This window comes from Kluyvera huaxiensis (assembly GCF_040149365.1).
GTDB classification, from domain to species: Bacteria; Pseudomonadota; Gammaproteobacteria; order Enterobacterales; family Enterobacteriaceae; genus Kluyvera; species Kluyvera intermedia_A.
Window position 1 is genome coordinate 1 of the sequence record NZ_JBEFLV010000007.1, and the last position, 57,671, is coordinate 57,671.

Genomic DNA, 57,671 nt, shown 5'->3' on the forward strand with positions numbered 1-57,671 from the left:
GAGACTTGGTATTCATTTAGCGTCTTGCGACGTTTAAGAATCCGTATCTTCGAGTGCCCACACAGATTGTCTGATAAATTGTTAAAGAGCAGTGCAACACGGCTTTCGCTCACTGTTGCGAGGTGGCGTATATTACGCTTTCCTCTTTCAGAGTCAAGCGTTTAATTTCGCTTTTCTCTGCCGACGTTCTCAGGAGAACCCCGCTGACCCGGTGGCTTGTTTGCCGTTGTTCCGTCTCAGTGGGGCCGCATTATAGGGGGTAATTTCAGGCTGACAAGAGGAAAAATGCATTTTTTTCTCAACCGCTCACCTTTTCACCTTTTTGCCGTTTATTTCTGCTTTTTGATAGCGGCTGGCAGGTCTGCGAGGCTATTAATCACCCAATCCGCGGCTTTTTCCGCATCTTCGGTGACAGGTTTACCGGTACGCACCAGCACTTTCATGCCAACGTTCGCTGCGGCAGCTGCCTGCATGTCTTCAATTTTGTCGCCAACCATATAAGAAGAAGACATATCAATGTGCAGATATTCCTGCGCCGACTTGAACATTCCCGGATGCGGTTTTCGACAGTCGCATACCTGGCGGTACTCTTCGACTGTTCCCTGCGGGTGGTGCGGACAGAAATAGATGCCATCAAGATCCACACCGCGGTCGGCCAATGACCAGTCCATCCATTCCGTCAGCGTTTCAAACTGCGCTTCGGTAAATTTCCCGCGAGCAATACCCGATTGGTTAGTGACCAGCACCAGGGCATAGCCCATTTCTTTTAATTCACGCATTGCGTCAATGACGCCATCGATAAATTCGAAATCATCAATTTCATGGACGTAGCCATGATCGACATTAATCGTGCCATCACGATCGAGAAAAATTGCGGGTACGGACTTTGCCACCGTGTTACTCCTGAATAAGGCATGTGTCTTTAGTATCGCATGTTTCAACAAGCAAGAAAGCGACGATCGCATAAAGAAGATTGATTTAGCCGTCTAGATGCCTTAACATCCGTTTTGTTGACGGTCATCGCCCGTCTCTGGCAGAACAAAATGCCGTGGATAACACCTAACCGATAATAAATAATCTAATGATTAAACTTTCGAATATCACCAAAGTGTTCCAGCAGGGCCACCGTACGATACAGGCGCTAAATAACGTTAGCCTGCACGTGCCCGCCGGACAAATTTATGGCGTCATTGGCGCATCCGGTGCAGGTAAAAGTACGCTGATTCGCTGCGTAAACCTGCTTGAGCGCCCAACCGAGGGCAGCGTTCAGGTCGGCGGCCAGGATCTGACTGCATTATCTGAGACCGAACTGACTAAAGCTCGTCGTCAGATTGGCATGATCTTCCAGCACTTTAACCTGCTCTCTTCACGTACCGTATTTGGTAACGTTGCGCTGCCGCTGGAACTCGACAATACGCCAAAAGATGAAATCAAGCGTCGTGTCACCGAATTACTGGATCTCGTAGGTCTGGGCGATAAACACGATAGCTACCCGGCGAACCTTTCCGGCGGACAAAAACAGCGCGTGGCCATTGCCCGTGCGCTGGCCAGCAATCCTAAGGTGCTGCTGTGTGATGAAGCCACCAGCGCATTAGATCCAGCAACCACCCGCTCAATCCTGGAACTGCTGAAAGATATCAACCGTCGCCTGGGGCTGACCATTTTGCTTATCACCCATGAAATGGACGTAGTGAAGCGCATCTGCGACTGCGTCGCGGTGATCAGCAACGGCGAACTGATTGAACAAGATACGGTGAGCGAGATGTTCTCTCATCCGAAGACGCCGCTGGCTCAGCAGTTTATTCAGGCCACGCTGCATCTGGATATCCCGGAAGATTACCAGGCACGTCTTAAAGCACAGCAAAACGCCGATAGCGTACCGATGCTGCGTATGGAGTTCACCGGCCAATCGGTCGACGCACCGCTGCTGTCAGAAACCGCGCGTCGCTTTAACGTTAATAACAACATTATTAGCGCGCAGATGGATTACGCAGGCGGCGTGAAGTTCGGCATCATGCTGACGGAAATGCACGGCACACCTGAAGATACGCAAGCAGCCATCGCCTGGTTGCAGCAACACCATGTAAAAGTAGAGGTACTGGGATATGTCTGAGGCCATGATGTGGTTACTGGCGCGCGGCGTCTGGGAAACGCTGGCGATGACATTCGTGTCGGGCTTTTTCGGCTTCGTGATTGGCCTTCCGGTTGGCGTGCTTTTATATGTCACCCGTCCGGGACAAATTATCGAGAACGGCAAGGTGTATCGCGTGCTCTCCGCGCTGGTCAACATCTTCCGCTCCATCCCGTTCATTATCTTACTGGTATGGATGATTCCGTTTACCCGCGTGATCGTCGGAACCTCAATTGGTTTACAGGCCGCCATCGTGCCACTGACCGTAGGCGCCGCGCCGTTCATCGCCCGTATGGTGGAAAACGCCCTGCTGGAAATCCCAACCGGTTTAATTGAAGCGTCACGCGCCATGGGCGCCACGCCAATGCAAATCGTCTGCAAAGTTCTGCTGCCGGAAGCCATGCCGGGTCTGGTGAATGCGGCGACTATTACTCTGATTACGCTGGTTGGCTACTCCGCAATGGGCGGTGCCGTTGGTGCTGGCGGGCTGGGTCAGATTGGCTATCAGTACGGTTACATTGGCTATAATGCCACCGTGATGAATACAGTACTGGTATTGCTGGTCGTTCTGGTTTATTTAATTCAACTATCTGGCGATCGTATCGTTCGGGCAGTCACTCATAAATAGCGTTACACACAACACAACTCAAAAGTTTAAGGATATAAGCATGGCGTTCAAGTTTAAAACCTTTGCGGCAGTTGGAGCCCTGATTGGTTCTCTGGCACTTGTTGGTTGCGGCCAGGATGAAAAAGATCCTAACCATATTAAAGTCGGCGTCATCGTCGGTGCGGAACAGCAGGTTGCTGAAGTCGCGCAGAAAGTGGCGAAAGAAAAATACGGTCTGGACGTAGAGCTGGTGACCTTCAACGACTACGTTCTGCCGAACGAAGCGCTGAGCAAAGGCGATATCGATGCTAACGCCTTCCAGCACAAACCGTACCTGGATCAGCAGATTAAAGACCGTGGCTACAAACTGGTTTCCGTCGGTAACACCTTCGTTTACCCAATTGCTGGCTACTCTAAGAAAATCAAATCTCTGGACGAGCTGCAGCCGGGTTCCCAGATTGCCGTTCCGAACGATCCGACTAACCTCGGCCGTTCCCTGCTGCTGCTGCAAAAAGAAGGTCTGATCAAACTGAAAGATGACGTAGGTCTGCTGCCAACCGTGCTGGACGTCACCGAAAACCCGAAAAACCTGAAGATTGTTGAGCTGGAAGCACCGCAACTGCCACGTTCACTGGACGATGCACAGATTGCTCTGGCCGTCATCAACACCACTTACGCTAGCCAGATTAACCTGACTCCAGCGAAAGACGGTATCTTCGTTGAAGGCAAAGACTCTCCTTACGTGAACATGATCGTTTCACGTGAAGACAACAAAGACGCTGAAAACGTGAAAAAATTCGTTCAGGCTTACCAGTCTGACGAAGTGTACGAAGCAGCGAACAAAATCTTCAACGGCGGCGCTGTTAAAGGCTGGTAATCGCATTACCGCTAAGCAGTATCTTTCAAGACGGGCGCATGCCCGTCTTGTCATTTATGCAAGCACCTGATTCAATAGCCCCTGGTCTACCCCATATCGAGGAAATACTATGCGTGCTTTACCGGTCTGTTTATTAGCACTCCTGTTAGGTGGCTGCTCAATGCTAAACAGATCTCCTGTTGAACCTATTCAAAGCACTGCGACCCCCGTCAAAACGGAGACCGCGAAACCGAAAGCGCCACGCCCTACGCCGGTTAGAATTATCACTAATGCTGAAGACCTGGTCGGCAAACCATTCCGCGACTTAGGCGAAGTGTCCGGTGATTCATGCCAAGCGACGAATCAGGATTCCCCTCCTAATATTCCAACCGCTCGCAAGCGCATGCAAATTAACGCCTCTAAAATGAAAGCGAATGCCGTCTTGCTGCATAGCTGCGAAGTCACCAGCGGTGCGCCAGGCTGTTACCGCCAGGCGGTATGCGTGGGTTCGGCGCTCAACGTTAGTGCGAAATGAGCCGTTTCTCATTTGAACAAATAGGCGTTATCCGCTCTCCTTATAAAGAGAAGTTTGCGGTGCCACGCCAGCCAGGGCTGGTCAAAAGCTGCAGCGGCGAGCTGCATCTTCTGCCGCCCTACAACCAGGCCGATGCCGTGCGCGGCCTGGAAGCGTTCAGCCATCTGTGGGTGCTATTTGTTTTCCATCAGACGATGGAAGGTGGCTGGCGCCCAACGGTACGCCCTCCCCGGTTAGGCGGTAATGCGCGTATGGGCGTTTTCGCCACCCGTTCAACCTTCCGTCCTAACCCTATAGGTATGTCGCTTGTTGAGCTGCGCGATATTCGCTGCCATAAAGAGCACGTCATTCTGGAGCTGGGCGGGCTGGATTTAGTTGACGGTACTCCGGTGGTGGATATCAAACCCTATCTGCCGTTTGCCGAGTCCCTGCCGGATGCGCGCGCCAGCTACGCTCAGGATGCGCCTCAGGCGAGTATTGATGTCACGTTCAGTACAGAGATTACCGAGCAACTTGTCGGGCTGGAGAAACGTTACCCGCACCTGCGTCAGTTTATAGCCGAAGTGCTGGCACAAGACCCGCGTCCGGCCTATCGTAAAAACGAGGAAGAAGGAAAAACCTACGCCGTCTGGCTGCTGGATTTTAACGTCCGCTGGCGTGTGACAACGTCAGGATTTGAAGTCTTTGCTCTGGAAACCCGGTAATTTCTCCGCGCTCTCTTTTGACATCTCTTTCTCGCTGGTAAACTAAACCACTTTGTTTTTGTGCCAGGCCCGTTTTGAGCCTGTTTTGTCGTCCAACTGGAACCGTAACAACATGCGTACTAGCCAATATCTGCTCTCCACTCTGAAGGAGACACCTGCCGACGCTGAGGTCATCAGCCACCAGCTGATGCTGCGCGCCGGGATGATCCGCAAACTGGCCTCTGGGTTATATGCCTGGCTGCCGACCGGTCTGCGCGTCCTGAAAAAAGTCGAAAACATCGTGCGTGAAGAGATGAACAACGCCGGTGCCATCGAGGTGTCTATGCCCGTGGTTCAGCCCGCTGAACTGTGGCAGGAGAGCGGTCGCTGGGAACAGTACGGCCCGGAGCTGCTGCGCTTTGTTGACCGTGGCGACCGTTCTTTCGTCCTTGGCCCAACGCACGAAGAAGTGATCACCGACCTGATTCGTAACGAGCTGAGCTCTTACAAACAGCTGCCGCTGAACTTCTTCCAGATCCAGACCAAGTTCCGTGACGAAGTCCGCCCACGTTTCGGCGTGATGCGCTCTCGTGAGTTCCTGATGAAAGATGCTTACTCTTTCCATACCTCCCAGGAATCTTTGCAGGAAACCTACGACGCGATGTACGCGGCCTACAGCAAGATCTTCAGCCGTATGGGTCTGGACTTCCGCGCGGTACAGGCTGACACCGGTTCTATCGGCGGTAGCGCTTCTCACGAATTCCAGGTGCTGGCGCAGAGCGGCGAAGATGATGTGATCTTCTCTGATTCTTCTGACTACGCTGCCAACATCGAGTTTGCAGAAGCCGTGGCGCCAAAAGAGCCGCGCGCCGCTGCCACTCAGGAAATGACGCTGGTTGATACGCCTAACGCGAAAACCATCGCTGAGCTGGTAGAGCAGTTCAATCTGCCAATCGAGAAAACCGTGAAAACCCTGCTGGTGAAAGCCGTGGAAGGCAGCAAGTCTCCACTGGTTGCCCTGCTGGTTCGCGGCGATCACGAGCTGAACGAAGTTAAAGCTGAAAAGCTGGCGCAGGTTGCCAGCCCGCTGACCTTCGCCACCGAAGCTGAAATCCGTGCGCTGGTTGAAGCCGGTCCTGGCTCTCTGGGTCCAGTGAACATGCCAATTCCGGTAGTTATCGACCGTACCGTTGCGGCAATGAGCGATTTCGCCGCTGGCGCGAACATCGACGGTAAACACTACTTCGGTATCAACTGGGACCGCGACGTGGCAACCCCAGAAGTTGCTGATATCCGTAACGTAGTTGCCGGCGATCCAAGCCCGGACGGTAAGGGTACCCTGCTGATTAAGCGCGGTATCGAAGTGGGCCACATCTTCCAGCTGGGTACTAAGTACTCTGAAGCGATGAAAGCCTCCGTACAGGGTGAAGACGGTCGTAACCAGATCCTGACCATGGGTTGCTACGGTATCGGGGTAACTCGCGTGGTGGCTGCAGCCATCGAGCAGAACTTTGACGATCGCGGCATTCTGTGGCCAGACGCCATTGCGCCTTTCCAGGTCGCTATCCTGCCAATGAACATGCACAAGTCCTACCGTGTGCAGGAACTGGCTGAGAAACTGTACGCAGAACTGCGTGCGCAGGGTATCGAAGTGCTGATGGATGACCGTAAAGAGCGTCCAGGCGTGATGTTTGCTGACATGGAGCTTATCGGTATTCCGCACACCATCGTGCTGGGCGACCGTAACCTCGACAACGACGATATTGAATACAAATACCGTCGTAACGGTGACAAGCAGCTGATAAAAACCGGTGATATCGTTGATTACCTGGTGAAAGCCATTAAAGGTTAATCATCCGAAGGCGGTATTAACACCGCCCCGGTGACAAAAAAAGCCTCGCTTTAAGCGAGGCTTTTTACTTTAGCAGTCACGAGTCGTAGCCGAATAATTCGGTACCGGTGTTGTTACCTTTATTTGCTCGTGCAGTCTTTACCAGGGACAAACTTCGCTTCTTTGCTGGCGACCAGCGTTTTCACCATCGCGCCGGTATCTGGATTAGGCTCGAGGGTAAAGTGCCCTTCCACCATCAGCAGCACCGGTTTGCTATCGCTTCCCCTTGAAGCGGCGTAATCACGTTCCAGCTGCGCATTATTCGCAACTGCAACACGTTTGCCGGTGGCACAATCGGTAAAGGTGGCGGCATCTGCCATATAGAAGTACATCCCACGCATCGCCATCGGCGTCGTTGGCAGACTCGCTTTGACCGGCTCAAGCGTATAATTCAGCTTAGAATCAATCGGGTTGCCTTCACGGTCGAGCATCTCCAGCTTATCGCCTTTCGCGCGATAGAAAGATTTCTCGCCATGGCTGTCGGTCAGCACCAGTTTATCGGCAGTACGCGCCCAGGTACCGTAGGAACCGAACGAAGACGGTTCGCGGTTTACGCCCTGATAGTGATCGTTCATCACCCAGGTTCCGTCCTTACCGAGGAACAGCGAGGTTTCAATACCTTCACAATCGGCACACGGAATCACGCCGCGCCAGCTCTGCTGCATTGGCGTTAACTCTGCGGGTTGAGTCGGCTTTAGCGCCGCCATTTCCGAATTATTACAGCCGAAAAGCCCAAACAGCATCCCGGTGGCCGCAATGGCCAATATCGCTTTTTTCACCCTCAATTCCTTATTCTTATTACATCCACATTCAGCTTAGTAGCTAACCTTGCCACGCATCGACTTCACAGAAGACTTTTGCGCTTTAGAGGTCAGCCGCCGCTCTTTTGACGCGCGCGTTGGGCGCGTCGGGCGCCGGCTCTTTTGTTCTGTCGTTAGCGTTTGGATTACCGCCACCAGGCGAGCTATCGCCGCTTCACGGTTCATCTCCTGGCTGCGGTACTCCTGCGCCTTAATGATAATCACACCGTCAGCAGAAATTAAGTGGTGACTGGCGGCCAGCAGGCGCTCTTTATAATACTCTGGCAGGCTGGAGGCCCGGATGTCAAAACGCAAATGAATCGCCGTTGAGGTCTTATTCACATGCTGACCGCCCGCCCCCTGGGCGCGAATCGCGGTGATCGTTAGCTCATCATCCGAAATACTGACCTGCCCGGAAAGCGTAATCATGCTGGCGTCTGCCACGCCGTAAAATGAATTTCCAGATTATTCTGAGCATCAGAAAGCCAAATTGCGCCTTCCTGCAGCGTCGCTTGCAGGGTCATCGTACGCTCGGCAAAAGCGCTGAGTTTTGCCAACTGCTCATCATCCAGATACCAGATGCTTAAGTTTTTAAAGCCAGCCATTTTGCTTTGGTTTTGCTGCCACCAGATTTCTGCCGAGCGGCTGTTGTAGGTAAACAGCGCTACTTCTTGCGACTGGCTGCAGGCTTTCTTAATCCGCCGCTCATCCGGCAGGCCCAGCTCAATCCACAGGTCGATCCCCAGATGATCGTTGCGCAGCCACACTTCCGGCTCATCCTCAGAGGAAAGGCCGCGGGTGAACTGCAGACGTTCATCGGCGTATTTTATCCACGCCAGCAGCCGCAGCATCATGCGTTCCTGGGTTTCAGACGGGTGACGGGCCAGCGTTAAAGACGCGTCCAGAAACTGGTTGCGGTCGATATCCGCTACATTGACCACCGCTTTATAAATTGTTGCTTTCAGCGCCATGGGGTAACTCCTGCGAAAAATGGGGCTCATTGTAGCGAAATCAAGGGCAAAAGGCTGTCCCGAATTGCATCTGCCGACGCTCATCTCGCTGATAATGCTTAAATGAGTATGATATAGTCACCTTGCTAAACAGAGATTATCTTCATAGGCTTAATTGAAGCGCTGACAGGAGGACATGTGGGCAACTATTGTGAATTAATTCGTCAACGCTATGCGGAAATTGCCAGCGGTGATTTGGGGTATATCCCGGATGCGCTGGGCTGTGTACTGAAAGTTTTGAACGAAGTTGCGGCGGATGACGCCCTTTCTGCGTCAGTCAGGGACAAAGCTGCCTATGCAGCGGCAAACTTACTGGTGAGCGATTATGTCGATGAATGATACTTATCAACCCATCAATTGCGATGACTATGACAATCTCGAGCTCGCCTGCCAGCACCATCTCGTTCTGGCGCTGGAACTGAAAGACGGCGAAGTGCTGAAAGCCAAAGCACACGATCTGGTCTCCCGTAAGAACGTGGAATACCTGGTCGTCGATAGCGCGGGTGAACTCCGCGAGCTGCGGCTTGACCGCATAACCAGCTTCAGCCACCCCGAAATCGGCACCGTGGTTGTTAGCGAGTCATAATTCAGAAACGGGCGGCTTAGCTGCCCGTTTTCTCCCACCGTAATGTGACACCGTTTTCCGCATCACAGACTCCGTCCTGAGTGACAAAGTACCCTGCTGCCGCAATCAACGTCTCACCGTAAAACAGCAGCGGTGTGGTATCTCGCCGCCAGGGCGGTACGCCTAGCTCCTGCCAGATTTTTTTCAGCTTACGCCCACCGTTGCGGCCAACAATATGCAGCATCCCCGGCGCTTTAAAGCGCACAGTGACTGTTTCATCCGCTCGTGCGAAGCGAATATTCCCCCGAGGAACCAGACGTAGCTCGCCGAGACTATCCGGTAGCATCAGTAAAGTGCGGGGATCCGCCCACGGCAGGACCGTTTCCGTTTGTCCGGCCTGCGCCTTCACCCACCACAGTCTTTGCTGGAAACGACGAACGTCAAAGCTCCCCAGCCGTACACACGGTGTCGCATCCTCACGCGCCAGCGCAACTTCCTGCCATAAGCGAGCCAACATTTCGCGCGACGGCATCGGCGCATGGTGCCCTGCCAGCCAGCGCCGTAAAAGCGCCGCCCGCTTTGGTGCACTCATCGCCGCCAGTGGTTCAATAGCCAGCGCGCCTTCGGGAGAAACCAATCGAGAGAGTTCACCTGCCAGCAGCTCATCCAGCAGTTGCTCCTGCTCACCGCACAGCTCGGCACTTCGCGCAGCTGCCTGCGCAAAGTGCGGCCAGCGCTGATTGAGTAGCGGCAATACCCGCAGGCGCAGGAAATTGCGGTCGTAGGTATCATCCTGATTGCTCTCGTCTTCAATCCACGTCAGCGCATGAGTAGTCGCCCACTGCAGCAGGGCGTCTCGCGTCTCGTGCAACAGCGGGCGCATAAGCTGTGTATTGGCAAACGCCGTGCAAAAAGGCATGGCCGCCAGTCCCGCAGGCCCGCTCCCTCGCTTAAGCGCCAGCAGCAGCGTTTCGCTTTGGTCGTCCAGATGCTGTGCCGTTACCAGCACTTCTCCAGGTATTAGCGCATCGCGGAACGCCCGGTAGCGCGCATCTCTGGCTTCAGCCTCCAGCCCGATGCCGCGTTGCGCCAGCGTGACCCGCTCAACCACCAACGGGACCTGCCAGGCGTCACAGACCTGCTGGCAGTGTGCCACCCAGCTATCAGCATTGGCGCTAATTCCGTGGTGGATATGTATCGCCCGCAGCACAATGGAAGGATCCTGCTGTCGCCAGCAGACCAGTTGATGCAGCAGCACCGTCGAATCCAGGCCACCGCTAAACGCCACCAGAAACTGGCGGTGCGGGGAGAGCTGTTGCACAAGTGATGGTTGGGTCATCGTCATATCATGAAAGAGAGTGTAGCCCGGCACGTTACCCGTCCGGGCTAGTGCTGACAAGCCTTACTGCTGATACAGCTCCAGCGGCAGGCCGTCAGGATCGTTGAAAAAGGTAAAACGCTTGTCGGTATACGGATCGACACGAATCTCCTCGCAGGCTACGCCATGAGCCGTCAGGTGCGCCACGGCCGCGTCAATATCATCGACGCTGAAGGCCAGATGGCGAAGCCCGCAAGCCTCCGGACGACTTGGCCGCGCAGGAGGAAACGGGAAGGAAAACAGCTCAATCACATATTGGCCGTTTAATGCCAGGTCGCCTTTCCACGAATCACGCGCTTCACGATAAACTTCGCTTTGCAGCGTAAAGCCGAGAATGCCGCAGTAAAAAGACTTACTTTTTGCATAATCGGTGGCAATAATCGCAATGTGATGAATCTGTTTTAATCCCAGCATCCTGTTTCTCCGTTAACCGTTTTCCTGCACGTTAACCGCGCAGGCCGATATCACGCAACCCCTTCAGGGCTTTTTAGGACTCTCACACGGTAAACGCCGTTTTCATCGCGTTTTGCACCATGGATATCGGTTTCAAAGCCCGGATAATGTCGCCCAACAGAGCAAAGCATCAGCAGGAAGTCGAGTACAGAGCGACTCTCGGTGGTGATCATCTCCCCCGGCATCAGCAGCGGCACGCCCGGTGGATAGGGCAGGATCATATTCGCGGAAATGCGGCCCACTAAATCTTCCAGCGCGATGGTTTCTACCTCGCCCTTAATCTGCTTTTGCCACGCCCGGTGTGGCGTCAGCTTCATCTCCGGTAATACGTCAAAGGCTCTGAGCATTAAGCTTGGGAGATCGTGCTGGCGAATCAACCGATGGATCCCCTGAGCCAAATCCTGAATACGCATGTTGCGATAAAAATCAGGATCTTCGGCATAGAGATCCGGCAACATGTTTTTCACCCGCAGGTTGAGATCGTAGGCGCGTTTAAACTCCGTCAATCCGCGAAGCAGCCCCATTGCCCGGGTTTTATCAATCCCGATGCTGAACAGGAACAGCAGATTATAGGGACCGGTTTTTTCCACCACCACGCCGTGCTCGTCGAGATATTTTGCCACCAGCGCCGCCGGGATCCCCTCATCGCTCATATTCCCCTGCTCGTCCATTCCCGGCGTCAGGATCGTCACCTTCACCGGATCGAGGAACATATGATCGGCATCCGCGTCGCTAAAGCCGTGCCAGTCTTCGCCAGGCGAAACCGGCCAGCACTCTGCCTCGTCAATCTCTTCCGGCTGCCAGATGTCAAAGAACCAGCTATCTGACTCTTCCCGCAGTCGCTGGACTTCTTTACGGAAATGCAGCGCCCGCTCTACCGAACGATTAATCAGCCGTTTACCGGGATTGCCACGCAGCATTGCCGCCGCAGTCTCGATAGAGGCCACAATCGGATAGCTCGGCGAAGTGGAGGTATGCATCATAAAGGCTTCGTTGAAAGTATCTTCGTCGTAGTCGCCTTTAATATGAATAAGCGACGCCTGCGACAGCGCCGCCAGCATTTTGTGAGTGGACTGGGTTTCAAAGAATACTTTTCCCGGTACCCGCTCACCGCTCATACCGCTTTTCCCCTGATAGATCGGGTGGAAATGGGTGTACGGCACCCAGGCCGAGTCAAAATGAATAGACGGTACGTCGAGGGTCTGTTTGATCCAGTTGGTGTTGTACAGCAAACCATCGTAGGTGGAGTTGGTTATCACCGCGTGCACCGGCCACTGCGCGTTAGCGGTGGCATTCACCTTCTGTTGCAGGCTGTCGCGGGTAAATTCGCGCTTCGGGATGCCGCCCAGGATCCCCAGCGCGTTACGCGTGGGTTTCAGCCACAACGGCACCACGTCGTTCATCATCAACAGATGTGCCAGAGATTTATGGCAGTTACGGTCAATCAGCAACGTGCTGCCGCTAGGTGCGGCGTACATACCAACAATTTTATTCGACGTTGAGGTGCCGTTGGTGACCATATAACTCTGCTCGGCACCAAAGGTGCGAGCAATATACTCTTCGGCTTCCAGATGCGGGCCGGTATGGTCTAGCAGCGATCCCAGCTCAGTCACCGAAATCGAGACATCCGCTTTCAACGTATTAGCACCGAAGAAATCGTAAAACAGGCAGCCGACCGGGCTTTTCTGATAAGCCGTTCCCGCCATATGCCCTGGCGTACAGAAGGTGTATTTGCCTTCTGTGACGTAGGTAAATAACGCTTTGGTAAACGGCGGCGTGATGTTATCGAGATACTCGTCGGTATACTGACGAATGCGGGTGGCGATATCGTCGGCCTGACCCAGGGCATATTCAAAGAACCACAGCGCCATGCGCATATCATGCGCGCTAACATCCATCGTGGAGTGGGCATTAATAAAAGCGTAAAGCGGCAGATATTCATTAAGCTGGTTTATTTCGCCGCAAAGATCGACGCTATATTCATCCCAGTCAAAAATCACCCCGCTAATACGCGGGTTGTGTTCAATCAATTTCAGCAGGTCTGCGCTGTTTTGCGGCCAGATAATTTTGAAGCCCTGCGACAGTAGCGCAGCCTCAAGCTCCTTTACCGGCTCGTCTTTGTAGTAGACGCCGTGCGGCCCCATAATGGCAATAATATTCATGCGTTCCTCCTGGAAAACCTTCACCTATCATAGCGCAGGTAGACCGCAGGTAATAAAAAAGGGCCACAAACTGTGGCCCTTTTCAGGAACGTCTTACGTTGGTATTACGCGTAGCCGTAAGTCATCAGGCGCTGGTAACGACGATTGAGCAGGTCTTCTTTGCTCAGCACATCGAGGTCTGCCAGGTCTGCCAGCAGCTGCGCTTTCAGTGATGCTGCAATAGCTTCCGGGTTGCGGTGCGCACCGCCCAGTGGTTCCGGGATAATGGAATCGATAAGCTTCAGTTCTTTCAGACGCGGAGCGATGATGCCCATGGCTTCAGCCGCCAGCGGCGCTTTATCAGCGCTTTTCCACAGAATGGAAGCACAGCCTTCCGGAGAGATAACGGAATAGGTGCTGTACTGCAGCATATTCACTTTATCGCCCACGCCAATCGCCAGTGCACCACCGGATCCACCTTCACCAATAACGGTGCAGATAACCGGGACGCTCAGACGTGACATTTCACGCAGGTTACGGGCAATAGCTTCAGACTGGCCGCGTTCTTCTGCGCCTACGCCTGGGTATGCACCCGGGGTGTCGATGAAGGTCACAATCGGCATGTTGAAGCGTTCTGCCATTTCCATCAGACGCAGGGCTTTGCGATAACCTTCCGGTGCCGGCATGCCGAAGTTGCGACGGATTTTTTCTTTGGTTTCACGACCTTTCTGATGACCAATGATCATCACTGGGCGACCGTCCAGACGAGCGATGCCACCAACGATAGCTTTGTCGTCGGCATACGCGCGGTCGCCTGCCAGTTCGTCAAACTCATCAAACGCCAGACGGACATAATCCAGGGTGTACGGACGCTGTGGATGGCGCGCCAGTTGGGCTACCTGCCATGCGCCGAGATCGGCAAAGATTTTGCGCGTCAGCTCTACGCTTTTTTCGCGCAGACGATGCACTTCTTCGTCGATATTAATATCCAGTTTCTCATCCTGACGGCTAACCGCAGTCAGAGAATCGATTTTTGCTTCCAGCTCTGCAATCGGCTGTTCAAAATCAAGGAAATTCAGACTCATAGTATTCCTGTATTAGTCAAACTCCAGTTCCACCTGCTCCGAACCGATGAGGCTACGCAGATCGTTGAGTAAACGATCGCTCGGAGAGACACGCCAGGTTGCACCGAAACGCAACCGCGCACGTGCATCCGCCCTCTGATAGTAGAGATGTACTGGAATGGTTCCCGAACGGTGGGGTTCCAGAGACTGACGGAGTCGGTTTAAAAGCTGGTCATCAATTTGCCTGTCCGTCAGCGAGATAGCAAGCCCGCGAGCGTATTTTTCCCGGGCTTCGTCAATGTCCATAACTTCGCGGGCCATCATTTTAAGGCCGCCGCTGAAATCATCAAAGCTGACCTGTCCGCTGACGATAAGTATGCGGTCGTTTTCCAGCAGATGCTGGTATTTTTCCAGAGCTTCGGTGAAGAGCATCACCTCTAGCCGCCCGGAGCGGTCATCCAGCGTACAGATGCCGATACGATTGCCGCGCTTGGTGACCATAACCCTTGCGGCAATCACGAGCCCCGCAGCCGTGGTCACTTTACCACGTTCTGTCGGATGCATGTCTTTTAGCCTATAGCCGCCGACATAGCGCTCAATTTCTTTCAGGTACTGGTTAATCGGGTGACCCGTCAAGTATAAGCCTAACGTTTCCCGTTCACCTTCCAGCACCGTGTGTTCAGGCCAGGGCTGGCAGTTTGCGTACGACTGCTCAATTTGCTCCGGCTCTTCGGCCAACACGCCGAACATATCCGCCTGACCAATCGCCTCTGCTTTCGCATGCTGGTCAGCGGCTTTTAATGCGTCACCCAACGAGTTCATCAACGCTGCGCGATGCGGCCCAAGGCGGTCGAAGGCCCCGGACATGATCAATTTTTCCAGCACCCGGCGGTTGAGTTTCTTGGTATCCGTGCGTGCACAGAGATCAAAAAGCTCGCGGAAATAGCCCCCGTTATTGCGCGCTTCAATGATCGCTTCAATTGGGCCTTCGCCGACGCCTTTAATCGCGCCGATACCATACACGATTTCCCCGTCATGATTAACGTGGAAATGATATAAACCGGAATTGATATCAGGCGGCAAGATTTTCAACCCCATCCGCCAACACTCATCCACCAGGCCAACCACCTTCTCGGTGTTGTCCATATCGGCGGTCATCACCGCCGCCATAAACTCGGCGGGATAGTGCGCTTTCAACCACAACGTCTGGTACGAAACCAGAGCATAGGCTGCGGAGTGAGATTTGTTAAACCCATAACCGGCGAATTTCTCCACCAGGTCAAAGATTTTCATCGCCAGTTCGCCATCTACACCGCGGCTTTTCGCCCCTTCTTCAAAGGTGCCGCGCTGCTTGGCCATCTCTTCGGGCTTTTTCTTACCCATCGCACGACGCAGCATATCCGCGCCACCCAGAGTATAGCCGGAAAGCTCCTGGGCAATCTGCATAACCTGTTCCTGGTACAGGATAATGCCGTACGTAGGTTCCAGCACCGGCTTCAGGCACTCATGCTGCCACTGAACGTCCGGATAGGAGATCTCTTCACGCCCGTGCTTACGGTCGATAAAGTTATCTACCATCCCCGACTGCAGTGGGCCCGGACGGAACAGAGCTACCAGTGCGATCATATCTTCGAAGCAGTCCGGCTGCAGACGTTTGATCAGATCCTTCATGCCGCGGGATTCAAGCTGGAATACCGCAGTGGTTTCCGAGCGTTGCAGCATGTCGAAGCTTTTCTTGTCATCCAGCGGGATGGCTGCGATATCCAGCGGCGGCTCGCCGTTGCGTTCGCGGCGGGCGTTGATCATCTCCAGCGCCCAGTTGATGATGGTGAGCGTACGTAGGCCAAGGAAGTCAAACTTCACCAGCCCGGCGTATTCAACGTCGTTCTTATCAAACTGAGTGACCGGGTGCAGCCCCTGCTCGTCGCAGTACAGCGGCGCAAAATCGGTAATTTTGGTCGGCGCGATAACCACGCCACCGGCGTGTTTACCGGCGTTACGAGTGACCCCTTCCAGCTTACGCGCCATGTCGATCAGCGCGCGAACCTCTTCATCGGCCTCGTAAATTTCCGGCAGCTGCGGTTCAGCTTCAAAGGCTTTAGCCAGCGTCATCCCCGGATCGGGCGGCACCAGCTTAGAGATACGGTCAACGAAGCCGTACGGATGCCCCAGTACGCGGCCTACGTCGCGGATAACCGCTTTCGCCGCCATGGTACCGAAGGTGATAATCTGCGAAACCGCATCACGACCGTACATTTCCGCCACGTGTTCAATAACCTGGTCGCGTTTCTCCATACAGAAGTCAACGTCGAAGTCGGGCATCGAGACACGTTCCGGGTTAAGGAAGCGTTCGAACAGCAGGTCAAATTCCAGCGGATCGAGGTCGGTAATTTTTAGCGCATAGGCCACCAGCGAGCCTGCACCGGAACCACGGCCAGGTCCAACCGGCACGCCGTTATCTTTCGACCACTGGATAAATTCCATTACGATCAGGAAGTAGCCCGGGAAGCCCATCTGGTTGATAACTTTCAGCTCAATTTCCAGACGTTCATCATAAGGCGGGCGCTTCTGCGCACGTTCTTGTGGATCGGGGAACAGGAACTCCAGACGCTCTTCCAGACCTTCATGCGATTTTGCCACGAGGAAATCCTCGGTGGTCATGTCACCAGTCGGGAACTGCGGCAGGAAGTATTCGCCCAGGCGCACCGTTACGTTACAGCGCTTAGCAATCTCAACGCTGTTTTCCAGCGCTTCCGGAATATCGGAGAACAGCTCGCACATCTCGTCTTCGCTGCGCATATATTGCTGCGAAGAGTAATTACGCGGGCGTTTTGGGTCATCCAGGGTGAAACCGTCGTGGATAGCCACGCGAATTTCATGGGCGTCAAAGTCACCCGGTTCAAGGAAGCGAACGTCATTGGTCGCCACCACCGGCAGGCCGCGCGTTTCCGCCAGCGCTACCGCAGCGTGCAGATAGGCTTCTTCATCCTGTCGGCCGGTACGAATTAGCTCAAGGAAATAGGCGTCGGGGAAGTGCTCTTCATAAAATGCCGCACACTGTTCAACCAGTACCGTATTACCACGTAGCAAGGCGCGGCCAACATCGCCCATCCGTGCGCCGGAGAGCAAAATCAGCCCTTCTTTTAATTCGACCAGCCAATCGCGGTCGATAATCGGCCCCGCGGCACCATAACCACGTTGATAGGCTTTTGAAATCAGTAGCGTCAGGTTTTGATAGCCAACGTTATTAGCCGCCAGCACCGTTAGCTGAGTCAGTTCGTCGCCAAACAGCTCGCTCTGGACGTGAAAATCCGCGCCGACAATCGGCTTAATCCCGGCACCGTGTCCCGCTCCATAGAACTTCACCAAGCCGCAAAGGTTGGTAAAATCGGTGATCGCCAGCGCAGGCATGCCCAATGCGGCCGCCTTTTTTACCAGCGGCCCGGTTTTTGCCAGCCCATCGATCATGGAGTAGTCGCTATGCACCCGCAGGTGCACGAAACGTGGTTCAGCCATTATTAATTTCCGGTTTACTTATCTCGGCACGCGGATCAGGACACAAGCCCTAGCGCGCGTTTGACAGGAGCAAAACTGCGTCGGTGATGTTCGGTGGCACCATGCAGGGCAAGCGCCTCCAGATGGAAGGGCGTTGGATAGCCTTTGTGCTGGGCAAACCCGTACTGCGGAAGTACTTTGTCCAGTTCAGCCATTTCGGCATCGCGCGTCACTTTCGCCAGAATCGACGCTGCGCTGATTTCCGCCACTCGGCTATCGCCTTTCACAACCGCCATAGAAGGCATCGGCAGCGCCGGGCAGCGATTTCCGTCAATCAGCACATATTCCGGGACAATTGAAAGTCCAGCGACCGCCCGCTGCATCGCGAGCATAGTGGCATGCAGAATATTGAGTTCGTCAATTTCATGCGGCTCTGCGCGCCCAAGGCTCCAGCACAGTGCTTTTTCTTTGATTTCGTCAAATAGCGCCAGGCGGCGCTTTTCGCTCAATTTTTTGGAGTCATTCAAACCGACAATCGGGCGAGAAGGATCGAGGATCACCGCAGCCGTAACGACAGCGCCGACCAATGGACCACGCCCGACTTCATCCACACCGGCAACTAAATGGGTATGGGGATAAACAAATTCAATCATTGTGCTAGCTCCAGCACCGCATCTGCCGCCTGTTCATCCGCATTACAGCGAATTTGCAGGTGAAGCTCGCGGAAGGTGTCATGCATCGCATGGCTGGTTCGGCCATTAGCCAGTAATGGCTGCAGCGCCTCGGCAAGCAGCTCCGGCTGGCATTCGTCCTGCAGCAGCTCTTTTACCAGCTCACGCCCCGCCAGCAGATTCGGCAAAGAGACGTAGTCGGTCTTCACCAGACGTTTAGCCAGCCAGAAGGTGAACGGCTTCATACGATAACCGACAACCATCGGGCACTTGGCCAACATGCACTCGAGCGCCGCAGTCCCCGATGCGAGCAGTGCTGCGTCGCTGGCGATCATCGCCTCACGGGCCATGCCGTCCAGCATATGCACTGCCAGGTCCGGTGCCACCTCTGCTTTGATTCGTTCGAACTGCTCGCGGCGTTTCGCATTCACCAGCGGTACAACCACCTCAAGGTCTGGGTACTGCTGGCGTAACAGCTGTGCAGTTTTTAAAAAGTCTGCGCTGAGCATTTCCACTTCGGCGCCACGACTGCCCGGCAGCATAGCCAGACAGTGGACATCGTGGGCGATACCCAACGTATCCCGCGCGGCGTTTTTATCGGGATCCAGCGGCATGGCATCCGCCATGGTGTGGCCGATAAAGCGGCACGGGACGTTAAATTTGTCATAAAACGCTTTTTCAAAAGGCAGGAATGCGAGCACCAGATCGGTAGCTCTGCCAATTTTGAAGACGCGTTTCTGTCGCCAGGCCCACACGGACGGGCTGACATAATGAATGGTTTTGATCCCCTGCTTCTTAAGGTTGCCCTCAAGGGTGATATTGAAATCGGGGGCATCAATGCCGACAAAGACATCGGGCTTGAGATCGGTAAAACGTTGGGTGAGATCGGCGCGGATGTGCAGTAAGCGACGCAGTCGCCCCAGCACTTCAACGATCCCCATCACCGCCAGCTCTTCCATTTCATACCAGGCTTCACAGCCTTCGGCCTGCATCAAAGGGCCAGCAACGCCGACGAAACGCGCGTTGGGTACTCGCGCCTTGAGGGCGCGAATGAGACCTGCACCAAGAATATCGCCGGAGGTTTCTCCGGCGACCAGGGCAATCGTTAAGGGACGCTGCTCAGTCATTAACGAATCAGGCCACGCGTAGAGCGGGCGAAGAAGTCGCTAAATGGCTGAACTTCCGGATGCTGCTTCGCAAGCTCGGCAATTTCCGGTTTTACTTCTTCCAACGTTTTGCCACTGCGGTACAACGCTTTATAGGCGTTGCGGATGGCGGTGATCGCTTCACGGCTAAAGCCGCGGCGCTTCAGGCCTTCGATGTTGACGCCAAACGGTGTCGCGTGGTTGCCCTGAGCAATAACGTATGGCGGAACGTCCTGAGCAACGCCAGAACAGCCGCCTACCATCACGTGCGCACCGATAATGCAGAACTGGTGCACCGCGGTCATGCCGCCGATGATAACAAAATCATCCAGCGAAACGTGACCCGCGAGGGTAGCGTTGTTTGCCAGGATGCAGCGGTTTCCGACCGTACAATCGTGCGCCACGTGGGCGTTGATCATCAGCAGGTTATCGCTGCCCACCTTCGTCAATCCACCGCCCTGTTCTGTGCCACGGTGAATGGTGACGCTTTCGCGAATGCGGTTGCGATCGCCAATTTCCACGCGAGTCGGTTCACCAGCATATTTCAGATCCTGGTTAACTTCCCCGATAGAGGCGAACTGATAGATCTCGTTATCACGACCAATTGTAGTGTGGCCGTTAACAACAACGTGAGACTTCAGTACGGTGCCTTCGCCAATTTCGACGTTTGGCCCCACAATACAAAACGGGCCAATGTGGGCATTAGCACCAATAACGGCACCGTCTTCCACAATGGCAGTAGGATGGATAAAGGCGGTTTTATCAATCACGGATTAGGACTCCCGGCTACGCGCACACATCATTGTCGCTTCGCAAACCACTTTGCCATCGACCAGCGCAACGCCTTTAAAGCGAGTCAGGCCACGACGGGTTTTCTCGAAGGTGACTTCCATAATCATCTGATCGCCAGGCACGACTGGGCGCTTGAAGCGCGCTTCATCGATACCAGCAAAGTAATACAGCTCGCCCGGCTCCAGTTTACCTACGCTTTTAAACGCCAGGATACCGGTGGCCTGCGCCATTGCTTCCAGAATCAGCACGCCCGGTAAAATCGGCTTGCCAGGGAAGTGTCCCTGGAAAAACGGCTCATTTACGGAAACATTTTTCACTGCGCGCAGAAAACGACCTTCTTCAAAATCCAGCACGCGGTCTACCAGTAAGAACGGGTAGCGGTGTGGCAGAAGTTCTAAAATCTCTTCAATGTGCAGAGTATGAGTGTCAGTTGTCAAAATACTCTTCCTGTCAAAATATACTAAGGGGTAATAATAACACGGCCTGCCGGATTACAAGAATGCCGACAGGCCGGGAAACGAAAGGCGATAAGATGAAAACTAGTCTTGATTATTCAGCTTGCGTTCCAAAGCCTTGAGACGCTTGCTCATTTCATCAATATTCATCACCAGTGCGGCCGTTTTGCGCCATGCCTTATTCGGCTGGAGCGGGATACCGGATGAGTACACGCCAGGCTCGGTAATTGGACGCATCACCATACCCATACCGGTTACGGTCACTTTGTCGCAAATTTCCATATGGCCGTTAATCACGCTGGCACCGCCAATCATGCAGTAACGACCAATTTTGAGGCTGCCGGCCATGATAACACCGCCTGCAACTGCGGTATTGTCGCCAATCACCACGTTGTGCGCAATCTGGCACTGGTTATCAATGATAACACCGTTGCCGATCTGCGTGTCGTCAAGCGCGCCACGATCGATAGTCGTACAAGCACCGATCTCCACGCGATCGCCAATAATAACGCGGCCTAGTTGGGGGATCTTCACCCAGTTACCGCGATCGTTGGCGTATCCAAAACCATCAGAACCAATAACGGTGCTGGATTGGATCAGGCAATTTTCACCGATCTCGACTTCGTGGTAAATGGTTACGTTCGCCCACAGGCGTGAACCGGCACCAATTTTGGTCTTTTTACCGACGAAACACCCCGCCCCAATCACAACGTTATCGCCAAGAACAACGTCGGACTCAATCACGGCGTTTGCGCCGATCGAGACGTTGTTACCCAGCGTGGCGGACGGACTCACCACCGCGCTCGGCGCGATATCCTGCGCCGGTTGTGGCGTGGTATCTAAAATTTGAGCCATACGTGCGTAGGTCAGGTAGGGATTCTTCACTACCAGCGCAGCGCCTTTGGCATAAGGCAGTAAATCTTGCGTCAGGACAATCGCCGACGCTTCGCAAGCGGACAGATGTTCACGATACTTGGGATTAACCAGGAACGTGACATGACCCGCCTTAGCGGATTGCATGGACGCGACAGCGGTGATGACGATATCGCCATCACCGTGTAATTCCGCATCCAACTGCTGAGCTAAATCAGCCAGTCGAATTGAAGGCATTACTTATTTAACCTGTTTCAGTACATCAGAAGTGATGTCTTTAACATCGCTGCTGTTGAATGCAACGGCGTTAGCGTCAACCACCAGGTCGATGCTCTGGCTTGCGGCAACGGATTTCACAGCGGTCTGGATACGAGTAACCAGTTTGCCACGTTCTTCGTTAGTACGACGCTGACGATCTTGCTCAAAAGACTGTGCTTTCTGAGAGAAAGACTGACGCTGTGCAGTGATGTCTTTTTCCAGCTTGGTGCGGTCAGCACCTGGTTTCATAGACTGCAGACGCTGCATTTTAGACTGCAGGTCGCCTTCCATACGCTGAAGTTCGCCAGCACGGCCTTTGAATTCGTTTTCCAGGGTGCTGGAAACGCCGGTTTTCTGTGCAACTTGCTGGAACAGGCTACCCATGTTAACAATTGCAATTTTATCTGCTGCCTGAGCAGATGCGGCCATTGCCAAACCCAGACCTGCTGCGACTAACCACTTTTTCACAATAATACTCCTTACCATCCCATATGTACCCGAAGGTACTGTTCTTTTGGTGGCCCGGAGGCCACCTGACGCTATCGCCTTATGCCAGCAAAACTAAACTGAACGTGCATTCCTTTGCAATGAGCAATTACCAGGTTTTACCAATGTTAAACTGGAACTGCTCGGCTTTATCTCCACTGTATTTCTTATACGGCTGGGCGTAGGAGAAGACCAACGGCCCTAATGGTGACATCCATTGTAACGCGATACCTGCGGACATACGGATATTGCTCGGATCGCTGTAGTCTGGAACGCCCGCATTTTTCATATCTGCAGTGTTCTGCCAGTTGGTATCCCAAACGGTACCGGCATCCCAGAAGAAGGACGTACGGACCGAGTTCGCGTATTTATCGCTGATAAATGGCGTAGGGACAATCAGCTCCAGGCTGGCGACGGCCATGGCGTTACCGCCCACCGCATCGTCAGACTTACAGTAGCCGCCGGACTGATCGCAGTTATCCAGACCGGACGCACCATAGTAAACCGCTTTCGGACCGATGGTGTTGGACTGGAAACCACGTACGGTGCTGGAACCACCGGCATAGAAGTTTTCATAGAACGGCAATTCTTTGCTGCCGATCCCGTCACCATAGCCCCACTTGGTACGGCCCAGAACCACCCACTGATGATCATCATCAATCGGGAAGTAGGATGCTGTATCCATGGTCACTTTATAGAACTCGTTATCGGAGCCCGGAATCGTGACTTTACCATTCAGGTTGACGCGCGAACCGTCCGTCGGGAAGTAGCCGCGGTCGAGTTTGTTATACGTCCAACCGTAGTTGAAGGTGAAGTCGTTTGCCGAGAAACCGTTATCGTCGCTGGTTGTACCCGCCTTCTGGCCGATAGAGTCCAGATAACGCCACATCGCCACCTGCGGTTCCATGTTGGACAGGTCGTTGTGGACGTAGCCCAGACCCGCACGCAGTGAGTTGTATTCGTTAATCGGGAAGCCTAACGTCCCGTCTACACCATAACTTTTGTTGGTATAGGAGGAGAGGTCAGCATCGTCAGCTTTAAAGTCATTGTAGAAGACACGACCGCCAAGGCTAACGCCATCAACCGTAAAGTACGGGTTGGTCACAGAAAGCTCGGTGTAGGTCTGGTAGTCGTTCTTGGTACCGTTGATACCGACAGAGTAACCGGTACCTAACCAGTTATCCTGCTGAACGCCTGCCTGGAAGCTCACGCCGCTTTCAGTACCGTAGCCGATACCGAAGTTGAAGCTACCGGTGTTACGTTCTTTAACCTTGTAGACAACGTCTACCTGGTCCGGACTGCCCGGTACGCGCTGGGTATCAGTGTCGACGGTTTCAAAGTAGCCCAGACGGTTCAGACGATCTTTACCCTGGTCAACTAAATCGCCGCCCAACCATGCGCCTTCCATCTGGCGCATTTCGCGACGCAGTACGGAATCTTTGGAGGTGTCGTTACCTTCGAAGCGAATATTACGCACGTAGAAGCGGTTGCCAGCATCTACGTTGATATGCAGCTTGACGGTTTTATCGGTGTCGTTAATTTCCGGCTGAGACTGAACGCGCGGATAGGCGTAGCCATAGCGACCAAGAAGTTTCTTAATGTTATCTTCCATTTTGGTCACTTTCGCGCCGTTATACAGTTCACCCGGCTCGATCTTGGTCAGCCCTTCGATTTCAGCTGAGTGGCCTGCCAGGTTACCCGTCACCTGCACGCCAGACAGTTTGTACTGGTCGCCTTCGGTGATGTTAACGGTGATATAGATGCCTTTTTTATCCGGCGTCAGGCTCACCTGCGTGGAATCGATGTTGAAACGGGCATAGCCGCGATCCAGATAGTAGCTGCGCAGGGTTTCAAGGTCGCCCGCGAGCTTCTGTTTCTGGTATTTGCGATCGCCAACCACGTTCCACCACGGCACTTCATCGCGCAACTGGAAAGTAGAAATCAGATCTTCAGTGCTGAACGCGTGGTTACCCACGATGTTAATCTGCTGGATCTTGGCGGAAACCCCTTCCTGGAAGACCAGCTTCAGGTCGACACGGTTACGCGGCAACGGTGTAACAACCGCTTTCACGCTCGCGCTATACTTACCGACGCTGTAGTAGAAATCTTCCAGACCTTTTTCAATATCACCGAGTGTTGTACGGTCGAGGGATTCACCAACGCGGACGCCAGAAGCCTCAAGGTTTTGCTTAAGCATGTCATCCTTCACCGATTTATTACCGGAGAAAGTGATGCTAGCAATCGTTGGGCGTTCTTTGACCTGCACCAATAACACATCGCCATCTCTCAGGACGCGAACATCCTCAAAGTTGCCCGTGGCAAACAGGGCTCGAATGGTGTTACTGATGTCATCATCAGTGACTGTATCGCCAGGACGTACTGGCATACTGAGGAGGGCCGCACCAACAGCGACTCGCTGCAAGCCTTCGAAATGAATGTCTTTCACCACGAATCCGTCAGCACCGTATACGGTCGCGCTGCCAAAAAGCAGCGACGCTATGAGCAACTTTTTCATCGCCATTGTTATTATGCGTTCTTCCTAACTATCTCTCTTACAACCGAGAGAAATCATTGAAAAGTGCAAGCCCCATTAACAGCATTAGCAGGATCGAGCCAATGCGATAACTAAAGTCTTGAACTCGCTCGGATACCGGGCCGCCTTTCAGCTTTTCGATCGCCAAAAACAGCAAATGTCCCCCATCTAATACGGGGAGCGGGAACAGGTTGATTATGCCTAAATTCACGCTGATGAGTGCAAGAAACATCAGGTAGTAAATCAACCCAAACTCCGCAGACATCCCAGCCCCCTGGGCGATAGAAATCGGCCCACTGAGGTTGTTCAGTTTGACGTCACCGGTTATCAATTTTCCCAGCATACTGACCGTCAGCTTCATCAACTGCCCGGTTTTCTCCGTGGCTTCGACAATCGCGCTGAAAGGCCCATACTGGCGCACTGTTTTGTATTCCTCAGGCAGCGGGATAACTTTCGGTACTACCCCTGCGAACCCTTCTACTTTTCCGCTACCGTGTTTTGTATCCGGTATCAGAGTTAAAGACAAGGGACTCCCCTGCCTTTCGATCCCCAACTGTAACGCTTTACCCGGATTGTCACGCACCAGCGTAACAAACGTCAGCCATTGCGTCAGCGGTTGACCGTTGACTGTAACGATCCGATCCCCTGCTTGTAAACCAGCTTTACGTGCCGCAGAGTCAGATTGTACCTCCGCTAATACAGGTTCAATCTGTGCACCACGAGGGCGAATCCCAAGCGAGGCTACCGGATCTTCTTTATCTGGCTCGAACGCCCAGTGACGCAGATCGAGGATTCTATCCTGTCGCTGGTCACTCCCGAAAGGGGCAACGGTGAGAGTGGTGCTTTCGTCACCGATTTTTGCCACTAACGCCATACGCACAGCATCCCAGTCAGGCGTTTCGATACCATCTATTGCTTTTAGTTCCGTGCCTGGTGCAATTTGTGCTTCCGCCGCGATGGAATTGGCGGTTATTTCACCAACAACCGGACGAACGCCAGGGACACCGATGATAAACACCAGCCAATAGGCAAAGATGGCAAAGAGGAAGTTAGCGATGGGGCCGGCGGCAATTACGGCGGCGCGCTGGCCGACCGTTTTATTGTTGAATGCCATGTGGCGCAATTCAGGCGCCACTGCGTCAACCCGCTCGTCGAGCATTTTGACGTAGCCACCCAGGGGGATAAGGGCGACAACAAATTCGGTGCCGCGTTTATCAACACGGCGCCACAGCGCTTTACCAAAGCCGATGGAGAAGCGCTCTACACGGATACCGCAGCGCCGAGCAACCCAGAAATGACCAAATTCGTGTACGGTGATCAATACCCCTAGCGCAATAACAAAAGCGGCCAGGTTCCAGAGAATGCTCAGCATAAGTTCATCCGTTAAATCGTCCTGAAAACGAGCAGCAACAGGCAGGCGAAGACCGGAACCGCAGCCGTCAGGCTGTCAATTCGGTCCAGTATCCCGCCGTGTCCCGGGATCAGATGCCCGCTGTCTTTAATACCCGCCTCGCGTTTGAACATACTCTCAGTGAGATCGCCCAATACCGAAGCCAGTGCGGCAATGATGGAACAGGTTAACAGGATGGACGGTGCAACGTCCAGATTTGCCCATACGCCATAAGCCCAGGAGATAACGGCTGCCGTAATCAGGCCACCGATAAAGCCCTGCCAGGTTTTCCCCGGAGAGACCTTCGGCGCAAGTTTATGTTTGCCAAACAGCTTGCCAAACATATAGGCACCGGAGTCCGCTCCCCACACCAGGATCATGACGTAGAGCAGCCACAGCGCGCCGCTGTAGTGGTTTTCGTCGTAATGCCAGGAGCGGAGTGCCAGCATGCCCCAGAAGAACGGTATAATCGTAGCGATACCGAAAATCAGACGCAGCGCCTTTGACTGACGCCAGAGCGCAGCAGACCCAGGATAAGAGAGAACTAATACCAGTGCGACAACCCACCAAATCAGGGAGGCCCACAACGATATTTCGACAACCGGTTGATGAATATTATGGTGATATTCCGGTATCAAAAAGAGCATCACCGCCAGCAGCAGGCCACAAAGTACGGCAAGCCACACGCGCTGAGTACGAGAAGTGAAACCGCAAAATTGCCCCCATTCCCACGCCGCCAGCATACATACCACTAGCGTCACAATGGCAAAGCCACCGGGCGGCAGCAAAAACAGGGCTGCGATAACAACCGGTATTAAAATCAATGCAGAAATCAGGCGATACTTCAGCAAAAGCTACCCCCATCAGGCTTTGTCGCCACCAGGCTCGGTGCCGCCGAAACGTCGCTCTCGATTAGCAAAAGCATGCAGCGCACCCTCAAAGTCTTGTTCATCGAAATCGGGCCAAAGAACATCTGTAAAGTAAAGTTCAGCATAGGCAATTTGCCAGATGAGAAAGTTACTGATCCGATGTTCTCCCCCGGTCCTAATCACTAAATCTACGGGAGCCAGTTCATGCATGCAGATCTGCTGATTCAGCAGCTCTTCACTAATTTGATCGGGGCGGAGTTCCCCTTCCTGAACCTGTTCGGCTAAGCGCTGAACTCCCTGAATAATATCCCACCGACCGCCGTAATTTGCGGCGATGTTCAATGTTAACCCCGTATTTTTCTCCGTCAGCGTTTCCGCCTTACGGATCCGCTCTTGCAGGCGCGAATTAAACCGACGGGTATCGCCAATAATTCGCAGCCGAACGTTATGGCGGTGCAGGCTTTTTACTTCACTGTCCAGCGCCCAAACGAACAGCTCCATCAACGCACTCACCTCTTGTTCCGGGCGGTTCCAGTTTTCACTGCTGAATGCGTATAGCGTTAATGCCTCGATACCGTGACTCGCTGCGTAGGCCACAGCGCGGCGCACGGATTTCGCCCCGGCTTTATGTCCAAAGGCGCGAATCTTACCTTGCTTCTTCGCCCAGCGGCCATTGCCATCCATAATGATCGCTACATGACGGCAACCGTGGGCTGGCAGATTCTCGCTGATTGGTTGATTAGCAGACAACATAACGCGTTTTTAATCCATGAAAAGGGATGAGCGGTACCCCGGAATACAGCTATATACTTTATCATTCAGGTAAACCTGAATGATTTTACGTATCTTTGTGTCGCAAAAAAGCCGTGATTAAGCACGGCTATCCCAATAGCAAAGCCAAAATACGGCGCTACCGAGTGGCGCAGACTATATCACTGAAGCCAGATGCTCACAAATGCCGTGATGGTTTGTATGCTGATTCCGCTCTCATTAACGAACGAAATGCTTCGCCTGCGCAGACGCTTCTTCGCGCGCCCTGACGTCAATTTCCATCACCGCCTCAACGCTCTGTGGTTCACTGAGCTCAAGGTGTTCCAGCACCGCCATATTCACAGCGGCAATATCGGTGAAACGGATTTGCCCGTCGAGGAATGCGGCAACCGCAATCTCGTTGGCTGCATTTAGCGCCGTAGTCGCTGCCTGGCCCTGTTCAAAGGCCTCCATCGCCAGTTTCAGGCAAGGGTAGCGCGCATAATCGGGCTCACTAAAGCTCAACGATCCCATCTTGCAGAAATCCAGCGGCTTCGCGCCGGAAATCACACGATGCGGCCATGCCATGGTGTTGGCAATTGGCGTCCGCATATCGGGCTCACCCAACTGTGCCAGTACGCTTCCGTCCTGGTATCGCACCATTGAGTGAATCACCGACTGAGGGTGAATCAGTACTTCCATCTGCTGCGCTGATGCATTAAACAACCAGCGGGCTTCGATGTATTCCAGACCTTTATTCATCATGGTGGCCGAGTCGACGGAAATTTTACGTCCCATCGACCAGTTCGGATGGCGACAAGCCTGATCTGGCGTCATTGCGCTCAGTTCAGCGATTGGCGTTTCACGGAATGGACCACCTGATCCGGTAAGCAGAATGGATGACACACCATGCTGCGCCAGATCAGCGTACCCTAAGTTGCTCTGAAAACTTTGCGGTAAACTCTGAAAGATAGCGTTATGTTCGCTGTCTACGGGAAGAATCTGCGCATTATGTTGTTTGACGGCCTCAAGGAACAGACGCCCGCAGGTCACTAGTGATTCTTTATTCGCCAACAGGATAATTTTTCCGGCGCGGATTGCTGCCAGCGTCGGTAGGAGACCGGCTGCGCCAACAATCGCCGCCATGACCTGATCAACCTCATCCAGCCCCGCCACCTCGCAGGCCGCTTGCTGACCGCTGAGCACCTCAGTCTGGCTGCCATGCTCGCGCAGTGCCAGCATCACGGCGTGGGCGCTAGGTGCGTCATCCATCACCGCATAGCGCGGAGCAAACTCCAGGCACTGTTCGACCATACGCTCGACGTTTTTACCCGCCACCAGCGCTGTCACCGTAAATTTCTCGGGGTTATGCCGCACAACGTCCAGCGTGTTGCAACCAATAGAGCCTGTTGAGCCCAGAACAGTTAATCGCTTCATGAGAGATCCAGGATAGATAAAATATACTCTATGGTTTTCAAGTTGCAGTAAGACGGCAATTGAAGGACATACTCGTCAGCAACGAATCCAGCCAAAGGCTGACCTCCGATAAGGAGGCAGGATGTCCATCATCAATCCCGATGCGCTTACGCGAGTAAGTGGTTCGGGCGAATGAGCGTAGCCAACGCAACTGCGGCTTGAAAGACAACGAGTACAAAGCAAAACGCCGCCAGCGAAGCAGTAATGCTCCCTGTACGGCGTTCATCGCACAACTTACGCAGTCTTAGAACTGCATCAGCTCTGCTTCTTTCTCTGCCAGCGCCGCTTCAACTTTCTTGATAGCAGCATCGGTCAGTTTCTGTACATCTTCTTGAGAACGGCGATCGTCGTCTTCGCTGATTTCTTTATCTTTCAGCAGTGCCTTCACTTTATCGTTCGCATCACGACGAACGTTACGCACGGAAACGCGCGCCTGTTCAGCTTCGCCACGAACAATTTTGGTCAGGTCTTTACGACGTTCTTCGGTCAGCGGAGGCAGCGGAACGCGAATGTCGGTACCCGCAGAGCTTGGGTTCAGACCGAGGTCAGACGCCATAATCGCTTTTTCAACGGCCGGGCCCAAAGAGCGGTCGAACACGTTGATTTTCAGCGTACGGGTATCTTCTACCGTGACGCTTGCCAGCTGACGCAGCGGAGTTGGGGTGCCGTAATATTCAACGACAATGCCGTCCAGCAGGCTGGGAGAAGCACGACCCGTGCGAATTTTGCTGATTTGGTTTTTGAATGCTTCTACGCATTTTTCCATGCGTACTTCAGCATCTTTTCTGATATCGCTAATCACGTTACGAATCCTTGAAAACTAGTCTCAGTCAGACCAGACAATGACACATTGCGAAGAATGCGCTAAGTATAGTCTCGTTTAAATCAAGCCACCGAATATACTCGTCGTCTTTCAAACTGCGGATGTATTGGCTGCATTTGTTTCCCCCAATCACTTACTAAAGTAAGCTCATCGGGATTCTCTCAATTGCCGCCTTCCCGCAACTTAAAATCCATAGAGTGAATCAATTCTGCCAGGTAAAGGCGAATCTTACCCGGAATTGGCCGCTACGGAAATTATTCCGTAATTAAAGTGCCTTCTTTTTCGCCCATGACCACGCGACGCAGTGCGCCCGGCTTGTTCATGTTGAATACGCGAATAGGCAATTTATGGTCACGGGCCAGCGTGAAGGCTGCAAGATCCATGACTTTCAGTTCTTGTTCCAGTACGTCGCTGTAGCTCAGCTGTTCGTACATGGTTGCAGACGGGTCTTTCGCCGGGTCAGCGGTGAATACGCCGTCAACTTTAGTGGCTTTCAGTACCACGTCGGCTTCAATTTCGATGCCGCGCAGGCAGGCTGCGGAGTCGGTGGTGAAGAACGGGTTGCCGGTACCGGCGGACAGAATCACGACGCGGTTGTTACGCAGCAGGCTGATGGCCTCTGCCCAGCTGTAGTTATCACACACGCCATTCAGCGGAATCGCCGACATCAGGCGGGCGTTCACATAGGCGCGGTGCAGTGCGTCACGCATTGCCAGGCCGTTCATTACCGTTGCCAGCATGCCCATGTGGTCGCCCACAACGCGGTTCATGCCCGCTTTTGCCAGACCCGCGCCACGGAACAGGTTGCCACCACCAATAACGACACCCACTTGAATGCCCAGCTCAACAAGTTCTTTAATTTCTTGCGCCATGCGGTCAAGAATACTTGCGTCAATACCGAAGCCTTCAGTCCCCTGCAATGCTTCGCCACTAAGCTTGAGCAGAATACGTTTGTAGACAGGTTTTGCGTTGGTAGCCATTTTCTTTCCTGAGAGTGTCACGAATGGGATGAGTGACATCATGCGTTCCTTGCCGGTGACCCCCAATAGGAGCTGGCTGATTTCCACATGACGATTTTCTTCACTGCTTAAATCTATACTACACAAAAGAGAGCCGCCCTTAGGCGGCTCCTTTACAGCAATTAAGACTGCTTGGACATTGCAGCAACTTCTGCTGCGAAGTCAGCCTCAACTTTCTCGATGCCTTCGCCCACTTCAAAGCGGATGAAGCCAGTCACGTCAGCGTTGTGCTCTTTCAGCAGCTGGCCAACGTTTTTGCTTGGGTCCATAACGAAAGGCTGACCAGTCAGAGAAACTTCACCGGTGAATTTCTTCATGCGGCCTTCAACCATTTTCTCTGCGATTTCTTTCGGCTTACCGGACTGCATCGCGATATCCAGCTGTACCTGGTATTCTTTCTCTACAACTTCTGCAGACACGTCTTCTGGCTTAACGAATTCTGGCTTGCTTGCAGCAACGTGCATTGCCAGGTGTTTAACCAGCTCTTCATCAGCGCCTTTAGCTGCAACCAGAACACCGATACGTGCACCGTGCTGGTAGCTACCCAGAACATCACCTTCCAGGATTGCAACGCGACGAATGTTGATGTTTTCACCGATTTTAGCAACCAGGGCAACACGCTCTTCTTCGAACTGTGCTTTCAGGACATCAACGTCAGTCACTTTGCCAGCTACAGCTGCGTCCAGAACTTTGTCTGCGAACGCCTGGAAACCACCATCTTTAGCAACGAAGTCAGTCTGGCAGTTAACTTCCAGAATCACGCCGAAGTTGCCTTCGATTTTGGTTTTGATCACGCCGTCAGCAGCAACGTTGCCTGCTTTTTTAGCGGCTTTGATTGCGCCAGATTTACGCATGTTTTCGATTGCCAGCTCGATGTCGCCGTTAGCTTCAGTCAGTGCTTTTTTGCAATCCATCATGCCTGCGCCAGTACGCTCACGCAGCTCTTTTACCAGGGATGCGGTAATTTCAGCCATTCTAAAATCCTCGGAAGATTTGATCTGCCCGGCCGAAACCGCACAGATTTAAAAGTAAAAAAGGGGGCCATAGACAGGCCCCCTAACCAAACGTGTACTACCTGGTCTATAAGGGCTCTAACGAGCGTGCCTTATTACTCAGCTTCTACGAAGCTTTCTTCCGCTTGGGAAGCCAGATCCTGAGAACGGCCTTCACGAACGGTAGCAGCAACTGCGCTCAGGTACAGGGTCACAGCACGGATTGCATCGTCGTTACCAGGGATAACGAAATCAACGCCATCTGGATCAGAGTTGGTATCAACGATAGAGAATACTGGGATACCCAGGTTGTTCGCTTCTTTGATAGCAATGTGCTCGTGGTCAGCATCGATTACGAACAGTGCGTCCGGCAGGCCGCCCATGTCTTTGATACCGCCCAGGCTGTTTTCCAGTTTCTCAAGCTCACGAGTACGCATCAGCGCTTCTTTCTTGGTCAGCTTGTCGAAAGTACCGTCCTGAGACTGAGTTTCCAGATCTTTCAGACGTTTGATGGACTGACGAACGGTTTTCCAGTTAGTCAGCATACCGCCCAGCCAGCGATGGTTCACGAAGAACTGGTCGCAGCTGTTAGCAGCTTCTTTCACAGCTTCGCTTGCAGCGCGTTTAGTACCAACGAAAAGGATTTTGCCTTTGCGAGAAGAGATCTTGTTCAGTTCAGCCAGAGCTTCGTTGAACATTGGTACAGTTTTCTCAAGGTTGATGATGTGAACTTTGTTACGTGCGCCGAAGATGAAAGGCTTCATTTTCGGGTTCCAGTAACGGGTCTGGTGACCAAAGTGAACACCAGCCTTGAGCATGTCGCGCATGGAAACAGTTGCCATGGTAAAAACCTCTATAGATAAAGTTGGGGTTAAGCCTCCACGTATCCCATATTACCGACCCCTAAGGGCACCCCGGAATATGTGTCGATACGTGTGTGTTATTACACAAAGTGAGATTTGTCGCTTCCAGCCAAAACATTGAGCGGAAGTTCGGCGCGCTTTATACCATAAATTCGCCGCAGATACCAACAGTTGTTATCGTACACCGGGGCACGAAAGGCGAAGTTCAGAATGATTCTCAATTTGGCAGGGACGGCTCCTGGCTGTTAACATTGACATCACTAATACTCAATTATTGTCGAAAAAATCGACACTGATGGACATATTCCATGGCTATTTCTATTAAGACCCCTGAAGATATTGAAAAAATGCGCGTTGCTGGCCGTCTGGCCGCCGAAGTGCTGGAAATGATCGAACCGTATGTGAAGCCAGGCGTCACCACCGGTGAACTGGATCGCATTTGTAACGACTACATCGTCAACGAACAGAAAGCGATTTCCGCCTGCCTGAACTACCACGGTTTCCCAAAATCGGTCTGCATCTCGATTAACGAAGTGGTGTGTCACGGTATCCCGGATGACGAAAAACATCTGAAAGACGGCGACATCGTCAACATCGACGTCACGGTCATCAAAGATGAATTCCACGGCGACACCTCAAAAATGTTTATCGTTGGCAAACCGACCATCCTGGGCGAGCGTCTGTGCCGCGTCACCAAAGAGAGCCTGTACGTTGCGCTGAGAATGGTGAAACCAGGCGTGAACCTGCGTGAAATTGGCGCCGCGATTCAGAAGTTTGTTGAAGCGGAAGGCTTCTCGGTGGTTCGCGAATACTGTGGGCACGGTATCGGCCGCGGCTTCCACGAAGAGCCGCAGGTGCTGCATTACGACTCTCGCGAAACCGACGTGGTATTAAAGCAAGGCATGACCTTCACCATTGAACCAATGGTCAACGCCGGCAAAAAAGAGATCCGCACCATGAAAGACGGCTGGACGGTAAAAACCAAAGACCGTAGCTTGTCTGCGCAGTACGAGCATACTATTGTGGTAACAGACAACGGCTGCGAAATACTGACGTTACGCAAGGATGACACCATCCCGGCGATAATCTCGCACAACGAATAATGAAAAGCCGGCGATTGCCGGCTTTTTTATAGGTGATAGTTTTTTCTTATGGGTGGTTTGATGAGTAACTCCTTACCTGAACTGGCATGCGCAATTCTCCCCACCCTGCCCGGCCAGCCGGAAAACCCGGTTGATTGGCCGCAAAGCAGCCTGAACTGTGCGGAGATTAAAAACCGTCTCGATGATTTTCAGCGCTGGCTGGGGGAAGCCTTCGATAACGGCATCTCCGCTGAACAGCTGATTGAAGCCCGCACCGAATTTATCGATCAGCTCTTACAGCGCCTGTGGCTGCTGTACGGCTTTGGCGAAGTAGAAGATGCCGCGCTGGTTGCCGTCGGTGGCTATGGCCGGGGTGAGCTGCATCCGCTTTCCGACGTAGACCTGCTGATCTTAAGCCGCCAAAAGCTGTCCGATGAACAGGCACAAAAAATTGGCGAACTGCTGACGCTGCTGTGGGATCTTAAGCTGGAAGTCGGCCACAGCGTGCGTACGCTGGAAGAGTGCCTGCTGGAAGGGCTGTCGGATTTAACCGTCGCCACCAACCTGATTGAGTCCCGCCTGCTCATTGGCGACGTTGCGCTATTCCTGGAGTTGCAAAAAAACGTCTTCAGCGAAGGTTTCTGGCCGTCCGAAACCTTTTTCCCCGCCAAGGTTGAAGAGCAAGAAGCACGTCACCAGCGCTATCACGGCACCAGCTACAATCTGGAGCCGGATATTAAAAGCAGCCCCGGCGGCCTGCGCGATATCCACACCATACAGTGGGTCGCTCGCCGCCACTTTGGCGCCACCTCGCTCGACGAAATGGTCAGCTTCGGCTTTCTGACCGAAGCCGAACGTAACGAACTCAACGAATGTCTGCATCTGCTGTGGCGGATTCGCTTCGCCCTGCACCTGGAACTTAACCGCTACGATAACCGTCTGCTGTTCGACCGCCAGTTGAGCGTCGCGCAACGGCTGAAATATGCCGGTGACGGCAATCAGCCTATCGAACACATGATGAAGGATTTCTATCGCGTCACCCGTCGGGTCAGCGAGCTCAATCACATGCTGCTACAGCTGTTTGATGAAGCGATTCTCGCCCTCACCGAAGACGAAAAACCGCGGGCGATTGACGATGATTTCCAGCTACGCGGCACGCTTATCGACCTGCGCGACGACACGCTGTTTATCCGCGAGCCGCAGGCCATTCTGCGCATGTTCCACATCATGGTGCGTAACAGCAGCATTACCGGCATTTACTCGACCACGCTGCGCCATCTGCGCCATGCCCGTCGTCACCTTAGCCAGCCGCTGTGCTATATCCCGGAAGCACGCGAACTGTTTCTGAGCATGCTTCGTCACCAGGGAGCCGTCAGCCGCGGCCTGCTGCCGATGCATCGCCACAGCGTACTGTGGGCCTATATGCCACAGTGGTCGCATATTGTCGGGCAGATGCAGTTTGACCTGTTCCACGCTTACACCGTCGACGAGCACACTATTCGCGTGCTGCTGAAACTGGAGAGTTTTGCTCGTGAAGAGACACGTCCGCGCCATCCGCTGTGCGTCGATCTCTGGCCGCGTCTGAATCACCCAGAGCTTATTCTGATTGCCGCCCTGTTCCACGATATCGCCAAAGGGCGCGGCGGCGATCACTCAGTTCTCGGCGCGCAGGACGTGCTCAAGTTTGCCGAACTGCACGGTCTCAACTCGCGGGAAACCCAGTTGGTTGCCTGGTTAGTGCGCCAGCATCTGTTGATGTCGGTCACCGCCCAGCGTCGCGATATTCAGGATCCAGAAGTGATCAAACAGTTCGCCGAAGAAGTACAGACCGAACATCGTCTGCGTTTCCTGGTGTGCCTGACGGTTGCCGATATCTGCGCTACCAACGAAACCCTGTGGAATAGCTGGAAGCAGAGCCTGCTGCGCGAGCTGTACTTTGCCACCGAAAAACAGCTGCGCCGTGGGATGCAAAATACGCCGGATATGCGCGAGCGCGTACGCCATCATCAGATGCAGGCGCTGGCGCTGCTGCGCATGGACAACATTGATGAAGAGGCGCTGCACCAGATCTGGAACCGCTGTCGCGCCAACTACTTTGTGCGCCACACGCCAAACCAGCTGGCATGGCATGCCCGCCATCTGCTCAAGCACGATCTGACTCAGCCGATGATCCTGCTCAGTCCCCAAGCCACGCGCGGCGGGACCGAAATATTTATCTGGAGCCCGGACCGGCCTTATCTGTTCGCCGCCGTTTGCGCCGAACTCGACCGTCGAAACCTCAGCGTTCACGACGCGCAGATCTTCACCACCCGCGACGGCATGGCGATGGACTCCTTTATTGTACTGGAGCCGGATGGCAGTCCGCTTTCCGGCGACCGCCATGAAGCTATTCGTTTCGGGCTCGAACAGGCAATTACCCAGCACAGCTGGCAGCCACCTCAGCCACGTCGCCAGGCAGCAAAATTGCGCCATTTCTCCGTCGATACCGAGGTGAATTTCCTGCCGACGCATACCGACCGCCGCTCGTTCCTTGAACTGATTGCGCTCGATCAGCCAGGGCTTCTGGCCCGCGTCGGTCAGGTGTTCGCTGACCTCGGAATTTCGCTCCACGGGGCTAGAATTACGACAATTGGTGAACGAGTAGAAGATTTATTTATAATCGCCACCGCGGACCGGCGTGCCCTTAATAATGTGCTGCAACAAGAAGTGCAACAACGGTTGACAGCAGCCCTCAATCCAAACGATAAAGGGTAACGATTTTTTTATTAGTAAATGGAAAGAGTAAACAATGCAGCAATTACAGAACGTTATTGAGTCCGCCTTTGAGCGTCGCGCCGACATCACGCCGGCAAATGTGGATACCGTAACTCGCGAGGCGGTTAACCAGGTTATTTCTCTGCTGGATTCCGGCGCGCTGCGTGTCGCTGAAAAAATTGACGGCCAGTGGGTCACTCACCAGTGGCTGAAGAAAGCGGTTCTGCTCTCTTTCCGTATTAACGATAACCAGGTTATCGACGGAGCAGAAAGCCGCTACTTCGATAAAGTGCCGATGAAATTCGCCGACTACGACGAAGCACGTTTCCAGAAAGAAGGCTTCCGCGTGGTACCACCAGCGGCAGTCCGTCAGGGTGCTTACATCGCACGCAACACCGTACTGATGCCTTCCTACGTCAACATCGGTGCTTACGTTGACGAAGGTTCCATGGTTGATACCTGGGCAACCGTCGGTTCTTGCGCGCAGATCGGTAAAAACGTTCACCTGTCCGGCGGCGTCGGCATCGGAGGCGTACTCGAGCCGCTGCAGGCTAACCCAACCATCATCGAAGATAACTGCTTCATCGGCGCCCGCTCCGAAGTAGTTGAAGGCGTGATCGTTGAAGAAGGCTCTGTTATCTCCATGGGCGTTTACCTGGGTCAGAGCACCAAAATCTACGACCGTGAAACCGGCGAAGTATTCTATGGCCGCGTTCCTGCAGGCTCCGTGGTGGTCTCCGGCAACCTGCCTTCGAAAGACGGTAAGTACAGCCTGTACTGCGCGGTTATTGTGAAGAAAGTTGACGCAAAAACCCGCGGTAAAGTGGGCATCAACGAACTGCTACGCACGATTGATTAATAAGATATGAAAAGCGGGGGCTACCCCGCTTTTTTTTATCTCTACGCTGGCGGAAAATGATTTTTTCGTTAATTATTCAATAGTTAATTTAGATCAAGGGTACCGCTATGTACGATAATCTGAAAAGTTTGGGCATTACCAATCCTGATGAAATCGATCGTTACAGCCTCCGGCAGGAAGCCAACAACGATATCCTGAAAATCTATTTCCAGAAGGATAAGGGTGAGTTTTTCGCTAAGAGCGTGAAGTTCAAATACCCACGCCAGCGTAAGACCGTGGTCGCCGACGGCGTAGGCCAGGGGTTCAAAGAGGTGCAGGAAATCAGCCCTAACCTGCGCTACATAATTGACGAGTTAGATCAGATTTGCCAACGCGATCGTACGGAAGTCGACCTTAAGCGTAAGATCCTCGACGATCTGCGTCATCTGGAAAGCGTTGTCACCAATAAGATCAGCGAAATTGAAGCCGATCTGGAAAAACTGACGCGTAATAAATAACGCTCGTGCACTGTATCTCCCCGGCCGCGCTTCGCCTGGCCGGGTTTATCAACGTTGTTCATCCAGCTGCAACGCAATATACAGCAGTAGCCGGTCGTCAAAATTCCCCAGATCCAGCCCCGTGAGCTCCGAAATTCGATTCAATCGATACTCCAGCGTATTACGATGAATAAACAGCGCCTTTGAGGTCGCCAGCGGCTGCACGTTGTGACGGAACCACGCGGCCAGCGTCCGGCGTAATAACCCGTTGTTATCCATCGCTTTCAGACGCGTTAACGGGCGGGAAAGCTCGTTGGCCTGCCAGCCGCCGCGCAGGCTGTCCAGCAGCACCGGCAACATCAAATCCTGGTAGAAATAGCTGCGGCTGTCGGGCATTCGCTGCTTGCCAACCATCATGGTGGTACGGGCGGTGCGGTAAGAACGGGCGATACTGCCCGGCCCGGTAAAATAGTTACCCAGCGCCACGCGAAAACGCAGGTGGCCGTTCTCCTTCATGCGTGAAATCAGCTGCTCTACACGTTTTTGATGATCCTCCGCATCCCAGCGACCGAACGGGTTCAACGCCGGTTTCAGCACCACCATTTCGGTCAGCGAAACAATCGCAATCAGGTTGTTGCGCTCCGGCGTGGTCAGCGCATTTTGCAGCTGCTGCAATTCCGCCATAGCGCTATCCACGCCCAGCTGTCCGCTGTCGACCTCTACCACCGCCGCGACGCGCGGTTGATTAAGATCGATACCCAGCCGCTGAGCCCACTCGGTCAGCGCGGGCGTATTCTCTTCGGCCTGGATAAGATTCATCACCAGCTCTTCACGCAGACGGCTATCCTGCGCCAGCAGGTGCATCAGGCGCGACTGTTCCAGCATCATCTCCGCCGTCATACAGACCAGCTCACCGTACTTACGCAGCGTCTCCGGCTCACCGGTCAAACCGATAACGCCGACGATTTCGCCTTCCAGCCGCAGCGGCAGGTTAATCCCCTGACGTACCCCGTGCAGATGGCGAGCAACCGCATCGTCAATATCGACCACGCGCCCCTGAGAAAGTACCAGCAGCGCGCCTTCGTGCAATTCACCAATACGCTCGCGGTCGCCGCTGCCAATAATGCGCCCACGGGCATCCATTACGTTAATATTGGTATCAATAATACGCATCGTGCGCGCCACGATATCCTGCGCCATTTTAGTATCGAGATGCCAGCTAGCCATGAACCCCTCCTGTGAGCAGGTTACATGATAAGAAAGATGTATACGGCTCGCACTGTGCAAACGCACAAAGCACGATTGAGATCTGTGGAGTTGTGGGGGGCTTCACATAACGGGGGAAAGAAACCCTTTCCCCCGAGAAGGAAAGGGTTCAGGAGGGATTACTGCATCAGCAGGTAGATAGAGCTATCACCACGCTGAATGTTCAGCGCCAGAACGGAAGGCTTGCTATCGAGGATTTTGCGCAGCTCGGCGATATTTTTCACCGCCTGCTGGTTAGCCCCAACAATCACATCACCTTTCTTCAGACCAATCTGCGCCGCCGGTGTACCCGCTTTCACGGAGCTCACCACCACGCCCTTATCCTGGCCTTTATTGCTCATCTCAGCACCTTCGATACCGTTGAAGATAGAGCTGGAGTCCACCTGGTTCTGGCTGCTCTGCTGCAGTTCAATCTCTACCGTCAGCGGTTTACCGTCACGCTGCAGGCCAAGGCTGATTTTGCTGCCGATTGGCATAGTGCCAACCTGCGCACGCAGCGCCGCGAAGCTGCTGATCGGTTTACCGTTCAGAGCGGTAATCACGTCACCGGCTTTAATGCCCGCTTTCGCCGCAGAGGAGTTCGGCATCACCTGACTGACGAAAGCACCGCGCTGAGCATCAACCTTCATGGCTTTCGCCAGTTCGGAGTTCAGCTCGGTACCCATAATGCCCAGCTCACCGCGCTTAACCTGGCCGAATTTCACCATCTGATCGGTGAGGTTTTTCACCATGTTGCTTGGGATAGCGAAGCCAATACCGATGTTACCGCCGTCCGGTGCGAGGATCGCGGTGTTGATACCGATAAGCTCGCCGTTCAGGTTAACCAGCGCACCGCCGGAGTTACCGCGGTTAATCGCGGCATCGGTCTGAATAAAGTTTTCGTAGTTTTCGACGTTCAGGCCGCTACGACCCAGCGCAGAGACAATACCGGAGGTAACAGTTTCACCCAGGCCAAACGGGTTCCCGATAGCCACGGTATAGTCGCCAACGCGCAGAGCGTCAGAATCCGCCAGTTTAATTGCCGTCAGGTTTTTCGGATCCTGAATCTGAATCAGTGCGATATCAGAGCGCGGGTCTTTCCCCACTACTTTGGCATCAAACTTACGGCCATCGCTCAGCTGAACCTTAATCACGTTGGCGTTATCAACCACGTGGTTGTTGGTGACGACATAGCCTTTCGCCGCGTCAATCACCACCCCGGAACCCAGGGCCATAAATTTCTGCTGCTGCTGCGGGCTTCCGCCGCCGTTACCGCCATCCGGGCCTGCTCCCTGACAGAATGGGGAGCTCTGGAAAGGTGAACCGTCCTGGCAGAACGGCGAGTTGTCGCCAAAGAACTGCTGGAAGTTACGCCCCATACGCGGGGTATTTACCGTTGTGCTGCCCTCAACATTAATGCTGACGACAGACGGCATCACCTTTTCCAGCATCGGCGCCAGGCTTGGCATTGGCTGTGCAGCAGATGCGGTGGAAGATGCCGTCTCGGCCGCGCTAGCGGACAACGGAGACAGAGCCAGACTTAAACTAAGAGCCAGTGCACTCATTGCTAACGTGGTTTTTTTCATGTGTTTCAATCTCAATTTCAGATTACGCAAAGTTACGATGTTCGTGACTAATCAGATTCACTTTATGGCACTAAGTTCCCTGCAACTGCACTTGGGAAAAGTAAAAATTTATTGAGCGTCTTTACAAAACTTCTGATTATTCCACCGCCATCAACCGTCGATATTCATCCCACGCGTAGAGATCGGTCATACCGCTGATATAATCCTGAATCAGCCGACAACGATAATAATATTCCATTACCGGAAATTCCACGGAGTCACGCGAAATTTTATTAACAGCCTCAACATAAGCTAAACGATGCCGCGTTGAGAGCTTGCAAAAGAGTCGTGATTCTATTGGCAAGTGGCGCACACGTTCATGTTCCACCAGCTCACTGAAATCACTCAGTGATAATTTTAGTAGCGGCGCATAAATATCCAGTAAGCCGCCAATCACCCGATAACCCTGTAATTCTAACTGCTCGACTTCAGGATGACTAAAGACATGTTTTATAGCTACATTTTTATATAATGCAAGCAGCTCGCTGTAGCTGCTTTCATCTTCCAGCAGCGCCTGATTAAAATCACCGTCATAGATTTTCTGCAGATTGTCTATAAATCGCTGTGCCGCATAAGGCACCAGCTTATTTAATGTATTCACCCGCAAATACATGAAGAACTGATCTTCCGCACTTCGGCTTAATGAATTAGAGCGAGATTTATCCCAGGCATTTTCGACAACCTGCGCGAACAGCGAACCCTTTGTATGATTAGGCCACGCCTCATATAAATGTTGATAGAGTTGCTCAACGCTGAAAATTCGTTTTTCTACCGCATCCTCAAGATCCGCGACGCAATAAGAGATATCATCAGCCGCCTCCATAATCCAGGTTAATGGGAAGCGATTGTAAGGCGCCAAATCAAGTTCTTTACGTAAGCGCGCAATATAGTGCTCTTCGGCCAGGTAATAGCCCGGTTTTTTCATTAAATAGCTGTGCGTTTTCGGCACGTCGGTCGCCCACCAGGCCGGACGGGTGTATTTTAAAATGCATCCCACCTGCGCCCAGGTCAGATTCATACGCATCAGGGTATGCACCAGGCGGATGCCCTGCGCGTTACCTTCAAAATGACACAGATCCTGACGCACTTTACTGCGTAACACGTTTAGCACTTCTTCACCTTCTCGCAGTTGCAGGTCGATGACCTCGCAGCGATCGTGGCTCTGCGGCTGCTGGCGAGCATCTTTGGGTGCCAGACGGTGGCTGAACCAGTCGTTAATTGCCGCCTCACCAAAGTGACCAAACGGCGGATTGCCAATGTCGTGCATCAAACATGCCATCTCAACAATACTTTCGAATGGCCCGGTCAGTTCATCCAGCCCGTAGGTTGCGAGCAGATTTTTCTCTTTCAGGCGGCTGAGGATCTCTTTGGCGATGTAGCGGCCAACCTGCTGCACCTCCATTGAGTGCGTCAGGCGCGTGCGCACCGCTGCGTTACGCTCGAGCGGGAAGACCTGCGTTTTCTGCTGTAATCGCCGAATCGCCGGAGAATTAATAATGCGCCCGCGATCGCTCTCGAAGATGCGCAGGATTTCATGTTCAGAACTGACGCCCTGCGGTGAACGATAGCGCCGATGCCAGTTAATTTTATTGCGAAAATCAATCGTAGCCATAGCCTCTCCGTCGCGAGAAATGCGCTTCCCCTGAACCGCATGATAGACTATGCCTTTAAACATGGCACATCGCGAGTAAATCTATGAAAATCGGCATTATTGGCGCAATGGAAGAAGAAGTTACGCTGCTGCGTGACAAAATCGAAAATCGTCAGACCATCACCATTGGCGGTAGCGAGATCTATACCGGTCAGCTTAACGGCGTTGACGTCGCGTTACTGAAATCAGGCATTGGTAAAGTTGCCGCGGCAATGGGCGCAACCCTGCTGCTGGAACGCTGTCAGCCGGACGTCATCATTAATACCGGTTCCGCAGGCGGCCTCGCGCCAACCCTGAAAGTAGGCGACATCGTGGTCTCCGACGAAGCGCGCTATCACGACGCTGACGTTACCGCATTCGGCTATGAAATTGGCCAGATGGCAGGCTGCCCGGCGGCCTTCAAAGCAGACGACAAACTGATTGCCGCTGCCGAAGAGTGCATTAAATCCCTCGATCTGAACGCCGTACGCGGCCTGATCGTCAGCGGCGATGCCTTCATCAACGGTTCCGTCGGTCTGGCAAAAATCCGCCATAACTTCCCGCAGGCGATTGCGGTTGAGATGGAAGCCACGGCGATTGCTCATGTCTGCCACAGCTTTGCCGTGCCGTTTGTCGTGGTACGCGCGATTTCCGACGTTGCCGATCAACAGTCCCACCTGAGCTTTGACGAGTTCCTGGCGGTTGCCGCCAAACAGTCAACGCTGATGGTTGAAACGCTGGTGCAGAAGCTGGCGCGTGGCTAAGCGGCTCATCACAGGGCTGCTGGCCCTGCTGCTTAGCGTCCCGGCGTGGCTGTGTGCCGCGCCGCGGGTTATCTCCCTTTCTCCCGCCAATACCGAACTGGCCTTTGCCGCCGGGATCACCCCGATTGGCGTGAGCGCATGGTCAGACTATCCCGCCGAAGCCAAAGCGATTGAGCAGGTTTCCTCATGGCAGGGAATTAATCTGGAACGCATTGTCGCCCTCCATCCAGACCTGGTGCTGGCGTGGAAAGAAGGCAACGCCGAACGCCAGGTGAACCAGCTGCGCGCTCTTGGGATCGACGTTTTATGGGTGGATACTCACAGCATTGAAGAGATTGCCGCCACGCTGCGCCAGCTCGCGAAATGGAGCCCAACGCCGGAGAAAGCCGAGCAGGCCGCAACCGCCCTACTGCATGACTATACGCAGCTCAAAGCGCAGTACGCCAACGCCCCGAAAAAACGGGTGTTTATGCAATTTGGCTTTAACCCTATTTTCACCAGTAACAAAAACGCGATTCAAAACCAGGTACTGGAGATTTGTGGCGGTGAAAATATCTTCGCCGACAGCCGCGTCGCCTGGCCACAGGTGAGCCGTGAACAGGTGCTAATGCGTCAGCCGCAGGTCATCGTTGCCGCGGGCGACGAGAGCCAAATTCCGAAAATTCAGCAGTACTGGGCCAGCCAGCTCACAATCCCCATCATTCCCCTCAATAGTGACTGGTTTGAACGGGCAAGCCCACGTATTATCCTCGCCGCAAAACAACTCTGTACTGCACTCGAGCAGGTTCATTAATTGGGTAATTGGTCATGCTTGTTTATTGGCTGGATATTGTAGGCACCATGGTTTTCGCGGTCTCCGGCGTTTTGCTGGCGGGTAAGCTGCGTATGGATCCGTTCGGTGTGTTGGTGCTCGGTGTCGTCACCGCCGTCGGCGGCGGTACCATTCGTGACATGGCGCTGGCCAACGGCCCGGTATTCTGGGTAAAAGACCCAACCGATCTGGTCGTGGCGATGGTCACCTGTATGCTGACGATTGTGTTGGTGCGCCAGCCGCGCCGTTTACCCAAATGGGTGCTGCCGGTGCTGGATGCCGTCGGTCTCGCGGTATTCGTCGGCATTGGCGTCAACAAAGCGTTTATCGCCCACTCCGGGCCGCTGGTTGCTATATGTATGGGTGTCGTCACCGGCGTCGGCGGCGGGATTATTCGTGACGTGCTGGCGCGTGAAGTTCCGATGATCCTGCGGACTGAAATCTATGCCACGGCCTGTATTGCCGGCGGGATTGTCCACGCAACGGCTTACTACACCTTTGATGTGCCACTGGAAAACGCCAGTATGATGGGAATGGTGGTAACGCTGGCTATTCGCCTGGCGGCGATTCGCTGGCACCTGAAGCTGCCCACCTTTGCTTTGGATGAGCCTGGCCGCTAAATGAAATTGCCCGCCAGAAGGCGGGCAATTAAAATTCACATCACAGCCCGGACAAGCACATCAGATGCTGAACGAAGAACCACAGCCGCAGGTGCTGGTTGCGTTCGGGTTGGTCACGATAAAGCGTGAACCTTCCAGCCCTTCGGTATAGTCAACGGAACCGCCCACCAGATACTGCAGGCTCATCGGATCGACCACCAGGCCTACGCCCTGTTTTTCGATGGTCATATCGCCGTCGTTGATCTGGTCATCAAAGGTAAAACCATACTGGAAGCCGCTGCAACCGCCGCCCGTGATATACACGCGCAGTTTCAGATTTGGATTTTCTTCATCCGCGATCAGGACTTTTACTTTTTTGGCTGCGGCGTCGGTAAACTCCAGCGGCAGCACTACGTCATCACTCATTTTTTGCTCCCATTAATACTGCAGGTTCAGGTTAATATTCACCCGACTCTTTGTGTCATTATCTAATACCCGAGTAAATCGTTCAAGTATTCTCCGGCGCTGACCGCTGGGCTTTCGCCTCCTGTTCAGCTTCCTGCTTGGCAAGGGTTCTTGCCAGAATCGTGGCGTAGAGCGGCTGTCCACCGAGGAACTGCGCTAATAGCGTGGCACCGAGCCCGGTAATAATCATTGGCAAAATGAGCTGATAATTATCGGTCATCTCCAGCACCAGCACGATTCCGGTGAGCGGTGCACGTACGGACGCCGCTAACAGCGCCCCCATTCCAGCGATAGCAAAGGTCCCCGCTTCCAGATGATAAGCCGGGAAAAGATTCATCGCCGCCATCCCAAATGCGGTACCCAGCAGCGTACCCAGCGCCAGCATCGGCGCAAAAATCCCACCGGGAGCTCCGGAGGAAAAGCACAGCAGCGTCGTCGCGACGCGGGCAACAAACAAGAACAGCAGCGCGCCAACGGTATAGTTCCCGGCCGCCGCAATTGGGATTAGGCTAAATCCACCGCCGGAGGCCGCCGGGTGAAACAGGCCGAGAATACCGCAGCCACCCCCTATCAGGCCGCCAACTAACACCCATTTTTTGATATCACCACCGTGAATACGGAAGAACATATCCTGAGTTTTCAGCACCAGCGTGTTAAACAGTGGGCCAACGCAGCCAAAAATAATCCCCAGCACCAGATACAGCCACAGCGTATTAACTGGCGCATTCGTCAGTTTACCGACTTCAATCACCGGCGTTTCGCCGTTAAAGATGCGGAACATGATGCTCGACATAATGACGCCGACGAACACCGCTTTAATCGAGATAAGACTGTAGCGGAACTGCGGGCGCATCTCTTCGATAATAAACAAAATGCCCGCCAGCGGCGCGTTAAAAGCCGCCGAAAGCCCCGCCGCCGCACCTGTTGCCAGCAGCGTATGACGCGACTCTTCGCCGCGCTGGCGGAAAATATCCCCCACCATGCGGCCGATATTGCCACCAATTTGCACCGTCGGTCCTTCGCGTCCCAGCACCATCCCGGCACCCAGCGTTCCCATGCCGCCGACGAATTTCACCGGCAGCACGCGCCACCAGCGCACCGGACGCAGCTCTTCCAGCGCACCTTCAATTTCGGGAATACCTGACCCACCGGCTTCCGGCGCAAAGCGGCGCACTAGCCAGTAGCCCACCATCGCCAGCAGGGCCGATAAAATAAACGCCAGCGGCCAGACGATAAACCAATGATCGGCGACCTGCGCCAGCGTAGCGATACGCGCGTTTTGCACCCAGTTCACCGCATGCTCAAACGCCACGCCAACCAGCCCCACCAGAGAACCGACAACGGCAGCCGACAGCAGTACCATCAGCGGCGTTTTATCCCGGTTCAATAATTTACGCACCACATCGCGGCGGCGTAAATGAACGATCCGTTGTGCCTCTAAAGGAGTTATCTCTGCTTTCATCACGTCTTCACTAATTGGTAATACAAATGGAAAGGGAGAGCATTTTACTCACACCTGTGCGCGTCGTCGCGAAAAAAAACGCGTCGCGAATGCTTTGTTGCACCGGGGTAAAATTTTAGTTCATCAGCGGTTAGCGTGAATGAATAGAAAGCGGCGCAGAAGATCAATTGAACGAACCGACCGGTTGACGTCCCTGATAACTCGATCTCTGCACCAGATAAGATAGGCGCTTAAATGAAATATGCCTCCAGAAGGAGGCATATTTTATCCCGCGTAATTTACTACTCTTCTACCACAACTTTCTTTTTACCCAGGAAGTTGTAGACCACGAGGAGTGCGAAAATACCGGTAATGGTCATGGTTATCGTGCCAGGCGTCATAAAGCGCGCCATGTTGCCAAGGATAATCCCAACGACGCCGAAATCGGTATCGGAGAAGGTGGTGTTGGTTAAGCCCAGCGCACCCAGCACCGGAATCAGCGCAACAGGCAGGAACGTAATCAGAATACCGTGAGCGAATGCCCCGATAATCGCCCCGCGTTTACCCCCGGTCGCATTACCGAACACACCGGCCGTTGCGCCACAGAAGAAGTGAGGAACTACGCCCGGTAGGATAAGTACCCATTTGAGCTGCCCAAGAATAAACAGCCCCACCAGACCGCCAACGAAGCTGGAGATAAAACCAACCAGCACCGCGTTAGGCGCATACGGGAAGACAATTGGGCAATCCAGAGCCGGTCTGGCGTTTGGCACCAGGCGCTCAGAGAAGCCGGTGAACGCAGGCACGATTTCAGCAAGGATTAAACGCACGCCCTGCAGGATAATAAATACCCCAGCCGCAAAGGTAATTGCCTGGATAAATGAATAAACCAGGTAGTTCTGACCATGACTGAAATGACTTTCGACATACTCTTTACCGGCTGAAATAGAGAGGACCAAATAAATGATCATCATGGTCAGCGATATTGAGATCGTACTGTCGCGTAAGAAGCTCAGGTTCTTAGGCATGTTCATTTCTTCGGTAGATTTGGAGCCTTTACCGACAACGGAACCAATCCATCCAGAAAGAACGTAGCCAACCGTACCGGTGTGTGCCAGAGCAACCTGATCGCTACCGATAATTTTACGCATGTAAGGCTGCGCAATGGCGGGGAAAAATGCCATCAGCATGCCAAGGGCCAGCGAGCCGGTATAAATCAGCTGCACGCCTTCGAAACCGGCGACAGAAAGAATAATTGCCACCATACAGGCCATGTAGAAGGTCACATGCCCGGAGAGGTAGATGTATTTCAGTCGGGTGAAGCGAGCAACAACGATGTTTGCCACCATACCAAACGCCATGATTAGCGTGGTTGGTGCACCGTATTTTTCCAGAGCAATGGATACCATTGCTTCATTGTTCGGGATAATACCCTGTACATCAAAGGCTTGCTTAAAGATATCACCTAGTGGTGATAACGAACCCACCAGGACTGAAGCCCCCCCGGATAGCACCAAAAAGCCCAGAATCGTTTTAACGGTCCCTTTAATCACATCAGGGAACGATTTTTTTTGGGCAACTAAGCCAAACAGAGCCACCAATCCGACGAGGATTGATGGCACCTTCATGATATCGACAATAAGCTGTAAAAAGTTTTGAACAAACATATTAACCTCTGTAGCAGGGTATTTTATTGCCCACTTAATTAGTGCTGATCAAAGTAGTCTTTTATTTTTTGTTCAACTTCGTTTAAATCGATAATATTATTGATAATAATAACTTTATCTTCCGGTAAATTGGCACTGAAGGCGATGTCTTTCGCCATCACAAATACATCAGCAACATCCGGTGTCACTGACCCCAAATCAGAGTGTTCGACGTCAGCCGTGATATTAATTTTCTTCAGCACTTTCTTGATGTTCATTTCCATCATAAAGCTGCTACCCAGACCTGAGCCACATACCGCCATAATTTTCATAATTGACCTCATATTTTTTCGATTAGGGTATATTTAACAAGAAGCTGACGCTTCACCGAGTAAAATCGCCTGTAAATCTTCTGCACTTTGCGTACTAAAAATTTGCTGCATAACCTCATCATCTGAGAGCACTTCAGCTAACTGCGAAATCATTTCAATATGACTATTACTGTCGGGAGCCGAGAACATAAAAATCGCATCGACCGGGTCGTTATCTTCAGAATTGAACTCCACGGCCTGACCCAGTTTCACAATCGACAGACCCAGAGCCTTTGCACCATGCTCTGGCCGCGTATGCGGCATGGCAATTCGCGGTGCAATGACAAAATACGGCCCAATCTCTTCTTTTTGTTTGATAATCGACTCAACGTAGGCCGGTGAAATTGCGCCTTCTGCCAGCAGCGGGCGAGCCGCAATCTGGATCGCTTCTTTCCAGTCAGCGACTGATTTCACATACTGAACTTTGTCTTTATTCAGCCAGTTGGATAATGTTGGCATGGATATTACCTATTGTTCTCAATGATAAAAAAGTGGCGACTAAAGCATGCTGCGTGCAGTTTGCGTCACATTCTCTTTCGTAAAACCAAAGTATTTAAATAGGACACTGGCTGGCGCTGATTCACCAAATGAACTCATGCCGATAACTTTGCCATCCAGCCCAGTGTATCGCTGCCAGAACCCTTCAATACTGGCTTCAACGGCCAGGCGGTTACGAACCTGCTTCGGTAAGACAGATTCTTTATATGCCTCATCCTGATTATCAAAACGTTCGGTGCAAGGCATGGAAACCACGCGGATCCGACGACCTTCCTGCTGCAAAGTCTGAGCGGCAGCAACGGCCAGCTCAATCTCAGAACCTGCGGATATCAATATCAATTCCGGAACACCTTCGCAGTCCACTAACACATATCCCCCACGGGAAATATTGTTGAGTTGTTCCTCGCTGCGCGGCTGTTGAGCAAGCGGCTGGCGGGTCAGGATAAGCGCCGATGGCCCATCCTGGCGCTCAATCGCCTGTTGCCAGGAGACTGCGACTTCAACCTGATCGCATCCGCGCCAGGTTTCCATATTCGGGGTCAGGCGCAGTGAAGCAAGTTGCTCAACCGGCTGGTGCGTCGGGCCATCTTCGCCGAGACCAATCGTGTCGTGGGTATAGACGAATACCGAGCGGATTTTCATCAACGCCGCCATGCGCAGCGCGTTACGGGCATACTCCATAAACATCAGGAACGTACCGCCGTAAGGGATAAAACCACCGTGCAATGCCAGGCCATTCATGATGGCTGACATGCCAAACTCCCGGACGCCGTAGGAGATATAGTTCCCGCCCGCATTTGCGGCGCTAAAATCGACGGACTTCTGATGTCGGGTCAGATTCGACGGAGACAGATCCGCCGAGCCCCCCATCAATTCCGGAAGCGTATCGGCAAAGAAATTCAAACAGTTCTGGCTGACCTGGCGTGTTGCTAACGCTGCCGGATTGGCCTGCAATTCACGCACATACTGCTGCATGTTCCCGGCCCACTCGGCAGGCAGTTCCCCTTTCATACGACGAGTAAACTCGGCGGCCAATTCAGGCCACTGTTGTGCATACGCGGTGAACAGGTCGTCCCATGCCTGCTCAATCTGAGCCCCTTTTTCTGTGGCATCCCACGCAGCATAAATATCAGCAGGAATTTCAAAAGGTGGGTGTGGCCATTGCAGCTGCTCGCGCACCCGCGCCACTTCATCGGCACCCAGCGCCGAACCGTGGCATTCATGGCTATCCGCTTTATTCGGCGAGCCGAAGCCGATAATGGTTTTACAGCATAAGAGACTTGGCTTATCAGTGACGCTTTTGGCTTCCCGAACGGCGGCATCAACAGCCTGCGAATCATGGCCATCAATCCCTTCAATGACATGCCAACCGTAGGCACGGAAACGGGCGGCGGTATCTTCGGCGAACCAGCCTTCCACGTGGCCGTCGATAGAAATGCCATTATCGTCCCAGACGGCAATCAGATTACCCAGCCCCAGCGTTCCGGCAAGGCCGCAAGCTTCATGAGAGATGCCTTCCATCAAACAGCCGTCGCCGAGGAATAGCCAGGTATGATGGTCAACGATATTAAAACCAGGTTTATTGAATTCAGCGGCCAGCGCTTTTTCGGCAATCGCCATCCCGACGGCGTTTGCCACTCCTTGCCCCAGCGGGCCCGTCGTGGTCTCAACACCGGGGGTATAGCCATACTCAGGGTGGCCAGGCGTACGAGAGTGAAGCTGACGAAATTCGCGAATATCGTCCATGCTCAGGTCGTAACCGGTAAGGTGCAACAGAGAGTAAATGAGCATTGAGCCATGGCCATTCGACTGCACGTAGCGATCGCGATTGAACCATTGCGGATTTTTAGGGTTGTGGCGCAGGTGGTGACGCCAAACAACCTCTGCAATATCAGCCATCCCCATCGGTGCGCCCGGATGACCGGAGTTGGCTTTCTGAATCGCGTCGACGCTCAGGATCCTAATGGCATTCGCTAACTTTCTGTTGCTCATACGTCTCTCTCTTAACCTGGATTATACGTTCAAGAATCATGTTTCTGGGTTTTCTCCCCAGAGCAGCATGAACAGACATGTCGCGCGAAACCTTCATTTTTATCATTGTGTTGGTCAGGCATGCCTACCGACGCCACTTACGTCATCACGGGCAAAAAAAAGAAAAAATAAACATTAAAATACAATTAATTGCTTACTTTTCTTCTTTTCTTACTGCATTCTTACCAGCAGAAAAAACAAGTCTATACATGTTTCACTTGTCTAGTCATCTTGATGATGCACATAGACGTGTCCAGATACAATATGCAAAAATGGATTTTATCGAGATGCGGCATTTGTAAGATCAAATTCGTTAACTTGCTCACAATATGGCGTGAACTATCTAGTCGATAGAAAACAAAGTCAGGCATACATGTAAACAGGACTCAGCGGCGTTCGCGCTCACATTGGTTAGGAACAAAGTCGATGGTTGATGGCATCACAGAGAAGCAAAAAGAGGTAGTCGATTACATTCTCAGGAAAATAACGACGGACAACCTTTTACCCGGAGATAAGCTAGACACCGAGATTGCGATTGCCAAAAATATCGGCATCACGCGAGCGACGGTGCGCGAAGCTACGCGCCTGTTAATCGAACAGCAGCGAATTTATCGCGTAAAAGGCTCGGGTTTATTCGTCGGCTCAATCGGCAAAAGCAATCACTCAGGAAGGTTTCATGCGCTATCGCCTTTTGATTATCAGGCCCAGAAGAATGGCCACAAAGGCGTTAGAAAAGTCATTAAATTCAGCATAATGAAAGTACCTACGCCTGAAATGGCACAATCATTACGCATTAAGAATAGCGACCAGATTTATAAAATATTACGCCTGATGTGTTTCGATGATATTCCCGTGGCACTGGAACATATCCATTTACCCGTGAATATGTTCACCAGCATGGAATTAAGTCAGCTCGAAATTTCCAAATATAGTTATATCGAAAGTATTACCGGGAAAAAGGTCCAGCGCAGGGATCAGAACTTAACGTCCATTAATTTGGTGGACGAAGACATCATTAATTTACTGAATCTTAAAGAGAATGATGCGGTCATGGAAATTGATGAAACCGTTTATCTCGATGATGGCACGCCCTGCGAGGTCAATATTGCCATCATTAACACGCGGATTTTCCCCCTGCGACAGAATTCGAGCCGCTCATAAAGCGGGCTCTCCCTGCACGGTAATCTCCCCACGGAGCTAAATCTGCCCCTCGAAGCCAGATGCGGTCAACCCTGCGCCTCATTTACGCCACAACGGCCAAAAATTTCATAACCTCCGCGTAATAATTTAGAATACCGGGCAAAACTTTTTTCACGAACCAGGAACCTGGCAATGAGCAAATCTGAAAATCTCTATAGCGCTGCGCGTGAACTGATTCCCGGCGGCGTGAACTCGCCGGTACGTGCCTTCACCGGCGTCGGCGGCACACCGCTGTTTATCGAACGTGCAGACGGCGCGTATCTGTATGACGTCGATGGCAAAGCCTATATCGATTATGTGGGTTCCTGGGGACCAATGGTTCTGGGCCACAACCACCCAGCCATCCGTAATGCGGTGATTGAAGCGGCAGAGCGCGGCCTGAGTTTCGGCGCACCGACCGAAATGGAAGTGACCATGGCGAAGCTGGTAACAGAACTGGTACCAACCATGGACATGGTGCGCATGGTGAACTCCGGTACCGAAGCCACTATGAGCGCCATTCGTCTGGCACGCGGTTTTACCGGTCGCGACAAAATCATCAAATTTGAAGGCTGCTATCACGGCCACGCCGACTGCCTGCTGGTGAAAGCCGGCTCCGGCGCGCTGACCCTCGGCCAGCCGAACTCTCCGGGCGTACCGGCTGATTTCGCCAAACACACCCTTACCTGCACCTATAACGATCTGGCATCTGTACGCGCGGCGTTCGAGCAGTTCCCGCAGGAAGTCGCTTGTATCATCGTTGAGCCTGTTGCTGGCAACATGAACTGCATTCCGCCACAGCCAGAGTTCCTGCCGGGCCTGCGCGCCCTGTGCGACGAGTTCGGCGCGCTGCTGATTATCGATGAAGTGATGACCGGCTTCCGCGTGGCGCTGGCCGGTGCGCAGGATTATTACGGCGTAGTGCCGGATCTGACCTGCCTTGGCAAAATCATCGGTGGCGGTATGCCAGTAGGTGCCTTTGGTGGTCGCCGCGACGTGATGGACGCACTGGCGCCAACCGGCCCGGTTTACCAGGCGGGAACGCTTTCCGGTAACCCGATCGCCATGGCCGCAGGCTTTGCTTGTTTGACCGAAGTGGCGCAGCCTGGCGTGCATGAAACCCTCACCGAGCTGACCAATCAGCTAGCGCAGGGACTGCTGGATGCGGCGAAAGATGCGGGCATTCCGCTGGTCGTTAACAACGTTGGCGGCATGTTTGGTATTTTCTTCACCGATGCAAAAGAAGTGACCTGCTACCAGGACGTACTGAAGTGCGATGTTGAGCGCTTTAAGCGCTTCTTCCATCTGATGCTGGATGAAGGCGTGTATCTGGCGCCGTCGGCGTTTGAAGCGGGCTTTATGTCCATCGCCCACAGCGAAGAAGATATCGACAATACCATCGACGCGGCGCGTCGGGTGTTTACGAAACTGTAATTCTACGTCATTGCCGGGGGCGGCTACGCCTTGCCCGGCCTACGTAAGTACACAAGTCTGTAGGCCGGATAAGCGCATGCTTATCCGGCTTTTTTATCGGCTCTGCTTTCTCAGCAGATAGATAAAGTACGGCGCGCCAATGAAGGTCGACAGCAGCCCCGCTGGAATCTGATACGGGAACATCAGCATTCGTCCGCACCAGTCGGCAAACACCAACAGCAGCCCGCCAATCAATGCCGAAATCACGATATGCGGCATCGTACGACGGAAACCCATCATCCGCGCGATATGCGGCGCCATCAGCCCGACAAAGCTCAGCGGCCCGATAGTCAGGGTTGCCGCCGCCGTCAGACATGCGGCGAGCAGCAGCAGGCCGACGCGCGCAGGCGTCAGCGCCATCCCAATGGAGCGAGCCGTTTCACCGCCGAGCGGTAAGATAGTGAGCCAGCGACGGCACAGCGGCACCAGCAGCAACAGCACCAGCATGGCAATTGCCGATTGCACCACCTGCTTACCGGTGGCGTTATAGGTCGAGCCGGAAATCCATGTCAGAATTTGCGCCATGCGCGGATCGCCGCTGGCCTGGAGCATCATCAGCAGCATGGTAAAGGCGGTACTCAGCGCCATCCCCGCCAGCAGCATACGCTGCGGCGAAAAACCACCGCGACCGGCAGCAACGAGAATCACGATAAGCGTCACCGCAGCACCCAGACTCCCGGCTGGCAGCAGCCAGCCAAAGGCATTTCCCGGCACCATAAACAGCATCAACACCACGCCAAACGCAGCGCCGGAGCTTATTCCCAACACTTCCGGGCTGGCCATTGGGTTGCCGGTTAAGCGCTGAATAATACAGCCAGCCACCGCCAGCATCACCCCGGCAATCAGCGCCGATGCGATACGTGGCCAGCGCCACTGCAGCAATTCATCAAGCAGCGTACCGGTTGCCCAATGCCATCCATGCGCATCACGGCCTAGCGCCAGTGCAACAAAAATTCCCGCCAGTAAAATCACCAGCCCGCCCAGCACGAACCACTGCACGTGATGCCGCTCACTCGCTACGCTATCGCTAGCGTTCATCGCCGGTGCGCTCATACTGCGTAGGCGTGGCAGCAACCACAGCAATAGCGGTGCACCAATCAGCGCCGTAATCGAACCGGTTGAGACCTCCATCCACACGCGGGTCAGCCAGAGGATCAACTGATCGGAGAGCCACAGGATCAGCGCACCAATCAGCGGTGCCAGCAGTAAGCGCGAGAGCAGACGCCGTGCACCGAGCATTTTCGCCAGCAGCGGCGCGAACAGGCCGATAAAACCAATGATCCCTACCGCATTCACCAGCAAGGCGCTGATCACGATAGCCAGCGTCAGTGCGCCCAAACGTGCTAATGACAACGCCAGTCCCAGATTGCGGGCCACACCGTCATCGAGCCCCATCAGGGTCAGCGGACGCAGCAGCAGCAGGGTCAACATCACGCCGCCCAGCAACTGAGGCCACAGGCGCTGCACCACGCTCCAGTCGGTCTGCGTCAGCGTTCCTGTACTCCACAGGAACATGCTTTGCAGCTGGTCGTGATGGAATAACACCATCAGCTGGTTGATAGCGCCGCAGTACAGGCTGACCACCAGCCCCGCCAGAATCAGCGTCACCGGAGAAAGGCGCTTGCCCCACGCCACGCCGAACACCAGCGCCCCGACGATACACGCCCCTGCCAGCGCCGCAAATTGCGAAGTCAGCACGCCCGGAAGCGCCCACAGCGTGGTGACGGTCATTCCGAGCTGGGCGCCGGTCGCCACGCCAAGCGTGGTCGGCTCCGCCAGCGGGTTTCGCAACACCTGCTGGAACAACACACCAACCAGCCCTAATCCTGCGCCAACTAACAACGAGACAGCCAGACGCGGTAGCAGACTGTAGTGGAAGAGCATCTGGTCGATAGCGTCAATATCAGGCTGACGCATCGCCTTAAACCACTGGCTATTAGGTAGCGCGATGTTGAAGTTAAACCAGGTCAGCGCCAGTGCAGTAACAAACAGCACTAACAGCAAGATGGCGGCAAATGGCGACAGTTTCGCTTTCACGCCTTGCCTCCGAGAGAATTATCCAGAATCCGCGCAAAGTTCATAGCCGATAGCGTCGCACCGTAGAACCATACCGCCGGAACAATCTGTAGGCGGTTAGCACGGACAAACGGCATCGCCTGCCACAGCGGAGTAGCCGCGAGCTGGCTCATTTGGGCGGCGTTGCCGTGGTCAAAACACAGCACATCGACGTCTTTATAGGCCGCAAGACGGTCGATCCCGACCGCCGTGCTGCCCCAAAAATTGGTTTCGCCCTGCCAGGCATTTTTCACGCCCAGCCGGTCGAGGACTTCCTGGAATAGGCAGTTAGGGCCGAACACCAGCATGTGGCGCGGATCCAGCAGCGAAACCATCAGCAGCGGACGGTCACCACGTTGTTTAAATCGTGGCTTCAGGCCATCGATAAAAGCATCGAACTCTGCCAGATGGCGTTGCGCTACCGCCTGCTTATCCAGCATCTCTGCCATCTCCAGCAGCGAGCGCCGCGCCTGGGCCAGCGGCTGTTTACCATCGCTGAAGGCAAAGCTGCGGCCTGGGGCAATTCTGGCCAGGATCTCCGGCGAAGGCCCATAGCCTGCCGACCAGACGAGCATAGAAGGCTTCATCTGCGTCAGCAGTTCGAGGTTCGGCTCGGTACGCAATCCGACGTCAATCACCGAGTCCGGCAGCGCCGGTTCGTTAACCCACATCCGGTAGTTAGGAATATCCGCGACACCGTAAGGCGTGACGCCCAGTGCCAGCATCAGTTCGACGGGCAGCCATTCCAGTGCCACGATACGTTCGGCACTAATCGGCGCGGCCTGCGCCTTTTGCATCTGCCACAGCAGCGGTGAGAGCGCCATCGCCGTCAGTAAACGGCGGCGGCTAATCCGATTATCAGCCATCATCAATAGACAAAACTTACCGGTGCAGCACCGGCTGGATGAGGCAGGATGCCCATTGGAATACCGTAGATTTTTTCCAGCGTTTCGCTGCGCATCAGTTCATTCGGCGTGCCCTGAGCAATCATCTCGCCGCCGCGTAGCGCGACCAGGTAATCGCAATAGCGCGCCGCCATATTGATATCGTGCAGCACGGCAATGACCGTTAACCCACGCTGTTCGCTTAAGCGATGCACCAGCGCCAGGACATCAACCTGATGGGCAATATCCAGCGCCGAGGTCGGTTCATCGAGCAGCAAACAGCGGCTGTCCTGCGCCACCAGCATGGCAATCCACGCACGTTGACGCTCACCACCGGAGAGACTATCAACCAGACGCTGCGCCAGCGGTTTTAATCCTACCAACGCTATCGCCTCATCCACTTTCTCACGATCGGCGACGCCAAAGCGCCCAAGCGCCCCATGCCACGGGTAGCGGCCAATGGCCACCAGTTCACGCACCGTCATCCCTTCCGCCGGCGGCAGCTGCTGCGGCAGATAGGCAACCTTACGGGCAAATGCTTTGCTATTCCAGCTTTCCAGCGGCTGGCTATCCAGCAGGATATCGCCTTCTGACGGTGGCTGATGGCGGCCGAGCATTTTCAGTAACGTGGATTTACCCGAACCGTTATGACCGATAAGACCGGTCACTTTGCCCGCAGGGAAAGTTAAGGAAAGTGGGTGAAGCAGCGTACGGCCTGGAACGCGAAAAACGACCTGTTCCAGAGAAAAGGTCGTATCAGAATGAGTTGTGTTGTCCTG

General features: G+C 53.6%; 53 protein-coding genes (1 of these 53 running past the window's edge). 17 read left to right on the forward strand and 36 right to left on the reverse strand.

The features are described 5' to 3' along the window. Positions 1–329 precede the first annotated feature (329 nt). On the reverse strand, positions 330–893 hold the full coding sequence (gene gmhB / locus ABOC97_RS09025; protein WP_234505086.1) for a D-glycero-beta-D-manno-heptose 1,7-bisphosphate 7-phosphatase: 564 nt from the start codon (positions 891–893) through the stop codon (positions 330–332). Positions 894–1,081: 188 nt separating this feature from the next. Here gmhB and metN point away from each other — a divergent pair, with 188 nt between their 5' ends. The 6 genes from metN to proS all read left to right on the forward strand — a co-directional run bounded on the left by metN (position 1,082) and on the right by proS (position 6,664). Further along, the gene (gene metN / locus ABOC97_RS09030) at positions 1,082–2,113 is read left to right on the forward strand and encodes a methionine ABC transporter ATP-binding protein MetN (RefSeq protein WP_349596554.1); all 1,032 of its coding nucleotides are present in this window, start codon (positions 1,082–1,084) and stop codon (positions 2,111–2,113) included. Further along, complete coding sequence (locus ABOC97_RS09035; protein ID WP_234505090.1) at positions 2,106–2,759, forward strand: methionine ABC transporter permease MetI; 654 nt, start codon at positions 2,106–2,108, stop codon at positions 2,757–2,759. The genes metN and ABOC97_RS09035 overlap by 8 nt, the downstream gene beginning before the upstream one ends. Before the next feature lie 40 nt (positions 2,760–2,799). After that, the gene (metQ, locus tag ABOC97_RS09040) at positions 2,800–3,615 is read left to right on the forward strand and encodes a methionine ABC transporter substrate-binding lipoprotein MetQ (RefSeq protein ID WP_234505092.1); all 816 of its coding nucleotides are present in this window, start codon (positions 2,800–2,802) and stop codon (positions 3,613–3,615) included. Positions 3,616–3,724: 109 nt separating this feature from the next. Then, entirely contained in the window at positions 3,725–4,129 is a 405-nt protein-coding gene (gene rcsF, locus ABOC97_RS09045) for an Rcs stress response system protein RcsF (protein WP_234505094.1), read from the forward strand. After that, positions 4,126–4,833 (forward strand): tRNA (N6-threonylcarbamoyladenosine(37)-N6)-methyltransferase TrmO, encoded by a 708-nt coding sequence (tsaA, locus tag ABOC97_RS09050; protein WP_349596559.1) that lies wholly within the window; start codon positions 4,126–4,128, stop codon positions 4,831–4,833. The genes rcsF and tsaA overlap by 4 nt, the downstream gene beginning before the upstream one ends. Positions 4,834–4,945: 112 nt before the next feature. Beyond that, complete coding sequence (gene proS / locus ABOC97_RS09055) at positions 4,946–6,664, forward strand: proline--tRNA ligase (RefSeq protein WP_234505098.1); 1,719 nt, start codon at positions 4,946–4,948, stop codon at positions 6,662–6,664. A 119-nt stretch (positions 6,665–6,783) separates the two neighbouring features. Here proS and nlpE read toward each other — a convergent pair whose 3' ends face one another. Genes nlpE through ABOC97_RS09070 form a run of 3 tightly spaced genes read right to left on the reverse strand, consistent with a single transcriptional unit; the run spans position 6,784 to position 8,474 of the window. Next, entirely contained in the window at positions 6,784–7,482 is a 699-nt protein-coding gene (gene nlpE, locus ABOC97_RS09060; RefSeq protein WP_349596563.1) for an envelope stress response activation lipoprotein NlpE, read from the reverse strand. Positions 7,483–7,518: 36 nt separating this feature from the next. Beyond that, positions 7,519–7,932 carry an alternative ribosome rescue aminoacyl-tRNA hydrolase ArfB gene (gene arfB, locus ABOC97_RS09065; protein WP_349596566.1) on the reverse strand — a complete coding sequence of 138 codons (414 nt, stop codon included), beginning with the start codon at positions 7,930–7,932 and terminating at the stop codon, positions 7,519–7,521. After that, positions 7,929–8,474, reverse strand: a complete 546-nt coding sequence (locus ABOC97_RS09070) for a YaeQ family protein (protein WP_349596569.1) — start codon at positions 8,472–8,474, stop codon at positions 7,929–7,931. The genes arfB and ABOC97_RS09070 overlap by 4 nt, the downstream gene beginning before the upstream one ends. A 177-nt stretch (positions 8,475–8,651) precedes the next feature. Between ABOC97_RS09070 and ABOC97_RS09075 the strand changes: the two genes are divergently transcribed. After that, positions 8,652–8,852: a YaeP family protein gene (locus tag ABOC97_RS09075; protein WP_234505107.1), complete on the forward strand. Its 201-nt coding sequence runs from the start codon at positions 8,652–8,654 to the stop codon at positions 8,850–8,852. Further along, on the forward strand, positions 8,839–9,099 hold the full coding sequence (gene rof / locus ABOC97_RS09080; RefSeq protein ID WP_349596572.1) for a Rho-binding antiterminator: 261 nt from the start codon (positions 8,839–8,841) through the stop codon (positions 9,097–9,099). The genes ABOC97_RS09075 and rof overlap by 14 nt, the downstream gene beginning before the upstream one ends. Positions 9,100–9,115: 16 nt before the next feature. Here the strand turns inward: rof and tilS are convergent, their stop codons facing one another. From tilS to rpsB, 20 genes are all read right to left on the reverse strand, one after another. After that, a complete protein-coding gene (gene tilS, locus ABOC97_RS09085) occupies positions 9,116–10,423 on the reverse strand; it encodes a tRNA lysidine(34) synthetase TilS (RefSeq protein ID WP_349596966.1) in 1,308 nt (435 codons plus the stop codon). 57 nt (positions 10,424–10,480) lie between these two features. Then, a complete protein-coding gene (locus ABOC97_RS09090; protein WP_349596574.1) occupies positions 10,481–10,870 on the reverse strand; it encodes a VOC family protein in 390 nt (129 codons plus the stop codon). 50 nt (positions 10,871–10,920) lie between these two features. Continuing rightward, positions 10,921–13,071 carry a lysine decarboxylase LdcC gene (gene ldcC, locus ABOC97_RS09095; RefSeq protein WP_349596577.1) on the reverse strand — a complete coding sequence of 717 codons (2,151 nt, stop codon included), beginning with the start codon at positions 13,069–13,071 and terminating at the stop codon, positions 10,921–10,923. 104 nt (positions 13,072–13,175) lie between these two features. After that, a complete protein-coding gene (accA, locus tag ABOC97_RS09100) occupies positions 13,176–14,135 on the reverse strand; it encodes an acetyl-CoA carboxylase carboxyl transferase subunit alpha (protein ID WP_061282434.1) in 960 nt (319 codons plus the stop codon). A gap of 12 nt (positions 14,136–14,147) precedes the next feature. Further along, positions 14,148–17,630 (reverse strand): DNA polymerase III subunit alpha, encoded by a 3,483-nt coding sequence (gene dnaE / locus ABOC97_RS09105; RefSeq protein ID WP_349596581.1) that lies wholly within the window; start codon positions 17,628–17,630, stop codon positions 14,148–14,150. Between the two features lie 35 nt (positions 17,631–17,665). Beyond that, positions 17,666–18,262 carry a ribonuclease HII gene (rnhB, locus tag ABOC97_RS09110; RefSeq protein WP_349596584.1) on the reverse strand — a complete coding sequence of 199 codons (597 nt, stop codon included), beginning with the start codon at positions 18,260–18,262 and terminating at the stop codon, positions 17,666–17,668. Next, a complete protein-coding gene (gene lpxB / locus ABOC97_RS09115) occupies positions 18,259–19,407 on the reverse strand; it encodes a lipid-A-disaccharide synthase (RefSeq protein WP_349596587.1) in 1,149 nt (382 codons plus the stop codon). The genes rnhB and lpxB overlap by 4 nt, the downstream gene beginning before the upstream one ends. Then, positions 19,407–20,195, reverse strand: a complete 789-nt coding sequence (gene lpxA, locus ABOC97_RS09120) for an acyl-ACP--UDP-N-acetylglucosamine O-acyltransferase (protein WP_234505125.1) — start codon at positions 20,193–20,195, stop codon at positions 19,407–19,409. Before lpxA ends, lpxB begins: the two co-directional genes overlap by 1 nt. Positions 20,196–20,198: 3 nt before the next feature. Next, positions 20,199–20,654: a 3-hydroxyacyl-ACP dehydratase FabZ gene (fabZ, locus tag ABOC97_RS09125; protein ID WP_052285413.1), complete on the reverse strand. Its 456-nt coding sequence runs from the start codon at positions 20,652–20,654 to the stop codon at positions 20,199–20,201. A 102-nt stretch (positions 20,655–20,756) separates the two neighbouring features. Next, the gene (lpxD, locus tag ABOC97_RS09130; RefSeq protein WP_234505127.1) at positions 20,757–21,782 is read right to left on the reverse strand and encodes a UDP-3-O-(3-hydroxymyristoyl)glucosamine N-acyltransferase; all 1,026 of its coding nucleotides are present in this window, start codon (positions 21,780–21,782) and stop codon (positions 20,757–20,759) included. Positions 21,783–21,785: 3 nt separating this feature from the next. Further along, positions 21,786–22,271: a molecular chaperone Skp gene (gene skp, locus ABOC97_RS09135; protein ID WP_349596591.1), complete on the reverse strand. Its 486-nt coding sequence runs from the start codon at positions 22,269–22,271 to the stop codon at positions 21,786–21,788. Between the two features lie 127 nt (positions 22,272–22,398). Then, complete coding sequence (bamA, locus tag ABOC97_RS09140; protein WP_349596594.1) at positions 22,399–24,810, reverse strand: outer membrane protein assembly factor BamA; 2,412 nt, start codon at positions 24,808–24,810, stop codon at positions 22,399–22,401. Between the two features lie 31 nt (positions 24,811–24,841). After that, entirely contained in the window at positions 24,842–26,194 is a 1,353-nt protein-coding gene (rseP, locus tag ABOC97_RS09145) for a sigma E protease regulator RseP (RefSeq protein WP_349596597.1), read from the reverse strand. 11 nt (positions 26,195–26,205) lie between these two features. Continuing rightward, a complete protein-coding gene (gene cdsA, locus ABOC97_RS09150; protein ID WP_234505134.1) occupies positions 26,206–27,063 on the reverse strand; it encodes a phosphatidate cytidylyltransferase in 858 nt (285 codons plus the stop codon). Between the two features lie 12 nt (positions 27,064–27,075). After that, entirely contained in the window at positions 27,076–27,834 is a 759-nt protein-coding gene (gene ispU, locus ABOC97_RS09155; protein ID WP_234505138.1) for a (2E,6E)-farnesyl-diphosphate-specific ditrans,polycis-undecaprenyl-diphosphate synthase, read from the reverse strand. 237 nt (positions 27,835–28,071) lie between these two features. Beyond that, positions 28,072–29,268, reverse strand: a complete 1,197-nt coding sequence (gene ispC, locus ABOC97_RS09160) for a 1-deoxy-D-xylulose-5-phosphate reductoisomerase (RefSeq protein ID WP_349596600.1) — start codon at positions 29,266–29,268, stop codon at positions 28,072–28,074. Between the two features lie 283 nt (positions 29,269–29,551). Further along, positions 29,552–30,109 (reverse strand): ribosome recycling factor, encoded by a 558-nt coding sequence (frr, locus tag ABOC97_RS09165; protein ID WP_052285406.1) that lies wholly within the window; start codon positions 30,107–30,109, stop codon positions 29,552–29,554. Positions 30,110–30,384: 275 nt separating this feature from the next. After that, positions 30,385–31,110 carry a UMP kinase gene (pyrH, locus tag ABOC97_RS09170; RefSeq protein WP_052285405.1) on the reverse strand — a complete coding sequence of 242 codons (726 nt, stop codon included), beginning with the start codon at positions 31,108–31,110 and terminating at the stop codon, positions 30,385–30,387. Positions 31,111–31,271: 161 nt separating this feature from the next. Then, positions 31,272–32,123, reverse strand: a complete 852-nt coding sequence (gene tsf, locus ABOC97_RS09175; RefSeq protein ID WP_234505143.1) for a translation elongation factor Ts — start codon at positions 32,121–32,123, stop codon at positions 31,272–31,274. 134 nt (positions 32,124–32,257) lie between these two features. Continuing rightward, complete coding sequence (gene rpsB / locus ABOC97_RS09180) at positions 32,258–32,983, reverse strand: 30S ribosomal protein S2 (RefSeq protein ID WP_052285404.1); 726 nt, start codon at positions 32,981–32,983, stop codon at positions 32,258–32,260. Between the two features lie 329 nt (positions 32,984–33,312). Between rpsB and map the strand changes: the two genes are divergently transcribed. The 4 genes from map (at position 33,313) to ABOC97_RS09200 (ending at position 38,196) form a co-directional block, all read left to right on the forward strand. After that, positions 33,313–34,107: a type I methionyl aminopeptidase gene (gene map, locus ABOC97_RS09185; protein ID WP_052285403.1), complete on the forward strand. Its 795-nt coding sequence runs from the start codon at positions 33,313–33,315 to the stop codon at positions 34,105–34,107. A 60-nt stretch (positions 34,108–34,167) separates the two neighbouring features. Next, a complete protein-coding gene (gene glnD / locus ABOC97_RS09190; RefSeq protein WP_349596607.1) occupies positions 34,168–36,840 on the forward strand; it encodes a bifunctional uridylyltransferase/uridylyl-removing protein GlnD in 2,673 nt (890 codons plus the stop codon). A 34-nt stretch (positions 36,841–36,874) separates the two neighbouring features. After that, positions 36,875–37,699, forward strand: coding sequence for a 2,3,4,5-tetrahydropyridine-2,6-dicarboxylate N-succinyltransferase (gene dapD, locus ABOC97_RS09195; RefSeq protein ID WP_052285401.1), 825 nt, complete (start codon positions 36,875–36,877; stop codon positions 37,697–37,699). A gap of 107 nt (positions 37,700–37,806) precedes the next feature. Further along, the gene (locus ABOC97_RS09200; protein ID WP_349596610.1) at positions 37,807–38,196 is read left to right on the forward strand and encodes a DUF3461 family protein; all 390 of its coding nucleotides are present in this window, start codon (positions 37,807–37,809) and stop codon (positions 38,194–38,196) included. 48 nt (positions 38,197–38,244) lie between these two features. On the opposite strand, the gene cdaR is transcribed toward ABOC97_RS09200, so the two are convergent. From cdaR to dgt, 3 genes are all read right to left on the reverse strand, one after another. Next, complete coding sequence (gene cdaR / locus ABOC97_RS09205) at positions 38,245–39,402, reverse strand: DNA-binding transcriptional regulator CdaR (RefSeq protein WP_234505153.1); 1,158 nt, start codon at positions 39,400–39,402, stop codon at positions 38,245–38,247. Positions 39,403–39,560: 158 nt separating this feature from the next. After that, positions 39,561–41,006 (reverse strand): serine endoprotease DegP, encoded by a 1,446-nt coding sequence (degP, locus tag ABOC97_RS09210; protein ID WP_234505156.1) that lies wholly within the window; start codon positions 41,004–41,006, stop codon positions 39,561–39,563. Positions 41,007–41,142: 136 nt separating this feature from the next. After that, positions 41,143–42,657 (reverse strand): dGTPase, encoded by a 1,515-nt coding sequence (gene dgt, locus ABOC97_RS09215; RefSeq protein WP_349596613.1) that lies wholly within the window; start codon positions 42,655–42,657, stop codon positions 41,143–41,145. 83 nt (positions 42,658–42,740) lie between these two features. Between dgt and mtnN the strand changes: the two genes are divergently transcribed. From mtnN to ABOC97_RS09230, 3 genes are read left to right on the forward strand one after another with little or no spacing between them, the layout of a single operon-like run. After that, a complete protein-coding gene (mtnN, locus tag ABOC97_RS09220) occupies positions 42,741–43,439 on the forward strand; it encodes a 5'-methylthioadenosine/S-adenosylhomocysteine nucleosidase (protein WP_061282402.1) in 699 nt (232 codons plus the stop codon). Beyond that, positions 43,432–44,232, forward strand: a complete 801-nt coding sequence (btuF, locus tag ABOC97_RS09225; RefSeq protein WP_234505165.1) for a vitamin B12 ABC transporter substrate-binding protein BtuF — start codon at positions 43,432–43,434, stop codon at positions 44,230–44,232. The genes mtnN and btuF overlap by 8 nt, the downstream gene beginning before the upstream one ends. 14 nt (positions 44,233–44,246) lie before the next feature. Continuing rightward, entirely contained in the window at positions 44,247–44,870 is a 624-nt protein-coding gene (locus ABOC97_RS09230; protein WP_349596617.1) for a TRIC cation channel family protein, read from the forward strand. Between the two features lie 60 nt (positions 44,871–44,930). Here the strand turns inward: ABOC97_RS09230 and erpA are convergent, their stop codons facing one another. The 6 genes from erpA to tkt form a co-directional block, all read right to left on the reverse strand. Continuing rightward, complete coding sequence (gene erpA / locus ABOC97_RS09235) at positions 44,931–45,275, reverse strand: iron-sulfur cluster insertion protein ErpA (RefSeq protein ID WP_234505168.1); 345 nt, start codon at positions 45,273–45,275, stop codon at positions 44,931–44,933. Between the two features lie 82 nt (positions 45,276–45,357). After that, positions 45,358–46,776: a H(+)/Cl(-) exchange transporter ClcA gene (gene clcA / locus ABOC97_RS09240; RefSeq protein WP_349596621.1), complete on the reverse strand. Its 1,419-nt coding sequence runs from the start codon at positions 46,774–46,776 to the stop codon at positions 45,358–45,360. Between the two features lie 281 nt (positions 46,777–47,057). Further along, entirely contained in the window at positions 47,058–48,422 is a 1,365-nt protein-coding gene (locus ABOC97_RS09245) for a PTS ascorbate transporter subunit IIC (RefSeq protein ID WP_234505171.1), read from the reverse strand. 38 nt (positions 48,423–48,460) lie between these two features. Further along, positions 48,461–48,733: a PTS sugar transporter subunit IIB gene (locus ABOC97_RS09250; RefSeq protein ID WP_349596624.1), complete on the reverse strand. Its 273-nt coding sequence runs from the start codon at positions 48,731–48,733 to the stop codon at positions 48,461–48,463. A gap of 33 nt (positions 48,734–48,766) precedes the next feature. Continuing rightward, positions 48,767–49,231, reverse strand: coding sequence for a PTS sugar transporter subunit IIA (locus ABOC97_RS09255; protein ID WP_349596627.1), 465 nt, complete (start codon positions 49,229–49,231; stop codon positions 48,767–48,769). Positions 49,232–49,270: 39 nt separating this feature from the next. Continuing rightward, positions 49,271–51,262, reverse strand: coding sequence for a transketolase (gene tkt / locus ABOC97_RS09260; RefSeq protein ID WP_349596630.1), 1,992 nt, complete (start codon positions 51,260–51,262; stop codon positions 49,271–49,273). 465 nt (positions 51,263–51,727) lie between these two features. Between tkt and ABOC97_RS09265 the strand changes: the two genes are divergently transcribed. Continuing rightward, on the forward strand, positions 51,728–52,462 hold the full coding sequence (locus ABOC97_RS09265; protein ID WP_349596633.1) for a GntR family transcriptional regulator: 735 nt from the start codon (positions 51,728–51,730) through the stop codon (positions 52,460–52,462). Positions 52,463–52,633: 171 nt separating this feature from the next. After that, on the forward strand, positions 52,634–53,914 hold the full coding sequence (hemL, locus tag ABOC97_RS09270) for a glutamate-1-semialdehyde 2,1-aminomutase (protein ID WP_349596636.1): 1,281 nt from the start codon (positions 52,634–52,636) through the stop codon (positions 53,912–53,914). A 93-nt stretch (positions 53,915–54,007) separates the two neighbouring features. Here the strand turns inward: hemL and fhuB are convergent, their stop codons facing one another. The 3 genes in view from fhuB to fhuC are tightly spaced (at most 2 nt apart) and all read right to left on the reverse strand, a layout consistent with a single transcriptional unit that may run on beyond the window. Next, on the reverse strand, positions 54,008–55,990 hold the full coding sequence (gene fhuB, locus ABOC97_RS09275; RefSeq protein ID WP_349596639.1) for a Fe(3+)-hydroxamate ABC transporter permease FhuB: 1,983 nt from the start codon (positions 55,988–55,990) through the stop codon (positions 54,008–54,010). Beyond that, entirely contained in the window at positions 55,987–56,874 is an 888-nt protein-coding gene (gene fhuD, locus ABOC97_RS09280) for a Fe(3+)-hydroxamate ABC transporter substrate-binding protein FhuD (RefSeq protein WP_349596969.1), read from the reverse strand. The genes fhuB and fhuD overlap by 4 nt, the downstream gene beginning before the upstream one ends. Positions 56,875–56,876: 2 nt before the next feature. Then, on the reverse strand, positions 56,877–57,671 hold the 3' portion of the coding sequence (fhuC, locus tag ABOC97_RS09285; protein ID WP_234505184.1) for a Fe3+-hydroxamate ABC transporter ATP-binding protein FhuC. Its footprint extends 3 nt past the window's final position; 795 of the gene's 798 nt are visible here — the last part of the coding sequence; the start codon falls outside the window, past its right edge; its stop codon occupies positions 56,877–56,879.

Excerpts from the sequence above, each read along its gene's own strand:
- metN (WP_349596554.1), top strand. The coding sequence starts at position 1,082 with ATGATTAAACTTTCGAATATCACCAAAGTGTTCCAGCAGGGCCACCGT.
- ABOC97_RS09035 (WP_234505090.1), top strand. The coding sequence starts at position 2,106 with ATGTCTGAGGCCATGATGTGGTTACTGGCGCGCGGCGTCTGGGAAACG.
- metQ (WP_234505092.1), top strand. The coding sequence starts at position 2,800 with ATGGCGTTCAAGTTTAAAACCTTTGCGGCAGTTGGAGCCCTGATTGGT.
- rcsF (WP_234505094.1), top strand. The coding sequence starts at position 3,725 with ATGCGTGCTTTACCGGTCTGTTTATTAGCACTCCTGTTAGGTGGCTGC.
- tsaA (WP_349596559.1), top strand. The coding sequence starts at position 4,126 with ATGAGCCGTTTCTCATTTGAACAAATAGGCGTTATCCGCTCTCCTTAT.
- proS (WP_234505098.1), top strand. The coding sequence starts at position 4,946 with ATGCGTACTAGCCAATATCTGCTCTCCACTCTGAAGGAGACACCTGCC.
- arfB (WP_349596566.1), bottom strand. The coding sequence starts at position 7,932 with ATGATTACGCTTTCCGGGCAGGTCAGTATTTCGGATGATGAGCTAACG.
- ABOC97_RS09070 (WP_349596569.1), bottom strand. The coding sequence starts at position 8,474 with ATGGCGCTGAAAGCAACAATTTATAAAGCGGTGGTCAATGTAGCGGAT.
- rof (WP_349596572.1), top strand. The coding sequence starts at position 8,839 with ATGTCGATGAATGATACTTATCAACCCATCAATTGCGATGACTATGAC.
- tilS (WP_349596966.1), bottom strand. The coding sequence starts at position 10,423 with ATGACGATGACCCAACCATCACTTGTGCAACAGCTCTCCCCGCACCGC.
- ABOC97_RS09090 (WP_349596574.1), bottom strand. The coding sequence starts at position 10,870 with ATGCTGGGATTAAAACAGATTCATCACATTGCGATTATTGCCACCGAT.
- ldcC (WP_349596577.1), bottom strand. The coding sequence starts at position 13,071 with ATGAATATTATTGCCATTATGGGGCCGCACGGCGTCTACTACAAAGAC.
- accA (WP_061282434.1), bottom strand. The coding sequence starts at position 14,135 with ATGAGTCTGAATTTCCTTGATTTTGAACAGCCGATTGCAGAGCTGGAA.
- dnaE (WP_349596581.1), bottom strand. The coding sequence starts at position 17,630 with ATGGCTGAACCACGTTTCGTGCACCTGCGGGTGCATAGCGACTACTCC.
- rnhB (WP_349596584.1), bottom strand. The coding sequence starts at position 18,262 with ATGATTGAATTTGTTTATCCCCATACCCATTTAGTTGCCGGTGTGGAT.
- lpxB (WP_349596587.1), bottom strand. The coding sequence starts at position 19,407 with ATGACTGAGCAGCGTCCCTTAACGATTGCCCTGGTCGCCGGAGAAACC.
- lpxD (WP_234505127.1), bottom strand. The coding sequence starts at position 21,782 with ATGCCTTCAATTCGACTGGCTGATTTAGCTCAGCAGTTGGATGCGGAA.
- bamA (WP_349596594.1), bottom strand. The coding sequence starts at position 24,810 with ATGGCGATGAAAAAGTTGCTCATAGCGTCGCTGCTTTTTGGCAGCGCG.
- rseP (WP_349596597.1), bottom strand. The coding sequence starts at position 26,194 with ATGCTGAGCATTCTCTGGAACCTGGCCGCTTTTGTTATTGCGCTAGGG.
- ispU (WP_234505138.1), bottom strand. The coding sequence starts at position 27,834 with ATGTTGTCTGCTAATCAACCAATCAGCGAGAATCTGCCAGCCCACGGT.
- ispC (WP_349596600.1), bottom strand. The coding sequence starts at position 29,268 with ATGAAGCGATTAACTGTTCTGGGCTCAACAGGCTCTATTGGTTGCAAC.
- pyrH (WP_052285405.1), bottom strand. The coding sequence starts at position 31,110 with ATGGCTACCAACGCAAAACCTGTCTACAAACGTATTCTGCTCAAGCTT.
- tsf (WP_234505143.1), bottom strand. The coding sequence starts at position 32,123 with ATGGCTGAAATTACCGCATCCCTGGTAAAAGAGCTGCGTGAGCGTACT.
- rpsB (WP_052285404.1), bottom strand. The coding sequence starts at position 32,983 with ATGGCAACTGTTTCCATGCGCGACATGCTCAAGGCTGGTGTTCACTTT.
- map (WP_052285403.1), top strand. The coding sequence starts at position 33,313 with ATGGCTATTTCTATTAAGACCCCTGAAGATATTGAAAAAATGCGCGTT.
- glnD (WP_349596607.1), top strand. The coding sequence starts at position 34,168 with ATGAGTAACTCCTTACCTGAACTGGCATGCGCAATTCTCCCCACCCTG.
- dapD (WP_052285401.1), top strand. The coding sequence starts at position 36,875 with ATGCAGCAATTACAGAACGTTATTGAGTCCGCCTTTGAGCGTCGCGCC.
- ABOC97_RS09200 (WP_349596610.1), top strand. The coding sequence starts at position 37,807 with ATGTACGATAATCTGAAAAGTTTGGGCATTACCAATCCTGATGAAATC.
- cdaR (WP_234505153.1), bottom strand. The coding sequence starts at position 39,402 with ATGGCTAGCTGGCATCTCGATACTAAAATGGCGCAGGATATCGTGGCG.
- degP (WP_234505156.1), bottom strand. The coding sequence starts at position 41,006 with ATGAAAAAAACCACGTTAGCAATGAGTGCACTGGCTCTTAGTTTAAGT.
- dgt (WP_349596613.1), bottom strand. The coding sequence starts at position 42,657 with ATGGCTACGATTGATTTTCGCAATAAAATTAACTGGCATCGGCGCTAT.
- mtnN (WP_061282402.1), top strand. The coding sequence starts at position 42,741 with ATGAAAATCGGCATTATTGGCGCAATGGAAGAAGAAGTTACGCTGCTG.
- ABOC97_RS09230 (WP_349596617.1), top strand. The coding sequence starts at position 44,247 with ATGCTTGTTTATTGGCTGGATATTGTAGGCACCATGGTTTTCGCGGTC.
- erpA (WP_234505168.1), bottom strand. The coding sequence starts at position 45,275 with ATGAGTGATGACGTAGTGCTGCCGCTGGAGTTTACCGACGCCGCAGCC.
- clcA (WP_349596621.1), bottom strand. The coding sequence starts at position 46,776 with ATGAAAGCAGAGATAACTCCTTTAGAGGCACAACGGATCGTTCATTTA.
- ABOC97_RS09245 (WP_234505171.1), bottom strand. The coding sequence starts at position 48,422 with ATGTTTGTTCAAAACTTTTTACAGCTTATTGTCGATATCATGAAGGTG.
- ABOC97_RS09250 (WP_349596624.1), bottom strand. The coding sequence starts at position 48,733 with ATGAAAATTATGGCGGTATGTGGCTCAGGTCTGGGTAGCAGCTTTATG.
- ABOC97_RS09255 (WP_349596627.1), bottom strand. The coding sequence starts at position 49,231 with ATGCCAACATTATCCAACTGGCTGAATAAAGACAAAGTTCAGTATGTG.
- tkt (WP_349596630.1), bottom strand. The coding sequence starts at position 51,262 with ATGAGCAACAGAAAGTTAGCGAATGCCATTAGGATCCTGAGCGTCGAC.
- ABOC97_RS09265 (WP_349596633.1), top strand. The coding sequence starts at position 51,728 with ATGGTTGATGGCATCACAGAGAAGCAAAAAGAGGTAGTCGATTACATT.
- hemL (WP_349596636.1), top strand. The coding sequence starts at position 52,634 with ATGAGCAAATCTGAAAATCTCTATAGCGCTGCGCGTGAACTGATTCCC.
- fhuD (WP_349596969.1), bottom strand. The coding sequence starts at position 56,874 with ATGGCTGATAATCGGATTAGCCGCCGCCGTTTACTGACGGCGATGGCG.